47 protein-coding genes and 1 pseudogene (1 of these 48 only partly in view) are annotated in these 55,990 nt (G+C 66.7%); 21 read left to right on the top strand and 27 right to left on the bottom strand.

Features of this window, described 5'->3' with window-relative positions:
* Both ACP69S_RS09565 and ACP69S_RS09560 read right to left on the bottom strand, forming a co-directional pair.
* Positions 1–124 (bottom strand): annotated as a pseudogene (locus tag ACP69S_RS09565) (IS481 family transposase); the annotation flags it as partial.
* 90 nt (positions 125–214) lie between these two features.
* Positions 215–1,696 carry a LytR/AlgR family response regulator transcription factor gene (locus ACP69S_RS09560; RefSeq protein ID WP_425996587.1) on the bottom strand — a complete coding sequence of 494 codons (1,482 nt, stop codon included), beginning with the start codon at positions 1,694–1,696 and terminating at the stop codon, positions 215–217.
* A gap of 111 nt (positions 1,697–1,807) precedes the next feature.
* Between ACP69S_RS09560 and ACP69S_RS09555 the strand changes: the two genes are divergently transcribed.
* The 4 genes from ACP69S_RS09555 (at position 1,808) to ACP69S_RS09540 (ending at position 6,120) form a co-directional block, all read left to right on the top strand.
* The gene (locus ACP69S_RS09555; protein ID WP_425996606.1) at positions 1,808–3,289 is read left to right on the top strand and encodes an alpha/beta fold hydrolase; all 1,482 of its coding nucleotides are present in this window, start codon (positions 1,808–1,810) and stop codon (positions 3,287–3,289) included.
* Positions 3,290–3,360: 71 nt separating this feature from the next.
* A complete protein-coding gene (locus ACP69S_RS09550) occupies positions 3,361–4,146 on the top strand; it encodes a sulfite exporter TauE/SafE family protein (RefSeq protein ID WP_425996585.1) in 786 nt (261 codons plus the stop codon).
* A 71-nt stretch (positions 4,147–4,217) separates the two neighbouring features.
* Entirely contained in the window at positions 4,218–4,880 is a 663-nt protein-coding gene (trhA, locus tag ACP69S_RS09545) for a PAQR family membrane homeostasis protein TrhA (protein ID WP_425996583.1), read from the top strand.
* A gap of 7 nt (positions 4,881–4,887) precedes the next feature.
* Positions 4,888–6,120, top strand: coding sequence for a patatin-like phospholipase family protein (locus ACP69S_RS09540; RefSeq protein ID WP_425996581.1), 1,233 nt, complete (start codon positions 4,888–4,890; stop codon positions 6,118–6,120).
* Positions 6,121–6,144: 24 nt separating this feature from the next.
* On the opposite strand, the gene ACP69S_RS09535 is transcribed toward ACP69S_RS09540, so the two are convergent.
* From ACP69S_RS09535 to ACP69S_RS09505, 7 genes are all read right to left on the bottom strand, one after another.
* Positions 6,145–6,831, bottom strand: coding sequence for a LuxR C-terminal-related transcriptional regulator (locus tag ACP69S_RS09535; protein WP_425996579.1), 687 nt, complete (start codon positions 6,829–6,831; stop codon positions 6,145–6,147).
* 114 nt (positions 6,832–6,945) lie between these two features.
* On the bottom strand, positions 6,946–7,266 hold the full coding sequence (locus tag ACP69S_RS09530) for a hypothetical protein (RefSeq protein WP_425996577.1): 321 nt from the start codon (positions 7,264–7,266) through the stop codon (positions 6,946–6,948).
* Positions 7,267–7,348: 82 nt separating this feature from the next.
* Complete coding sequence (locus tag ACP69S_RS09525; RefSeq protein ID WP_425996604.1) at positions 7,349–8,287, bottom strand: lipid A-modifier LpxR family protein; 939 nt, start codon at positions 8,285–8,287, stop codon at positions 7,349–7,351.
* Between the two features lie 213 nt (positions 8,288–8,500).
* Positions 8,501–10,381 carry a ribonucleoside-diphosphate reductase subunit alpha gene (locus ACP69S_RS09520; RefSeq protein WP_425996576.1) on the bottom strand — a complete coding sequence of 627 codons (1,881 nt, stop codon included), beginning with the start codon at positions 10,379–10,381 and terminating at the stop codon, positions 8,501–8,503.
* 459 nt (positions 10,382–10,840) lie between these two features.
* Positions 10,841–12,043, bottom strand: coding sequence for an outer membrane beta-barrel protein (locus ACP69S_RS09515; RefSeq protein ID WP_425996574.1), 1,203 nt, complete (start codon positions 12,041–12,043; stop codon positions 10,841–10,843).
* 408 nt (positions 12,044–12,451) lie between these two features.
* Entirely contained in the window at positions 12,452–14,239 is a 1,788-nt protein-coding gene (locus ACP69S_RS09510) for a cation:proton antiporter (RefSeq protein ID WP_425996572.1), read from the bottom strand.
* Between the two features lie 24 nt (positions 14,240–14,263).
* The gene (locus ACP69S_RS09505) at positions 14,264–14,512 is read right to left on the bottom strand and encodes a helix-turn-helix domain-containing protein (protein ID WP_425996571.1); all 249 of its coding nucleotides are present in this window, start codon (positions 14,510–14,512) and stop codon (positions 14,264–14,266) included.
* Positions 14,513–14,689: 177 nt separating this feature from the next.
* Here ACP69S_RS09505 and ACP69S_RS09500 point away from each other — a divergent pair, with 177 nt between their 5' ends.
* From ACP69S_RS09500 to ACP69S_RS09480, 5 genes are all read left to right on the top strand, one after another.
* A complete protein-coding gene (locus ACP69S_RS09500) occupies positions 14,690–15,094 on the top strand; it encodes a DUF2946 family protein (RefSeq protein ID WP_425996569.1) in 405 nt (134 codons plus the stop codon).
* A 62-nt stretch (positions 15,095–15,156) separates the two neighbouring features.
* The gene (locus tag ACP69S_RS09495; RefSeq protein ID WP_425996567.1) at positions 15,157–17,238 is read left to right on the top strand and encodes a TonB-dependent receptor family protein; all 2,082 of its coding nucleotides are present in this window, start codon (positions 15,157–15,159) and stop codon (positions 17,236–17,238) included.
* A 10-nt stretch (positions 17,239–17,248) separates the two neighbouring features.
* The gene (locus ACP69S_RS09490) at positions 17,249–17,719 is read left to right on the top strand and encodes a copper chaperone PCu(A)C (RefSeq protein WP_425996565.1); all 471 of its coding nucleotides are present in this window, start codon (positions 17,249–17,251) and stop codon (positions 17,717–17,719) included.
* Between the two features lie 96 nt (positions 17,720–17,815).
* Positions 17,816–19,948: a M13 family metallopeptidase gene (locus ACP69S_RS09485; RefSeq protein ID WP_425996563.1), complete on the top strand. Its 2,133-nt coding sequence runs from the start codon at positions 17,816–17,818 to the stop codon at positions 19,946–19,948.
* Between the two features lie 205 nt (positions 19,949–20,153).
* Entirely contained in the window at positions 20,154–20,534 is a 381-nt protein-coding gene (locus ACP69S_RS09480; RefSeq protein WP_425996562.1) for a hypothetical protein, read from the top strand.
* A 45-nt stretch (positions 20,535–20,579) separates the two neighbouring features.
* Here ACP69S_RS09480 and ACP69S_RS09475 read toward each other — a convergent pair whose 3' ends face one another.
* From ACP69S_RS09475 to ACP69S_RS09450, 6 genes are all read right to left on the bottom strand, one after another.
* Positions 20,580–21,278, bottom strand: coding sequence for an HTTM domain-containing protein (locus tag ACP69S_RS09475; protein ID WP_425996560.1), 699 nt, complete (start codon positions 21,276–21,278; stop codon positions 20,580–20,582).
* Complete coding sequence (locus tag ACP69S_RS09470) at positions 21,275–21,709, bottom strand: hypothetical protein (RefSeq protein WP_425996558.1); 435 nt, start codon at positions 21,707–21,709, stop codon at positions 21,275–21,277. Before ACP69S_RS09470 ends, ACP69S_RS09475 begins: the two co-directional genes overlap by 4 nt.
* A gap of 423 nt (positions 21,710–22,132) precedes the next feature.
* The gene (gene hisG / locus ACP69S_RS09465) at positions 22,133–23,107 is read right to left on the bottom strand and encodes an ATP phosphoribosyltransferase (RefSeq protein WP_425996556.1); all 975 of its coding nucleotides are present in this window, start codon (positions 23,105–23,107) and stop codon (positions 22,133–22,135) included.
* On the bottom strand, positions 23,104–24,234 hold the full coding sequence (locus ACP69S_RS09460; RefSeq protein ID WP_425996554.1) for an ATP phosphoribosyltransferase regulatory subunit: 1,131 nt from the start codon (positions 24,232–24,234) through the stop codon (positions 23,104–23,106). The genes hisG and ACP69S_RS09460 overlap by 4 nt, the downstream gene beginning before the upstream one ends.
* A 3-nt stretch (positions 24,235–24,237) precedes the next feature.
* Entirely contained in the window at positions 24,238–25,743 is a 1,506-nt protein-coding gene (hisS, locus tag ACP69S_RS09455) for a histidine--tRNA ligase (protein WP_425996552.1), read from the bottom strand.
* 269 nt (positions 25,744–26,012) lie between these two features.
* On the bottom strand, positions 26,013–26,420 hold the full coding sequence (locus ACP69S_RS09450; RefSeq protein ID WP_425996550.1) for a response regulator: 408 nt from the start codon (positions 26,418–26,420) through the stop codon (positions 26,013–26,015).
* A gap of 155 nt (positions 26,421–26,575) precedes the next feature.
* Here ACP69S_RS09450 and ACP69S_RS09445 point away from each other — a divergent pair, with 155 nt between their 5' ends.
* A complete protein-coding gene (locus ACP69S_RS09445; RefSeq protein ID WP_425996548.1) occupies positions 26,576–29,827 on the top strand; it encodes a PAS domain S-box protein in 3,252 nt (1,083 codons plus the stop codon).
* Positions 29,828–29,850: 23 nt separating this feature from the next.
* Entirely contained in the window at positions 29,851–30,270 is a 420-nt protein-coding gene (locus ACP69S_RS09440; protein ID WP_425996546.1) for a response regulator transcription factor, read from the top strand.
* A 15-nt stretch (positions 30,271–30,285) separates the two neighbouring features.
* Here the strand turns inward: ACP69S_RS09440 and pgi are convergent, their stop codons facing one another.
* Complete coding sequence (gene pgi / locus ACP69S_RS09435; protein ID WP_425996544.1) at positions 30,286–31,920, bottom strand: glucose-6-phosphate isomerase; 1,635 nt, start codon at positions 31,918–31,920, stop codon at positions 30,286–30,288.
* 112 nt (positions 31,921–32,032) lie between these two features.
* Between pgi and ACP69S_RS09430 the strand changes: the two genes are divergently transcribed.
* Positions 32,033–32,512 carry a hypothetical protein gene (locus ACP69S_RS09430; protein ID WP_425996542.1) on the top strand — a complete coding sequence of 160 codons (480 nt, stop codon included), beginning with the start codon at positions 32,033–32,035 and terminating at the stop codon, positions 32,510–32,512.
* 49 nt (positions 32,513–32,561) lie between these two features.
* Here ACP69S_RS09430 and ACP69S_RS09425 read toward each other — a convergent pair whose 3' ends face one another.
* Both ACP69S_RS09425 and ACP69S_RS09420 read right to left on the bottom strand, forming a co-directional pair.
* On the bottom strand, positions 32,562–33,170 hold the full coding sequence (locus ACP69S_RS09425) for a redoxin domain-containing protein (protein WP_425996541.1): 609 nt from the start codon (positions 33,168–33,170) through the stop codon (positions 32,562–32,564).
* 75 nt (positions 33,171–33,245) lie between these two features.
* Positions 33,246–35,393: a protein-disulfide reductase DsbD family protein gene (locus ACP69S_RS09420; protein WP_425996602.1), complete on the bottom strand. Its 2,148-nt coding sequence runs from the start codon at positions 35,391–35,393 to the stop codon at positions 33,246–33,248.
* 111 nt (positions 35,394–35,504) lie between these two features.
* Between ACP69S_RS09420 and ACP69S_RS09415 the strand changes: the two genes are divergently transcribed.
* The gene (locus ACP69S_RS09415; protein WP_425996540.1) at positions 35,505–35,897 is read left to right on the top strand and encodes an acyl dehydratase; all 393 of its coding nucleotides are present in this window, start codon (positions 35,505–35,507) and stop codon (positions 35,895–35,897) included.
* A 222-nt stretch (positions 35,898–36,119) separates the two neighbouring features.
* On the opposite strand, the gene ACP69S_RS09410 is transcribed toward ACP69S_RS09415, so the two are convergent.
* The 6 genes from ACP69S_RS09410 to ACP69S_RS09385 all read right to left on the bottom strand — a co-directional run bounded on the left by ACP69S_RS09410 (position 36,120) and on the right by ACP69S_RS09385 (position 44,791).
* Complete coding sequence (locus tag ACP69S_RS09410; RefSeq protein ID WP_425996539.1) at positions 36,120–36,911, bottom strand: SapC family protein; 792 nt, start codon at positions 36,909–36,911, stop codon at positions 36,120–36,122.
* Between the two features lie 159 nt (positions 36,912–37,070).
* A complete protein-coding gene (locus ACP69S_RS09405) occupies positions 37,071–39,092 on the bottom strand; it encodes a TonB-dependent receptor (protein ID WP_425996537.1) in 2,022 nt (673 codons plus the stop codon).
* Between the two features lie 137 nt (positions 39,093–39,229).
* Positions 39,230–40,108: an N-carbamoylputrescine amidase gene (gene aguB, locus ACP69S_RS09400; RefSeq protein ID WP_425996535.1), complete on the bottom strand. Its 879-nt coding sequence runs from the start codon at positions 40,106–40,108 to the stop codon at positions 39,230–39,232.
* Positions 40,109–40,337: 229 nt separating this feature from the next.
* A complete protein-coding gene (locus tag ACP69S_RS09395; protein WP_425996533.1) occupies positions 40,338–40,919 on the bottom strand; it encodes a hypothetical protein in 582 nt (193 codons plus the stop codon).
* Positions 40,920–41,156: 237 nt separating this feature from the next.
* Positions 41,157–42,158, bottom strand: a complete 1,002-nt coding sequence (locus ACP69S_RS09390; RefSeq protein WP_425996532.1) for an agmatine deiminase family protein — start codon at positions 42,156–42,158, stop codon at positions 41,157–41,159.
* A 152-nt stretch (positions 42,159–42,310) separates the two neighbouring features.
* Positions 42,311–44,791, bottom strand: a complete 2,481-nt coding sequence (locus ACP69S_RS09385) for a TonB-dependent receptor (RefSeq protein WP_425996530.1) — start codon at positions 44,789–44,791, stop codon at positions 42,311–42,313.
* A gap of 205 nt (positions 44,792–44,996) precedes the next feature.
* Between ACP69S_RS09385 and ACP69S_RS09380 the strand changes: the two genes are divergently transcribed.
* Positions 44,997–46,547: an ArnT family glycosyltransferase gene (locus ACP69S_RS09380; RefSeq protein WP_425996528.1), complete on the top strand. Its 1,551-nt coding sequence runs from the start codon at positions 44,997–44,999 to the stop codon at positions 46,545–46,547.
* Between the two features lie 41 nt (positions 46,548–46,588).
* Here the strand turns inward: ACP69S_RS09380 and ACP69S_RS09375 are convergent, their stop codons facing one another.
* Positions 46,589–48,901 (bottom strand): ATP-binding protein, encoded by a 2,313-nt coding sequence (locus tag ACP69S_RS09375; RefSeq protein WP_425996526.1) that lies wholly within the window; start codon positions 48,899–48,901, stop codon positions 46,589–46,591.
* A 156-nt stretch (positions 48,902–49,057) separates the two neighbouring features.
* Between ACP69S_RS09375 and ACP69S_RS09370 the strand changes: the two genes are divergently transcribed.
* Entirely contained in the window at positions 49,058–49,459 is a 402-nt protein-coding gene (locus ACP69S_RS09370) for a metallopeptidase family protein (protein ID WP_425996600.1), read from the top strand.
* The gene (locus ACP69S_RS09365) at positions 49,459–49,878 is read left to right on the top strand and encodes an SWIM zinc finger family protein (RefSeq protein ID WP_425996525.1); all 420 of its coding nucleotides are present in this window, start codon (positions 49,459–49,461) and stop codon (positions 49,876–49,878) included. The genes ACP69S_RS09370 and ACP69S_RS09365 overlap by 1 nt, the downstream gene beginning before the upstream one ends.
* Here the strand turns inward: ACP69S_RS09365 and ACP69S_RS09360 are convergent.
* Positions 49,875–50,387: a GFA family protein gene (locus ACP69S_RS09360; protein WP_425996524.1), complete on the bottom strand. Its 513-nt coding sequence runs from the start codon at positions 50,385–50,387 to the stop codon at positions 49,875–49,877. The genes ACP69S_RS09365 and ACP69S_RS09360 overlap by 4 nt on opposite strands.
* 340 nt (positions 50,388–50,727) lie before the next feature.
* Between ACP69S_RS09360 and ACP69S_RS09355 the strand changes: the two genes are divergently transcribed.
* Together ACP69S_RS09355 and ACP69S_RS09350 are read left to right on the top strand one after the other, a co-directional pair.
* On the top strand, positions 50,728–51,594 hold the full coding sequence (locus ACP69S_RS09355; RefSeq protein ID WP_425996523.1) for a hypothetical protein: 867 nt from the start codon (positions 50,728–50,730) through the stop codon (positions 51,592–51,594).
* A gap of 35 nt (positions 51,595–51,629) precedes the next feature.
* Positions 51,630–52,403, top strand: coding sequence for a retropepsin-like aspartic protease family protein (locus tag ACP69S_RS09350; protein ID WP_425996521.1), 774 nt, complete (start codon positions 51,630–51,632; stop codon positions 52,401–52,403).
* Positions 52,404–53,142: 739 nt separating this feature from the next.
* Here ACP69S_RS09350 and ACP69S_RS09345 read toward each other — a convergent pair.
* Positions 53,143–53,856 (bottom strand): SIR2 family NAD-dependent protein deacylase, encoded by a 714-nt coding sequence (locus ACP69S_RS09345; protein WP_425996519.1) that lies wholly within the window; start codon positions 53,854–53,856, stop codon positions 53,143–53,145.
* A 254-nt stretch (positions 53,857–54,110) separates the two neighbouring features.
* On the opposite strand from ACP69S_RS09345, the gene ACP69S_RS09340 reads away from it, so the two are divergent.
* The 3 genes from ACP69S_RS09340 to ACP69S_RS09330 all read left to right on the top strand — a co-directional run.
* The gene (locus ACP69S_RS09340) at positions 54,111–55,238 is read left to right on the top strand and encodes a ferritin-like domain-containing protein (RefSeq protein ID WP_425996517.1); all 1,128 of its coding nucleotides are present in this window, start codon (positions 54,111–54,113) and stop codon (positions 55,236–55,238) included.
* Positions 55,239–55,325: 87 nt separating this feature from the next.
* Complete coding sequence (locus ACP69S_RS09335) at positions 55,326–55,868, top strand: lipocalin family protein (RefSeq protein ID WP_425996515.1); 543 nt, start codon at positions 55,326–55,328, stop codon at positions 55,866–55,868.
* A 4-nt stretch (positions 55,869–55,872) separates the two neighbouring features.
* On the top strand, positions 55,873–55,990 hold the beginning of the coding sequence (locus tag ACP69S_RS09330; protein WP_425996513.1) for a lipocalin family protein. The gene runs 404 nt beyond the window's last position; only the first 118 of its 522 coding nucleotides appear in the window; it begins with the start codon at positions 55,873–55,875; the stop codon falls past the right edge of the window.

Raw genomic sequence — 55,990 nt, 5'->3', positions numbered from 1 at the left:
TCGCGACCGTCTTCTGGTTGATCCCGTGCCGCCCGGCCAGAGCCCTCAGGCTCTCTTGACTATGCTGTATCGCTCGACGGACCGCCTCAGTCGTGCGGGCGCTTCCGTGCAGTATCTGGTCCATAGTGCTTCCTTCCACTCGGCGGAAAAGATTGCACCATCAAAGCCCGGGACCAAACACCTAGCGGGTTAATATTTCGCCGTTATCCGAATATTACAATTGAAACTTGTATGTCTGCCCTTCTCGCGCGCGGCGAGCCGCTAAGCCGACAGCGCCGCGGGGGGAAGGCGCGTCCAGGGCTTCGCGCAGGGCAGGCTGGCGGGAGCGGCTGACGGGCAAGGGCGCGCCCTCGCTCAGGTGCAGTCGCCAGCGGTCACCGTCACGCTCCAGGCGCTGTACGTGGTCCAGATTGGCGATCACCGACCGGTGGATGCGCAGGAAGTTCGCCGGCAATTGGGTCGTCAGACCGTCCAAACGCGCGGCGTGCAGCAAGCTGCGGCCGCCCACCATTCGGAGCTCGACATAGTCGTCGGCCCCCAACACGGCCAGGATCTCGGCGATGGGCGCCAGCTCGACACCGCGCGCCGAGGCCACGGTCAGGCGGTCGGGGCGGCTGGCTGCGCGGGTCAGGGCGGCCTCGCGGCTGCGGTCTTCGCGACCCAGCCGCACCACTTCGACCGTCAGCAACGGCAGCACCAGACCGGCGGCCAGCAGGAAGAATGAGAGGTCCGCCAGCCATTCGGGAAACCCCAGGGCCACGGCCAGGAACAGCGCCAGATAGGCCAGGGTTGGCCGCGCCCCGGGGACGCGCCGACGCACGCCCGCTGCGGCCGGCAGGGCGGCGAGCGCCACCCCCAGGATCAGCGCCCAGACCGTTTTGACGTCGAAGCCCGGAAGCAGGGCCGTGGCGCCGACCACGCCGAGGGCCAGGCCGATCATCAGGCCGCAGGCCTTGGGCAAGAACCGGCCGGCGACATAGCTGACCAACAAAATCCCGAAGGCGGCCGCCAGCATCCAGATGGCGCTCATCCGCCACGCGTGCAGGGGATAGGCGTAGTCGAAGAGGGTGCGCAGGCTCTCAACGATGGCCTGCACGGCCGCGACCCCGGCCAGGGCGGCCAGGACCAGGCTGGACCCCGTGCGGCGCAGGGCGTGAATGACGCCAAAGCCGAACGCTGCGGCCAACAGGGCGCCGGCCGCCACGAAGGTGACGGCCAGCAGCGCGGGGCGCTGCGGATAGGGATAGGGGAAGACGCCGATCGCGCTCATCGGGCGGGCGAAACGCAGGCCGCCGTGGAATGACGACAGGCGCAGCACAAGCCTGTTCGCGCCGGGTCGCCACGCCGTCTCACGGATCGGAAACACCGCCTGGTAGCGCCCGGGGACCTCGTCCAGCGCGGTGGCGCCGGGACGGCCATTGACGCCAAGGCGCTGGCCGTTGAACCAGACCTCGGACGAAGCGACGCCCGCCATATAGAGGGCGCGCGGCCGAGTGTCGGTAGGGGCGCTGACAACGGACTGGATCCAGAGCTCGCGGCCTTGGGGATCGACGAAATCCTGGATCGGCCGGCAGTTGCTCAGCACCGGGCCGGCCGGGCCAGCCACGCCATGACAGGCCTGCCACGGCGTATCCGCGGCTCGGGCCACGGTCGTGAGGCCCGACAGGAGCAGGCCGAGAAGCAGGATTCGCCACATGGCCACACTCTAAGGCGCCGCTCGCCGAGATGCGCCGCCATTCGCCTACGCCCGGGCGCCATTGACCGGAGCGGCGTGGCTGACGGCGCCGGGAATGGCTCAGCTGTCGGCATGACCCATACCTCGCTCAATCGCCGCGCCCTGTTCGCCGCCGCCGGCCTCGCCCTTCCGGCCATGGCGTTTGCCCAGGCCCCCACCTCGACCTCCGGTCCGGCCCCCGCACTGGCGACTTCGCCGCCGCAGGCCGGCCCCTTCCGCTTCAAGGGCTGGCAGGGCCAGGAGACCGACGCCGAGTGGGGTTTCTTCGAGGTCCCCGAGGATCGCCGCGATCCCGGCTCGCGGAAGATCCGGCTGAGCTATGTCCGGTTCGCCTCGACGGCGGCCAAGCCCGGTCCCCCGATCATCTACCTGGCCGGCGGCCCCGGCGGCATGGGGACGAGGGCGGCGGCGGGACCGCGCTTTCCGATCTTCATGGCCCTGCGCGAGGTGGCCGACGTCATCGCCTTCGACCAGCGGGGCACGGGCCTGTCCAACGCCATCCCGAAACGGCCCGCCTTCACGGGTCCACCGCCAGAGTTCACGCAGGCCGGCCTGACGTCCTATTTTCGCTCGGAATTCCAGAGCGCCTGGGTCGACTGGACCAAGGCCGGCGTGGCCATGACCGGCTACAACACCGAACAGAACGCCGACGACATCGACGACCTTAGACGTCACCTGGGCGCCGAGAAGGTCGACCTCTGGGGCATCAGCTACGGCACGCACCTGGCGCTCAGCGCGCTGAAGCGGCACGGCGACCGGATCAATCGCGTGGCCCTGGCCAGCCTGGAGGGCCAGGATCAGACCGTGAAGCGGCCGGCCCAGACCGACGCGCTCCTGCGCCACGTAGACACCCTGCTGGGCGCCGACCCTGTCGCCCGCGCGGCCGTGCCGGACCTGCCGGCCCTGATGCGCCGCGTACACATCAGGCTGGAGGCGCAGCCGATCGCGACCAAGGTCAAGCTGAACGGCGCGCCCGGCGAGATCAAGGCGGGCGGCTTCCTGATCCAGTTGCTGGCCGGCGGGCTGATCGCCAATCCCAACACCCTGTCCATGTTGCCCGGCCTGTACCTGGCTCTCGACGCGGGGAAGACGGACATGCTGGCGCCGTTCCTGGGCGATGTCGCCGACTGGCTGAGCGTGACCGGCATGCCCGAGGCCACGGATCTGGCGTCCGGGATCTCGCCGGGCCGGCTGGCCCTGGTGCGGCGCGAGGCGCAGACCGCCGTGCTGGGCGAGGCGCTGAACTTCCCGATGCCGCAACTGCTGGGTGCGGTCCCGGGCGTCGACCTGGGCGAAGGCTTCCGGGCCTCGATCCGCATCGACCATCCCGCCCTGCTGGTCGCCGGAACACTGGACGGCCGTACGCTGCTGCCCGAGCAGGACGAGGTGGCCGCCCAGTTCCAGCGCAGGTCGCGGGTGATCGTCGAGAACGCCGGCCACAACGTGTTCGAGGCCCATCCCGACGTGCAGACCCTGCTGGTGCGGTTCTTCCGCGGCGAGGCTGTGTCCGACACCCGGCTGAGCCTGCCGCCGCCGAAATTCCCGGTGGCGTGATCGGGCGAGGCGGCGCGAGGCCTGGAGGGGGCCGGTGGTCGGGCTAGCCCCTAGCTGCTATGGCAAAATCCATGCTGACCGACCCCTTCTTCTACGCCGTCGCCATCCCTGCGGTGATCCTGCTGGGCCTGGCCAAGGGCGGGTTCGCGGGGATCGGGGTGGTGGCGGTTCCGATGATGGCCCTGGCGGTGTCGCCGGTGCTGGCCGCCTCGATCGTCCTGCCGATCCTGATCGTCCAGGACGTCGTCAGCGTCTGGGCGTTCCGCAGGACCTGGGACAAGGGCCTGCTGAAACTGATGCTGCCAGCCGCCGCGGTCGGCATTTTCCTGGGCTGGGCGCTGGCGGCCTTCGTGTCGCCTGCGGCCGTCGAGCTGGCCGTGGGCCTGATCTCCATCGTCTTCGCCCTGCAGCGCCTGTGGGCCGAGTGGGCGGTCCAGGTCGCGACCCAGGCCGGAACCCAATCTTCCAAAGGGGGGGCGGGTCGGCCCTGGCTGGGCGTCCTGTGCGGCGTGGCGGCCGGCTTCACCAGCCAGATCGCTCACGCCGGCGGGCCGCCGTTCCAGATCTATGTGCTGCCGCGCCGCCTGCCCCGCGACACCTTTATTGGCACCAGCGCGATCTTCTTCGCCGTGGTGAACTGGATGAAGGTCCCGGCCTATATCACCCTAGGCCAGTTCACCCCCAAGGTGCTGGCTACCGCAGGCGTGCTGCTGCCCCTGGCCGTCGCTTCGACCTGGGCCGGGGTCTGGCTGGTGCGACGGGTTCCCGCCGAAGGCTTCTATCGTGTGATCTATGTCCTTTTGGTCGCGGTCGGCGGAAAGCTGGTCTTCGACGGGGCCATCGACCTGCTTTCCTGAGGACCGCTCGCCCTTTCGGCGCCATGATGTTCGTCGTTCTTACGTCACTCCATGCGTTTAGACTGAGCGCCATGACCGACATTACGACCCACTACCCGACCCCGGCCGCCAAGTGCGCTGACCTGATCGTCCATCTGGCCGGCCTGGCCTGCGCCCTGCTGGGCGGCGGCATCCTGCTGGGCCTGGCCTTCGGCATGGGCGACCTGCAGCAGGTGGCGGCGGTGTCGGTCTATACGGTCGGCCTGATCCTGATGCTGTCGCTTTCGACGGCCTACAATTTCGCCAAGGCCCGCTGGCGGCCGCTGCTGCGCCGCTTCGACCATGCCGGCATCTTCATCATGATCGCCGCCTCCTACACGCCCTTCACCACCCAGAACCTGTCCGGCTGGTGGGCCATCGGCATGACCACGGCGGTCTGGACCGTCGCGGGGATCGGCGTGCTGGCCAAGCTGTTCCTGCCCGGGCTCGACAAGCGGTTCTGGGTCGGCCTCTACCTGGCGCTGGGCTGGCTCGTTTTGGTCGCCATCAAGCCGATGATCGAGGGTCTGTCCTGGCCGGCCCTGCTGCTGCTGGCCATCGGCGGCGTGGTCTATTCAACCGGCACCATCTTCTACCTGATGCGTCGCCTGAAGTTCCGCCGCGCCATCTGGCATGGCCATGTGGTGGGCGGCGCGGGCCTGCACTACGCCGCCGTGCTGGTCGGGGTTGTCCTGGCCGGCGGCGCCCACGGGTGAGACCGGCTTGAACGACCCCGTCGACAACACCCGGATCACGATCCAGGGCTTTTTTCGCGACCGCAAACTGCCTGACCCGCTGAAGGGCAAGCGCCTGACCGCGCCACCGGCCGACACCCTGGCCGACATCGTCGGCTTCCCGGGCGTGCGCCTGACCGTGGATCAGGCCGACCAGGCCCTGAACGCCGTCGCCAACCGCCTGGCCCCGACCCGCTCGCTGCTGGGCCGCGACGACTTCAACATCCTGGCCCTGTCGGGCGGCGCGTCCGGCGGAGCCTTCGGCGCGGGCGTGCTGACGGGCCTGTCCAAGGCCGGCACGCGGCCCGAATTCGCTATTGTCACGGGGGTCAGCACCGGCGCCCTGATCGCGCCCCTGGCCTTCCTGGGCTCGGCCTGGGACGAGCGGCTGACCGACGCCTATGTCGGCGGCCACGCGGCCGAGCTGTTCAGCATCAAGGGTTTCGCCGGTCTCGGTCCCAGCCTGTTCAAGGGCGAGGGCCTGGACGCCCTGGTCTCGCCGTTCATCGACGAGGTGGTGATCAATGCCGTGGCCCGCGAGCACGCCCGGGGTCGCCGCCTGCTGATCGCCACCACCAATCTCGACAGCCAGAAGGCCACCATCTGGGACATGGGCGCCATCGCAGCCAAGGGCGGCGAGGCTTCGGTGCGCCTGTTCCGCGATGTGCTGATCGCCTCGGCCACGGTGCCCGGCCTGTTCCCGCCCAAACTGTTCGACGTCGAGGCCGCCGGCGTCCGGCACCAGGAGATGCATGTGGACGGCGGCGTGGCCGCACCGCTGTTCCTGATGCCGGACGCCCTGCTGCACTGGCGCAATCTGGGCGAGCGCCTGCGTCGCGGACGGGTCTATGTGATCGTCAATACCGTGCTGGAACCCTCGCCCCGCTCGACCCCGCCGGGCGTGGCCTCGATCATGGGCCGCAGCTTCGAGACCATGCTGCGGTTCTCTTACAGGCAGGCGCTGAGCCTGGCCTCGGGCTTCTGCGCGCGCCACAACCTGCCGCTCAGTGTCGCCTCGATCCCGTCGAGCTTCGACCACCTGAACATGCTGAAATTCGACACCGCGACAATGCGCGCCATCTTCGACGAGGCCGAGCGTCTGGCTGGGGTCAACGCCATCTGGTCCAGCCCGTCAGCCGAACCGACCGGCTGGCGCGGCCTGTTCAAGCGCCAGACCGCTCGGGCCGACATTACCCCAGGACCTGCCGACACCCTGGAATAGCCGGCCCTCCCATTCGGGGCCTGCTCAGGGGGCCGCTCCCGGGAGCGTGGGTATGCCCTGTTTCTCAACTGCGGAAAGCGAGCGCGCGACAAACTCGCCTTGATCGACTTTCCCATCGCTGTTTGCGTCGTGATGGGTGATCCACCTTTGCACGCCGTCAGCCATCGGCTTGAGCAGAAAGCCTTCCTTGCCGTCGCTGCGAGGCATCCGCTCCATCGCTGCGGGCGCCTCACTCAATTCAACGAAGCCCGACCGGTCTCGGTCGAGCTGACTGAAGCTTCTTTCAAGGAACGACAAAGCCTGGACGCGGGTCGCACCCTGGGGTTCGGTTTGCGCGGCGAATAGAGTCGCGGCGGCGATGATCAGAATGCTCATGGCGGCGATACCTCCGAGGATCAGATGACTGCGTTGCCGCCGCATTGTGCGGAGGTCGCCATCCGCCTCGCCCGAATCCCCTTGCGGAGATAGGTCCCAAATATGGGGTACCATGTTCTGGTACCTTCGCTCATGCGCGACCAGCAGCCTCGCCGCCACGAGGGACGATGTCACGCCAAGCTTAGCACGCGCCATCTTGAGGCGCTTTTCCACAGCATGCGGCGAGATGCCCAAGTCCATGGCTATCTCCTTCGCCGTCTGCGGCTGGAGACGTCGGCGAAGGCAATCGCGCTCGTTTCTGGTCAACCGCTCGATAGCCGTCGCTTGCTCATCCATCCTGATCTCGCAAGCGAACCCAAGCGGCCGAATGCGCGGCCCGACGGCCTGACTCTGCTTGAGCGCACGACGACTGTCTACTTTGTAAGGACACCACCGTCAGGCGGGCAGAATTTAGGCCTTCTTGAGGTGACGGGCGCGCAGCTTCTCGACGTTGGGTGGGTCGCTGCGGAAGTCGGACGCCAGGCCCAGACGCGCATTGCACGACGGGCAGCGGACATGGTCCTCGTCGGTCAGATCCGGCGAGGGATCGAAGCGCGTGCCGCACGGTTTGCACTTCCAGTCGCCCACGGCTTGAGGCGGTGGGGGTAGCGGCTCGGGCGCGGAGAAGCGCGCCGGGCGCGCGATGCGCTCCAGCGGTTTCGGACCCCCAGGAGCGGCGATACCGCTCTTCAGGCTCAGGATCTTGCGGCGAGGAGGCTCGCTGTCGGTCATGACGTCGGTCGGCTCGTGGATAGGACCGGCGCTAGCTGCATGATCGCGGCGCGAAACTCAAGCGCTCGCACGATATGTCTGCTTACCAATTCGGCTTCAGGCTGAACGACAGGGCGACCATCGAGTCTTTCTGGGTCGCCATGCCCATGATGACGTCCTTGGCCTTCATCTCGCGATGGATATAGCCGACCGAGGCCTGCATCGGGCCTTTGCGCCAAGCCACGCCCGCCTGGGCGTCGCCGATCAACTTGCTGTTGACGTCCGTGCTCATGCCGGCCCGGCTCCAGTCGCCGTTCTGGCCGCGCAGCATGTTCAGGCCCACAGCCCGGCCGCTGGCGGCCGCGAACACGTACCAGCGTCCGCGCTGGCCAAAGGCCTCGTCGCCATCGCGCAGGCCAAGCGAGTCGCTGACCCGATCTTCGACGTTCTTGCCCAGGCGGACCGTGGCGCCGGCCTCGGCCGAACCGCCAGCGTCGCCGAAGCCAAAGCCCGCATGGGGTGAGAAATCCAGGGCGTACTTGCCGGCTTCCAGCTTGACCGCCGAGGGCCAGCCACGCGTCAGGGTGACGTCGATATTCTCGGCGTCGAAGGCCTGGCCGTCGGGCCGCACCAGACTCAGGGGCGCCACGGCGGCGTTACGGGCCACGGCGGCGACCGAGACGCGGACCGAGTCGACCGCGCCGCCATTGGTCTGACCGACCACGAAGGCGTTGGAGCGCCAGCTTACCGGCCCGCGGCCGTCATAGTAGCGGTCGGCGTCCAGCAGGCGCACATCGCCGAAGGTGGCTGCCGGCGAGAGGGCGAACGCGCCTTCGACCCTGGCTTCCGGTGAACCGATCTCGCGCGGCGCGAAGCCGGCCGCATCGACCGGCCTTGGATCACGCAGGCCAAGCTTCATCGGCTGGGCGGCGACGGCGGGGGCCAGCTTGAAACTGACAGGAGCGGGAGCGGCGGGCTTAGAGGCCTGTGCCTTGGGCGCCGCGAACGCGCAGATCGGCGCGCCGGTCATGACCACGGTCACGACCGTCAAGCAGAGCGCGGAAAGATCCATTCCTCTGAACCGCACGCGGATTCCCCAATCCCAATAGACCTGAGCCTACCCCGTAAATCGCGACTGTCTACCGCGACGTATGCTCACAGGGTGAACAGCGTGGACCCCAAAGAGTTCCTGAAACGCAAACGGCGGCGAAGCTTTTCGCTTCGCCGCCGCTTAACCATTTCGATTTTCATCCGCCTACTGGCAGGCGAGGCATTCCTCGTAGTCAGTCTTCTCGACGACATCGAAGCCACCGGTCGGCTCGACCGCGAACTCGGCGCCGGCATAGGAGGCCCTTTGCACCGACTTGGAGCGCAGATAGTACAGCGATTTGACGCCGCGCTCCCAGGCCTGCCAGTGCAGCATGTGCAGGTCCCACTTATCGACATCGCCCGGCAGGAAGATGTTGACCGACTGGCTCTGGCAGATTTCCGGGGTGCGGTCGGCGGCCAGTTCGACCACCCAGCGCTGATCCAGCTCGAAGGCGGTCTTGTAGACGTCCTTGTCGTCCTGGCTGAGGAAGTCCAGGTGCTGGACCGAGCCCTCGTTCTCCAAGATCGTGCCCCAGACGGCGTCGGTATTGTGGCCCTTTTCGTCGAGAAGCTTCTCGAGATAGGGGTTCTTGACGGCGAATGAGCCCGACAGGGTCTTGTGCGTGTAGATATTGGCCGGGATCGGCTCGATGCCGGCCGAGGTGCCACCGCAGATGATCGAGATCGAGGCGGTCGGGGCGATGGCCAGCTTGTGCGAGAAGCGCTCCATCGAGCCACGGTCGGCGGCGTCGGGGCACGGGCCCTTTTCCTCGCCAATGGCGATGCTGGCCTTGTCGGCCTCGCGGCGCAGGTGCTTGAACATCCGCATGTTCCAACTCTTGGCCAGGGCGCTCTCGAACGGCACGTTCTGGCTTTGCAGGAAGCTGTGGAAGCCCATCAGGCCCAGACCCACCGAACGCTCGCGCATGGCGGCATAGGCGGCGGTCGCAGCGGCGTCGGGCGCCCGATCGATGAAGTCCTGCAGGACGTTGTCAAGGAAGCGCATGATGTCCTCGATGAACATCGGATGGTCGCGCCATTCCAGGAACGTCTCGGCGTTCACGCTCGACAGGCAGCAAACCGCCGTGCGGTCGTTGCCCAGGTGGTCGACGCCGGTGTGCAGCATGATCTCGCTGCACAGGTTGGACTGGCGCACGCTCAGGCCCAGCTCGCGCTGGTGCGGCGCCATGGCGCGGTTCACGGTGTCGGAGAAGATCAGATAGGGCTCGCCGGTCTGCAGGCGCAGCTCCAGGACCTTCTGCCAAAGCGAGCGGGCGTCGACCTCACGCAGCACTTCATTGGTCTTGGGCGAGCGCAGGCCAAATTTCAGGCCGTCGCGCACCGCATGCATGAACTCGTCGCTGATCGAAATGCCGTGGTGCAGGTTCAGGGACTTGCGGTTGAAGTCGCCCGACGCCTTGCGGATTTCCAGGAACTCTTCGATTTCAGGGTGGTGGATGTCGAGATAGACGGCCGCCGAGCCGCGACGCAGGCTGCCCTGGCTGATCGCCAGGGTCAGGCTGTCCATGACGCGGATGAAGGGGATGATGCCACTGGTCTGGCCCTGACCCTTGACCTTCTCGCCGATCGAACGAACGCCGCCCCAGTAGGTGCCGATGCCGCCGCCATTGGCCGCCAGCCAGACGTTCTCGTTCCAGACGCTGAGGATGCCATCCAGGCTGTCTGAGACCGAGTTCAGGAAACAGGAGATCGGCAGGCCGCGCTCGGCGCCGCCATTGCTGAGCACAGGGGTCGAAGGCATGAACCACAGCTGGCTCATATAGTCGTAGACCCGCTGGGCGTGGTCGGCGTCGTCGGCGAAGGCCGTCGACACGCGCGCGAACATGTCCTGGTAGGACTCGCCCGGCAGCAGATAGCGATCTTCCAGAGTGGTCTTGCCGAAGTCGGTCAGCAGGGCGTCGCGCGAGCGATCGACCTCGACCTTACGCACCAGGGCCAGCCTGGGGCGCTCGGCCACCTTCATGCCCGCGGTGCGCGCCTTGGAAACTGGCTGAATCTTCGCCGCTTCACTGCCGTTCATGATCAAAATCCATAATCAATCAGCGTGTTCCGGAGAAGGGAACGCCCCGCCCAGCCGCTACATCTTGTGGCCGAGGAGCCCCCTCAGCCCACATATGGGGCCACAGTGGCTAATGACTCGTCAACGCCCCGCAGGCGAGTTTTTCGTTAACAAGCTGTGAACGGCGCGAACTTACCGGGCAGGATCAAGGGGTTGCCCAAGCGAACTTTTTTCAGCTGCGACAGACCGTCACAAGGCGCGCCAAGCGATCCGCCCCCGGACTTCGACATCCGCCCACAGTCTGGCCATAGGCGCCCTCAGGCGACCATCTGGCAGGCCTCTGAAGCTTTTCTCCAGCCATGGCCTCGCGGGCAGGCTTCAGGCCGGGAGCGGCCGGGTTCCGCGCCTTGCGCAGATCACCAAGGCGCAAAAGAAAAGGGCCCGGCGTCGCCGCCAGGCCCTTCCCAGATCGAGTTGATCCAGATCTTAGAAGTTGATCGAGATCGTGGAACGGCGGTTCAGCGGTTCCTTGACACCATCGCCAGTGGCGACGGCAGGAGCGCTTTCGCCCTTCCAGTCGACGGCCACAGCCGTCGAAGCGACGCCCAGACCGACGAGTGCGTCAGCAACAGCCTTTGCACGACGCTCCGACAGGCGGGCGTTGTACTTGGGCGAACCGGACGTGTCGGTGTGACCGACGATGACCAGCTTTGTCGCCTTGCCAGCGTTGGCGTAGTTCGCGGCTTCCGAAACCACCGACTGGGCTTCCGGCGTCAGCACGTACTGATCGAACGGGAAGTAGACGATGAATTCGCGGGCCTCATACGCCGGCGGAGGCGGCGGGGGAGGCGGCGGGGGCGGAGGCGGCGGGGGCGGCGGGGGCGGGGGCGGAGGCGGGGGCGGGGGCGGAGGCGGAGCGGCGAAGGAGTAACGGAGACCCACGGTCACCGATTGGTCCTTGTACTCGCCAGCGAACGCGCCGGGCTGCAGAGCGCCCGAACCTTGCGACACCCAGGTGTGATCGCTGGCGGCGCCGAGATAGCGATAGGTCAGGTCGACCTTCAGCTTATCGGTCGCCTTGATCGAGGCGCCGGCGATCAGCTGCCACGAGACAGCCAGATCGTCGTCGTCAACGGTCAGGTTTTGAATGGCGACATTGGCGGGCGTGACAGTGCCGACGCCGCTGAACTGGCCGAGCGTCTTGATGTCCAGACGGTTCAGGCCGACGCCCGCGCCGATGAAGGGGTTGATCCAGGCGTCCGGAGCGAAGTCGTAAAGGACGTTCGCCATCAGGGTCCAGGAGTCGATCGAGCCGTCCGGCGAGCCGCAACGCGGAGCGGCGGCAGTGCGGATCACGCCCGGGGTGCAGAGACCGCGGGGCTGCTGGCGCACGGCGTTGCCGCGGACCGAGGTCAGGTCGCCGGGGCGATAGCCGCCTTCGAGTTCAGCGCGCCAGTTCGGGGTGAACTGATAGCCGAGACGGACGAATCCGGTCCAGTCGCTGTCCGAGGCCCACTCGTAGTGATAGTGAGCGCCATCGGGAGCGTTGCGGTCGGACTCGGTCTTCAGACCGGTCGGCCAGTGATAGCCAAGATCGACCGCGCCGTACCAGCCGGTCTCTTGAGCGGATACGCCCGATGCGGCGCAAACCGCAGCCAGAGCGACCCCCGCCAGGAGTTTGAATTTCATATCAAGAGCCCTCTATTGCCCTGCTCCGGCCGAAAACGACCGAGCATCGTTATACCAAGGCGAACGTCCCGGGAAAGTGTCAGCAAAGCCACACTCGTCAGGTTTCGCTGACCTGGATATTCGCTCCAGGAAGCCAAACAAGACCGCCCACAAAATCAACTTCCGAGCGTATCGGCTGAAAATTTCCGCTGAGAGCGCCAGTTTGTTGGTTCGCACGTGAAACCCTGTCGCGCAAGGGCTTGCTGCATGAAAAGGTGACGCTTTGTCGCTGTTCGGCCACACCTTTGCTGTTCTTCGCGCGTCAGGGGAAGGTTGCCCGACTAATCGAGCTTGGTTCAATAACGCGCCATGGCCATGCCGGCGACGATCGGAACGAACAATCCGGGGGTGGAAGACTGGTCCACGCGCCTACCGCAACGAAGCGTCCCGCAGCCGGCGCCGCTTGCCGCCCAGGGCGTCCGGCCGGTTGAGGATCTTGCGGTACTCGTCGCGGCGCTCGTGGATCGAGGCGATGACCAAGCCCATCGGCACGCCGATATCGACCAGCACGGCTTCCGACATTTGCAGACTGGCCTCGATGGTCTCAGGCACGACGTCGGTGGCGCCAAGCTCATAGAGTCGGGCGGCGTGGCGAGCGTCACGGGCGCGGGCGACGATGGCCAGCTCCGGCCGAGCGCCCCGGACGGCGGCGACCACCGCCTCGGCGGCTTCCGGCGCGTCCATGGTCACGACCACAGCCCTGGCTGTGGCCAGGCCGCAGCGCTCCAGCAGTTCCAGACGCGAGGCGTCGCCATAATAGATGCGGCTGCCGTCGCGCCGCCCCTGCTCGACCAGGCGCGCATCGCGCTCGACGGCGGTCCATGGCAGGGCGTGGCGGTTCAGCATTTCGGCGACCAGCTTGCCGACCCGGCCATAGCCGACCACCAGCACCTGGCCCTCAGGTTCGGGATCCAGGCGATCGGCGGCGGGCTTGGGGGCTTCGGAGGTCTGGGTGCTGGACTTGCGACCGAACCGCGCGCCGATCGCCGACAGGGCCGGGATCAGGAACATGGTCAGGGTGGCCGAGACCAGCACCGCCTGGCCGATGTCGCGCGGCACCACCTGCGCGCCCATGGCGTTGTCGAGAACCACGAAGGCGAACTCGCCGCCGGCCGCCAGGATCAGCGCCGCTTCGGCCGAGGCCTTGACGCCCAACCGCATGGCCATGCCGCCGGCGAACACGATAACGCCCTTCACCACCAGCAGGCCCAGGGCGACGCCCAGGATCAGCACCGGATTGGCGAACAGCAGCGACAGGTCCAGGCGGATGCCCAGCGACACGAAGAACAGGCTGAGCAGCAGGCCTTTGAAGGGCTCGATCTTGACCTCGACCTCGTGGCGATACTCGGTCTCGGCCAGCAGCACCCCGGCCACGAAGGCGCCCAGCGCCATCGACAGGCCCGAGAGGGCGCTGACCATGCCCGCGCCGATGATCACCAGCAGGCAGGCTGCCATGAACATCTCTTCGCTCTTGGCCTTGGCGACAGACTTCAGCATCGGTCGCAAGACGAGGCGACCAACCAGCACCAAGGCGCCCAGGCCCAGGGCGGCGGGGATCAAGGTCGCCAAATCCTTGAGCGCAAAGGCCCCGTCGCCGCGCCCCAGGATGGTCAGGGTGATCAGGACCGGGGCCACGGCCAGATCCTGGAACAGCAGCACCGAGAAGGTAGCCCTGCCGCCCTCGGAATGCAGACGTTGCCGCTCGGCCAGCACCGGCACGGCGATGGCGGTCGAGGACAGGGTCAAGGCCGCGCCGATAGCCAGGGCGGCGACCGGGGGCTGGCCCAGGGCCATGGCCAGCAGGCCAAGCACGACCGAACAGCCGATCATCTGCAGAGCGCCCAGGCCGAAGACCAGCTTGCGCATCAGGCGCAGCCGCTCCCACGACAGCTCCAACCCGATCATGAACAGCAGAAAGACGACGCCAAACTCGGCCAGCTGGGCGATTTCGTCAGGATTGTCGACGGTGATGTAGTCGAGCCAGGGCGCGACGTGGATGAAGCGGCCCAGGCCGAAGGGACCCAGGATCACTCCGGCCAGCAGGAAGCCGAGGATGGGGTTGATCTTCAGGCGCTGGAACAGGGGCGCGACGATGCCGGCGGTCGCCAGGAACAGGACCAGGTCCTTGTAGCTCTCCGGTGAAACCTCGTGCGGCACGCGCCCTCCTCTTCAAGTTTCCGTCTAACTCGCCGCTTTCAGTCTCACGCCGGCTCCGGCCTCGTCGGCCGCGATCAGCGTCACCCCGCCCGCCTCCAACGCCTCGATGAGCAGGCGTTCGGTGCTATGATGCAAGGCGTGACGCTCGGTCTCGAAGTCCTTGACCGTGCTGCGTGACACGCCCGCCCGATCGGCGAGCTCGCCCTGGGACCATTTGAGCAGGCCCCGGGCGCCCCGGCACTGGGCCGGCAAAAGAATTTTTGCGTGTGGCATCTGACGAGTCTAGACGATTTCGCCCATATTGGTTGAATACGACCGAAAACGGTGATAGTCAAGGTGTCGCCCTTGGCAGCGCCGCAATGTGAACCAGCCCCCTTAAGTAACCGCGCGTCCTGCGGCCTTGGCCAGGCTCGATTGACCGTGCGGCGCTTCCGCCATAGTCACCCGATCATGCGCGCCCGCCTTGGACAGTTCCGAGCCCTGCTCGCCGCTTTCGCGGCGATGCTGGCCATGCTCGCCCAGGCTCTGACGCCGGCCGCAGCCATGGCCCACGACCTGCGTGAAAGCGGCTCGACCATCGTCATCTGCTCGGCCGAGGGCTCCAGGGTCGTCATTCTCGACGATGACGGCTCGGTCCGCACGGCCCCCGCCAAGACCTTCATGGGCCTGAAGTGCTCCAACTGTGTCGGCCCGACCCTGGCCGTCACGCCGGACGTCCCGGTTCCGGCCTTCACCACAGTTCGCTACGCGCAGGCCGTCGAGACTGTCCTCGTCCGCGTGCTGGGCGTACGCGGCCACGCCCGCGCGCCGCCACGTCCTCCCGGCCAAGGCCCACCCGCCATCCTGAACACCTGACCCTCCCCGCGTTACGGCCCTGCCGTAGCGCGCCTTGTCACGTTTTCAGGATTTTCAGTTCCATGACTTTCAAGTTTCGCCGTGCCCTTCTGCTGGGCGCCGCCGGCCTCTGTCTAGGGTTCGCGGCCCTTCCTCCCGCAGCAGGGGCCGAAGACCAGACCCGCCTCGACTCCGTTCTCGTCACCGCCCGCCCCGATCCGGAAGACCCGCCCGCCGTGGCCCAGGCCCGCAAGCGCCTGTCGGAAACCCCCGGCGCCGTGGCGGTGATCTCGTCGGAGGCCTATGCCAACCGCTTCGCCGTCGGTCTCAATGACACTGTCCGCGACGTGCCCGGCGTGTACGCCCAGAAGAAGTTCGCCGAGGATACGCGCCTGTCGATCCGGGGCTCGGGCATCGGCAACTCCAGCCACAATCGCGGAACCTTGCTGGCCCAGGACGGCGTGCCCCTGAACGAGGCCGACGGCTATGGCGACTTTCAGCTGATCGACCCGCTGCTGGCCCGCTACACCGAGGTTTACAAGGGCGGCAACGCCCTGCGCTTCGGCGGCGCCCTGCTGGGGGGAGCGATCAATTTCGTCACCCCTACGGGCAAGACCGCCGGGGCCGACAATCTGCTCCGCGTCGAGGGTGGCTCATTCGGGACGGCCCGCGTGCATGGCGAGATCGCCCGGCGCTCGGGCGATACCGATGTCTTCGTCGGCGCCACCCTGCTTAACGCCGACGGTTGGCGCCAGCAGAGCAACAGCTCGACCGCCCGCCTGTCGGCCAATATCGGACACAGCTTCGGCCAGGACCGCGAGGTTCGGCTCTATGTCAGCGGCGCCGACCTGAAACAGCAAATCGCCGGCGCGCTCACCCAGTCTCAGGCGCTGAACAGCCCAACGAAGGCCACAGCCGCCAATCTCGCGAACAATTACGGGCGCAACATGCGCAATGCCCGCGCCAGCCTGCAGACCACCTGGCGTCTCTCGGAGACTGCGGTCTTCGAGGGCGGCGTCCATGGCGCCTGGCGCGATTTGGACCACCCGATCTTCCAGATTGTCGACCAGGAGAGCCGCAACTTCGGCGCCTTTGGAAGACTGGACTGGACCGGTCAGATCGCCGGCCACGAGGCCGACCTGTTTGCGGGCGTCTCGTACCGGATCGGCGACCTGGACGCCCGCCAGTGGCTGAACCTGCGCGGCTCCAAGGGCGCAGCCCAGGCCTTCTCACGCCAGAACGCCGAAGCGCTGGATGTCTTCGCCGAGGGCCGGTTCTTCGTCACGCCCCGCGTCGCCCTGGTGGCCGGCGCCACCTATGGAACCGCTCAGCGCGACTACCGCGCCTACAAGCTGCCCGGCGTCGCGACCAGTTTCGATCTGGCCGCCAGCCGCGACCATGACTGGCTGGCGCCGCGCATCGGCCTGCTGTTCCAGGTCGATCAGGACAGCCAGATGTTCGCCAACCTGACCCGCTCGGTCGAGCCCCCCAATTTCGGCGCCTATTCGCCCAGCGCCGCCGCGGGTTTCGCCTCCGTCGTTCCGCAAAAGGCCTGGACCGGCGAGATCGGCGCGCGCGGTCGCAAGGGCGCGTTCGCTTGGGACATCGCCGCCTATCGCGCCGAGATCGAAGGCGAACTGCTGAGCTTCGTCGTCGATCCCGCCCACCCGGCGGCCACCTTCAACGCCGACGAGACGGTTCATCAGGGGGTTGAGGCGGGCCTGGACTGGCGCTTCTCCAAGCGCGTGCGCCTGCGCCACACCTATGCCTGGTCGGACTTCCACTTTGAAGGCGACGCCCAGTACGGCGACAACGCCCTGCCCGTCGTGCCTGAGCACCTGTATCGCGCCGAGCTGAAATACGAGCACCCGGCCGGCTGGTTCGTGGCCCCGGCCATCGAGTGGTCGCCGCGCGGCCCGTTCATCGACTATCGCAACAAGGTCCGCAGCCCCGACTACGCCATCGCCTCGCTGGGGGCGGGCTATACACGCGATGGGGTGACGGTGTTCCTCGACGCGCGCAATCTGCTCGACAAGCGCTATGTCGCCACCGTCAATCCGCTGGCCAATCCGGCCTCGGTCACGGCGGCGACCATCGAAAACACGGCCGCCTTCTGGCCGGGCGACGGCCGCGGCGTTTTCGTCGGCGTCTCGGGCAAGTTCTAGGAAAGACAAGATGCAACGCCTTCTTCCCCCCGTCCTGATCGCCGCCGCCCTGCTGGCCACACCGGCGCTCGCCGCCGACCTGACGGTCCAGAACGCCTGGAGCCGTCCCGCCCAGGCCGGCATGAACGGTGTCGGCTTCATGACCATCGTCAACGGCGGCAAGGCCCCGGTGAAGCTGATGTCGATCAAGACCGCCCTGGCCGGAAAGGCCGAGCTGCACCAGTCCTCGATGGCCAATGGCGTGATGACCATGCGCCGGATGGATAAGGGCGTGACCATCGCGCCCGGCGGCAAGATCGAGCTGGCTTCGGGCGGCTATCACCTGATGCTGCTGGGCCTGAAGCAACCGCTGAAGGCGGGGCAAAAAGCTTCCGTGACGCTGGTCTTCGACAAGGGCCGCAAGATCGCCGTCGAACTGGCCGTCCAGATCGCGCCGCCCCAGTCCTCAAAGGCTTCCGGGGACGAGCACCATCACCACTGACCGGCGTTTTCAACCTGACATGACAAATTTGTAAGGGAGCGAATTTTCCACGCCGGGGCAGATTGCGGCCAGCTCACACCAACGGATACGACTTCCATGAAACGAGTCTGGTTCGCCGCCGCAGCCGTGGCCGCCTTTTCCCTTTCGGCCTTCGGCGCCCAGGCCAGCGAGGACCATCAGTGCCTGAACGACGCCTGCACGACCCAGGCCCTGTTCGCCCCCACCCTGCTGGGTGGCGCTTCGGAAGGCGCGGCCGCAGACCTGACCTCGCTGGAGTCGCCGCGCTATGGCGCCTGGGGCTTCGACACCTCGGGTATCGACAGCAGCGTCAGGCCGGGTGACGACTTCTACAAGTGGGCCAACGGCAATTGGGACGCGCGCACGGAGATTCCGTCGGACCGCACCCGCTATGGCAATTTCGACAAGCTGTCGGAACTGTCGGAGGCCCGCACCAAGGCGATCATCGAGGCCGCCGCCGCCAACAAGACCGCCGCGGGCGACACCGCCAAGGTCGGCGCCGCCTATCGCGCCTTCATGGCCGAGGCCGCAATCGAGGCTCTGGACGCCAAGCCGATCGCGCCCTGGCTCGCGCAGATCAAGACGGTAAAGACCAAGGACGACTTCACCGCCCTGATGGGCAAGAGCAGCGTCACGCCGTTCACCAGCCTGCTGGGCGTGGGCATCCAGACCGACGCCAAGAACCCCAAGGCCTATGCGGTCTATGCCGGCGCCGGCGGACTGTCCCTGCCTAACCGCGACTACTATCTGGAAGCCAAGTTCGCCGACAAGAAGGCCGCCTATCAGGTCTATGTCGAGAAGATCCTGACCATGGCCGGCTGGGACAAGCCCGCCGCCAACGCCAAGGCCATCGTCGATTTCGAAACCCGGCTGGCCGAGGTCACCTGGACCCGCGCCGAACTCCGCGACCGCGACAAGACATACAACCCCGCCAGCCTGGCGCAGCTCCAGGCCATGACCCCCGGCTATGACTGGAACCGTTATCTGGCCGGCTCCGAGCTGCCCAAGGTCGATCGCATCGTGGTCACCACCAACACGACCTTCCCGAAATACGCCCAGATCTACGCCGAAACCCCGCTGGAGACCCTGAAGGCCTGGCAGGCGTTCAAGGTGACCGACGACGCCGCGCCCATGCTGTCCAGGCGCTTCGTCGACGCCAGCTTCGAGTTCCGCAACAAGACCCTGTCGGGTCAGCCCGAGCAGCGCCCGCGCTGGAAGCGCGGCGTGGCCCAGGTCAACGGCATTCTGGGCGAGGCGGTCGGCCAGGACTATGTAGCGGCCTACTTCCCGCCGGAGTCCAAGGCCAAGATGCTGGAGCTGGTGGCCAATGTCCGCTCGGCGTTGAAGGTGCGGATCGACAATCTCGACTGGATGAGCGCCGAAACCAAGGTCAAGGCCCAGGACAAGCTGACCAAGTTCACCGTCAAGATCGGCTATCCCGAGACCTGGGAAGACTATTCCAAACTCGAGATCAAGGAAGACGACGCCTTCGGCAACGCCCAGCGCGCGGGCGTATGGGCCTGGCGCAAGGACGTCGAGCGCCTGTTCAAGCCGGTCGACAAGACCGAGTGGGGCATGACCCCTCAGACGGTCAACGCCTACTATAACTCGGTCAATAACGAGATCGTCTTCCCGGCCGCCATCCTGCAGGCGCCGTTCTTCCATCCGGACGCCGACCCGGCCGTCAACTATGGCGGCATCGGCGGTGTGATCGGCCACGAGATCGGCCACGGCTTCGACGACCAGGGCCGCAAGTCCGACGGCGACGGCGTGCTGCGCGAGTGGTGGACGGCCGAGGACGCCGCCAAGTTCAAGGCTCAGGCCGACCGCCTCGGCGCCCAGTACGGGGCCTTCGAACCGCTGCCGGGCATGAAGTTGAACGGTCCGCTGACCATGGGCGAGAACATCGGCGACATGGGCGGCCTAGCGTTTGGGCTGGACGCCTACCACGCCTCGCTGGGCGGCAAGCCGGCTCCGATTCTGGACGGCTTGACCGGCGACCAGCGCGTCTATCTGGGCTGGGCCCAGGTCTGGCGCCAGAAGCAGCGCGACGAGGCCCTCAAGCAGCAGGTCACCACCGGCCCCCACTCGCCGGCCTATTATCGCGTCAATGGCACGATCCGGAACCAGGACGGCTGGTACAAGGCCTTCGACATCAAGCCCGGCGACAAGCTGTACGTCGCCCCGGAAGATCGCGTGAAGATCTGGTGATCGACTGATCACCAAGCCCGACCGGCCGTGGCCGGTCCGGGATCGGAGGGGCTGGCGCTTAGGCGCTGGCCCCTTTTCTGGGCGAACTGATCCTGCGGATCATGGTCGGCCTTCGCCGCTTTAAGGGACAGTCGCCGGAAACAGATCCGATTGACCATTTTAACTTACGTTTGTAATCTATTCGCATCGAAATTGGGGTGCTATGATGTCTGACCAGATTTTCGGATCGGTGTTCGCCGCCGCGGCAGCGCCCCAAAAGGTCGCCCTCATAGTCTTGATAGCCGCGATTTTTCTGGCCCCCATCCTGGCGCTTTTGGCGCGCTCCAGCGGCGGGCCTTGGCGTCGCCTGCTTTCTGATCTCCGTTTGGCAGGCCCCGCCTTGGGAATGTTGGTTGGTGCGATGAACAGCTTCCACATGGCCCTGACAATTCGGAAGCTGCCTTTCGATGTCACAGCCAAGCAAATGGCGCCGGGCGTGTTGGAAGCCTCAGCCTTAATCGCTCTTGGGGGATTGGTCGGACTTGTGGCTGTTGTAGCGTTGGCCGCTGCTGACGCGATGGGGACGGGCCGCAGGCCTCTTGATTGACGGGACGATCAAAATCCGTCCGCACGGATCCATCTGGCCCAAAACTCACAAAAGCCGCGCCTGTAGCCACAGGACGGCGGGGAACACCGACAGCCACGTCCAGAAGAAGCGGTTCAGGCCGAACAGGCAGGCATTGGCCAGGTGGAACGCCCCCGCGACCACCAGGCCGACGATCAGGCTCTCGCGCGACAGCAGCGTCAGCGGGAAGGCCAGCTCGAACAGTATCACCGCCCAGGACATGACCAGCAGCGCGCGCGGCCGGTCGGCCCAGCGACGCAGGTCCTCGCTCACTGGATAGGCCGAGAACCGGAACACGTCGGCCAGCGCCCGGCCCGAGCGCCAGTCCGGATTGACCACCTTAACCCCGCCGGAGATGAAGTAGGACAACATCAACTGCAGGCCCAGATAGCCGAAGAACAGTTCCTCCAAGGCGGGCGTGGGCGCCAGGCGCGACAGGGCCAGGCACCACAGGGCCAGCAGGCCCATGCGGTCGCTGCCGCCATTATAGGGTCCTTGGAAGCGTTGCAGGATCACCAGCGACAGCCCGGCCAGGCCGACCAGCCCAATGAGGCCGACCAGCGGCCATGGCGACACCGCGCCGACGATCACCGCCACGCACAGCGCCATCCGCGTCAGGAACAGCGCCCGCTCGGCGCGCCCGCCGCGCAGATGCTCAAGGCTCTGCTGGAGGAGAGCCAGGGCCAGCAGCGCTTCGGTGAGGCGGGAGGCGCTCTCGAGGGTCATCGGGCGGCGATGTCCGCGAGCCGGCGCGGCGCCGACTGGAACAGCACCTCGCGCTGAATCGCCTGACCCTCGCGGCTGACGAAGATCAGCCGGAAGCTCAGCCAGGGCTTTGTTTCGCCACCCCAGGGACCAAGATCGGCGGCGAGGCGCGAGAAGATCTCGTCCTGGCTGTGATCGGTCGGCGCATTGATCAGCCGCTCAGCGCAGCTGACCAGGAACAGGGTCTCGTTCCAGCGCGGATTCCACAGCAGCCGGCACAGCATGGCCCAGGCCGACACACGCTGCGGCCGGGGCCGAAACTCCCGCCAGTCACCCTTTGGCGCCTTCGGCGATGACGACAGGGCGTATTCGATCCGCGGCGAGGGCGCGATCACGTCGAAGAAGTTCCAGGACGGGATCAGCGCGGGCAGGAGGAGCGCGAGGGGCTTCAACGGGATCCCTCCTCGGCTGGAGCGGGCGAATCGAACGACGCCGCGATCATCCCCGGCCTTGACCGAGATCCGCAAGGACCGCCGCTCCGTACCGCATCGGCCGAAGTTTTGACTCTTTCGTCAAATAGTGAAGCTAAGGCCCAGATACACCGAACCCGCCGCGGGGGATAATCGCGACGGGCTGGCTATTTCTCGATCATTCGATCTAGGCGGGCGTTTCCTCCCCGAAACGCCGAAGGAAGGGAGCTCTCTGATGGGCTCTGTTCTTCCTTGCAAGCGTTAGAAACGTCATAATTGAGGCGGTGTCAACGCACCAAAACCCATTTCTGTAACGGGTTGAGCGTTTTTTTGACGGAACCGACGTAGTTTGGACGCGGCAGTCAAACTTATCGCCGTTCTCTCAGTCAATTTTTGACACAAAAGTCAAATATTACCTTTCAGGCGTTGGTCAAGCTTGTCCAGAACCTGCGAGCGCGACTCGAAGACGTAGTCGGGACGCGAGACCGTGACCGGCTCGACCCCTGCCTGGGCCAGGGCCGCAGCGGCGTCGAACAGATCCGCGGTGGCCAGCAGGGCGCCATTGGCCCGGCGCGAGCCGCCTCTGGCGACGAAGGCGGCGACGGCGGCCTGGGCCTGGTCGTCCTGCTCGGCCGGCCAGACCAGGGTGGCCAGGGTCCGCGCTCGGCCCTTGGCCTCGACTACCGCCAACAGGCGCTGCAGAGAGCTCCGCTGCTCTGGCGACCAGTCGGCGATCAAGGATGCGGTCAGCTGGGCCTGGCTTTTCAGGATTACGCCGTCCGACAGGATCTTCAGGCCGTTGGCCGCCAGGGTGGCCCCGGTGGTGGTGATGTCGACGACCAGCTCAGCCGCGCCGGCGGCCGGGGCCCCCTCGGTGGCGCCGCTGCTCTCGACGATGCGGTAGTCGGCCACGCCGTGACGGGCGAAGAAGGCCCGGGTCTGGGTCACATATTTGGTCGCCACCCGCAGGCGGCGGCCGGTCTTGGCCAGATGAGCGTGCCCGACCTCGTCGATATCGGCCATGGTGTCGACGTCCAGCCAGCTCTTGGGGGCGGTGACCACCAGGTCAGCGCGGCCAAAGCCCAGGGCGCGCAGCAGCATCACCCGGCTGTCCATGTCGTCGCCGCGCTCGCGCAGCAAATCTTCGCCCGTGACGCCCAGGTGCAACTCGCCCGCATCGAGGCCCGCAGCGATGTCGCCGGCCGACAGCAGGCGCACCGAGACGCCGGGCAGACCCGACAGCTCAGCGCTGTAGCCGCGCGCGCCGCCGGTCATTTCGAGCTTGAAACCGCATTCGGCCAGCCAGTCCTCGACCTGATCCTTCAGGCGCCCCTTCGAGGGGATGGCGAAGATCATTTGCGTTCCTTGGGTCGCAGTCATTCGCCGCCTCCCGCATAGGCTCGGGCGGGCCGGACCATGCAGCCCACCGCGCCCGTGGTTCGCGCCGCGCCCAACCGGGCGGGCAGGCCGTCATAGCGACCGCCGGCCGCCACGGGCCGCTCGTCGCCGAGGGCGGCGCTGCGTACTTCGAACAGGTAGCCGTCGTAATAGCCAAAGGCCCGGCCGAACGAGGCGGTCAGCACCATGCGGTCCTCGGGCACGCCACGCTCGGCCATGCCGGAGAGGCGCGAGCGCCAGCCGTCCAGGGCCGTGTCCAGCGCCGCGCGCTGCGGACCGGCCAGGGCCGAGATGGCGTCCAGCGCCGCGCCCGGACGATCGCTGACCGCCAGGAAAGCGCGGACCTTGTCGGCCTGATCCGCAGACAGACGACCGGCCTCGGCGGCCTCGGCGCGTTCGACCAGGCGGTGGGCGATCTCGGCGGGGCGGCGGCCGCCGACCGGCTCGATACCGGCCAGGGACCACAGTTCCTGCAACACTGCCGAGGCCTCGCCCTCCGGCAGGCCGGCCAGCAATGCGGCGATACGGCTCTGCTCGGCGCCGACCTCAGAGGCGTCGCCGTCGAGTTCGATCTTTAACTGGCGCGGCCGGGTGAAGGCCCGCTTCAGCCGCACGGCCAGCGGAGCCGCAAGGCCCAGCGTATCCACGAACGCCCCGAACAGCCCGACATCACCCAGCACCAAGGAGAGGTCGGAGCGACCGCCAGCGGCCGACGAGGCCCAGGCCAGGGCGGCGATCTCGGCGTCGGCGGCGACGGGGTCGCCGGCCTCGAAGGCCTCGACGCCGATCTGCAGGAACTCCTCGGCGCGGTCGCTGCCGCGCGGCGCCACCCGAAAGGCCTTGCCGTCATAGAGATAGCGTCCCGAAGCGGCCCCCGCCTCCAGGTGCGTGCGGGCGATGGCCACGGTGAAGTCGGGACGCAGGCAGGCCTCCACGCCGCTGTCGCCGGACACCACGAACAGCCGCGAGCGCATGGCCTCGCCGGCCAGGTCCAGCAGCAAACCCAAAGGCTGCAACACCGGAGCGTCGGTCAGGACGGCCCCGGCCGTCAGCAGCGGGGCGCGGATGGCGCCCAGCGCGTCGGTCGGAATGGAACGCTCGAGCCTCATGGCCTAACCCCCAACACTACCAGAGATGATCTTGCGGACGGCCGCGACGAGATCACCGCGCGGGATCGTCTGCTGGCCGGGACGCTCGGCCTTCCAGGCGGCGTTGTCGGCCACGCCGGAGGCCAGCTCTCGGCCCAGATCCAGGTCCTTGATCGTCACCGTGCCGGCCGCGATCTCGTCGCCGCCCAGCATGATGGCGGCCGGCGCCATCCGGCGGTCGGCATATTTCATCTGCGGCCGCATGCCGGAGGTCCCCAGATAGACCTCGGCCGGGATGCCGGCGTTGCGCAGGTCGGCGGCCAACGAGAAATACTCGCCCATGTGGGCCTGGTCGAAATTGATGATCACCACCGGCCCCCGCGCCGCGTCACCGGGCTCGTGCCCCGCCGCCCGCAGCGCCGCCGCCAGGCGCGAGACGCCGAACGAGAAGCCCGTGGCCGGCACCGGCTGACCGGTGAACCGCGCGATCAGGTCGTCATAGCGCCCGCCGCCGCCGATCGAGCCGAACGAGACCTTGTTCCCCTTCTCGTCGAGGGTGGACAGCAGCAGCTCGGCCTCGAACACCGCGCCGGTGTAGTATTCCAGTCCCCGGACGACGGAGACGTCGAACGTGGCTTGCTGATCGTCGATGCCTAGCGATTTCAAGGCCGCGTCGATCTTCGCCATTTCCTCAAGGCCGTCGTTGCCGCCGTGGAGCTTCGTAGTGTCGCTGAGATTGTCGATGAACTGAGAACGGGTCTCCGTGAAACTCATCGTGAGGTAGGACATGACGGCGTCGATAGCCGCCACGCTCAGTTCAGCACCCTTGGTGAATGCGCCCGACTCGTCGAGCCGCCCTGCCCCTAGCAGAAGCTTGACGCCGTCAAAACTCAGACGGTCCAGCTTATCGATGGCGCGAAGCACGGCCAATTTCTGAGCGTAGTTGGTGACGTCGGCGCCCGCCAAAATGCCATCAAGCAGCTTGCGATTATTGATCTTCAGCACCGCCGAGCCGCGCGGCAGGCCTGCGGCCTCCAGCCCGGCCACGGCCATGGCGATGATCTCGGCGTCGGCCTCGGGCCGGGCCGAACCCACCGTGTCGGCGTCGCACTGGATGAATTCGCGGAAACGGCCGGGGCCGGGCTTCTCGTTGCGCCACACCGGACCATAGGCATAGCGGCGGAACGGCTTGGGCAAGGTCTCCCAGTTCTGGGCGGCGAAGCGGGCCAGGGGCGCGGTCAGGTCGTAGCGCAGCGCCATCCATTGCCCATTCTTCCCCTCAAGATCCGCGTCGTCCTGCAGGGCGAAGACGCCCTCGTTGGGACGGTCGCTATCGGGCAGGAACTTGCCCAGCGCGTCGGCATATTCGAACGCCCCGGTGTCCAGCGCCTCGAAGCCGTGCCGCTCATAGACCTTCGACACCGCCTCCAGGATGGCGCGCTCGGCCCGCAGGTCGCGGGCGCGCTTGTCGACGAAGCCGCGTGGGGCGCGGGCTTCGGGGCGGAAGGTTTCGGCGGGCTGGTCGGTCATGTCGCGGCGTCGATCCTAGGAAGTCAGGTCTCGACGGATGGCGCTTTTCAGCAAGCCCCATCCGCCTTAGCCCTTCCTTCGGAAGGGCGTCGGCTGTTTGTATGGAGCGCGTTCTGGCCGCGAAACCGACCCCACTTTCGCGGAACGCGCTCTGCGGGGGCTCTGGCTGGGGGCTGGCTTCTAAAGCGAGCGGACCCGGCCGATCCCGCGAGGCGAGGTCGGATGGTAGTGGCGGCCGTGATGGTGCGGCGTGCGGGTCATCGGCGGGGCTATAGCGGATGCTGGGGGATGGGGGAAGGCTCGATCATCATCCGAGCCTTGGCCGTCACCTGTTCCGGCGTGAAGGGCTTCATCAGGAAGTCGGTCGCCCCGGCCTGCATGGCCAGGGCGATGCGATCCAGACGGCCGCTTCCGGTGAGCATCAGCACGGGTGTCTCGCGGCAGGCCTCCAGCGCGCGAAGCTGTTTCAGCAGTTCGATCCCGTCCACCGCCGGCATTCGGACATCGAGAATGAACAGCGCGGGCGGACTGGCGGCGGCCAGGTCCAGAACGCCTTCGCCGCCCGTAAAGCGTTCGACCCGATAGCCTGCTGCGCCCAGCACGGCTTCGACAAACGCCAGCACGATCAGGTCGTCGTCGACCAGATAGACGGTTGGCGGCGCGGCGAGCTGCAGCATGAACACTCCAAGGCTTGCGGGTGCTCAAGCTTGAATCGCCAGGCGCGGGCGCGTCCAGCGGCTTCAGGTTGCACGGGCGTGCCTAACCGGGCTTTCACCCTTTTTCGCTAGGTATGGGCAAGTTCGCCGATTTCGGCGATTTGCCGGATTGCGTAATGACCTACCAAACCCACGATGTCGACGCGCTCCACGCCCGCCTCGCACGGATGGAACAGCTGGTGCTGGCCCAGACCGCCCTGGCCGAGGCGGAACTCGATCTCGCCGCCTTCATGTCGGCCGTGGTCAAGCGTCTGGCGGACCTGACCCACGCGGCCGGGTCGATCGTCGAGCTGGTCGATGGTGATAATCTCATCTATCGCGCCGCCAATGCCGAATTCGCTCACCACGTGGGCTTACGGCTGAAGCGCGAAGGCAGCTTTTCTGGTCTTTGCGTCGCCCGGGCCGAGGTCATGCTGTGCGACGACACGTGGACGGACGCTCGGGTTGATCGCGCGGCCTGCGAGCGGATCGGCGTTCGCTCGATGGTCTGCGCCCCCCTGATCCATGGCGGTGGCGCGATCGGTGTGTTGAAGGTCTTTTCCGGCCAGCCCGCGGCCTTCGACGCCGACGACATCGACGCGCTGCGGTTGATGGCGTCCATGCTGGGCGCCCAGCTGTCCAAGCAGATCGAGTTCGACCGGCACGCGACCCTGCTGGTCGAGCGGACCGAAGCCCTGGCCCACGCCGCGCGCGAAGCCGAGCAGCGCGCCCGTCTGGAAATCAGCCTGAGAGCCAACGAAGAGCGGCTGAGCAACATCATCTCCAGCGCCCACCAGGCGATCGTCACCATGAACGACCAAGGCGAGATCACCGGCTGGAATGGCCATGCCGAGGCGATCTTCGGTTGGAAGTCGTCGGAGGTGTTGGGCCTTCTGATAGCCGAAGTGATCATCCCCGAGGAACTGCGCGCCGCGCATACGGCAGGGATGCAACGCTATCTGAAGACACAGAAGGCCGTCGTCGTAGGCCAGCGCGTCGAGGTCCCCGCCCTGCGGCGCGGCGGCGAGACCTTTCCGATCGAACTGGCCATCAGCGCCACCCAGGGCGCCGATGGCTGGCACTTCACCGCCCTGATGCACGACATTTCCGAGCGCCGCGCTCAGGTCGAGCTGTTCGAGAACGCGTTTCACCACGCTCCTATCGGCATGGCTCTCGTCGGGATCGACGGCGGGCTGGTCAAGCTGAACGAAATCTTCTGCACGATCATCGGCTATCCGTCGGAAGAAGCCACGACTCTGGATTTCCAGACCATTACCCACGCCGACGATCTGGAGGCGGACCTGGGTCTTTTGCACCAGCTGCTGGCCGGGGAGTTGACCCGGTATCAGATGGAAAAGCGCTATATCCGCAAGGACGGCGAGATTGTCTGGGTGCGGCTGTCGGTGTCGCTGGTCCAAGCGGCCGACGGATCGCCCAAGCATTTCATCGCCCAGATCCAGGATCTTTCGGCTGAACGCCAGGCCGCAGACCGCTATCGTCTGATGGCGGAGAACGCCACCGACATCATCGTCACCAGCGATCTGATGGGGCGGACCACCTTCCTCTCGCCGGCCTCCGAAGCGGTGACGGGCTACACCGCCGAGGACATGATCGGGCGCTCCCCGCTGGCCATGACCCACCCCGACGACGTCGAGCGACTTCGCCATACCTTCGGTCGCCTGCTGGCCGGTCACCCCATCGAGCGCGTTCGCTGGCGCGCTCGCCACAAGACTAGCCAGGACTGGATCTGGCTCGAGTCCCAGCCCGCCCTGCTGCGCGATCCGGCTACCGACGCCCCGACCGGCTTTCTGGACGTCATCCGCGACGTAACGGCCCAGAAGGTCCAGGAAGACGCCCTGGCGCAGGCCCGTCTCGACGCCGAGGCGGCCATGCGCTCCAAGGCCGACTTCCTGGCCAATATGAGCCACGAGCTTCGGACTCCGCTCAACAGCATCATCGGCTTTTCGCGGCTGCTGACCGAAAGCCGGGGGTTGGAGGCCGAAGACCAACGACGCGTCGGCTTGGTGCACAGCGCCGGTCAGGCCCTGCACGCCGTGATCGACAATGTGCTGGACTTCTCCAAGCTCGAAGCCGCCGCCCTGGAACTGCACTGCGCTCCGTTCGACCTGAGCGCCCTGGTCGCCCAGACGGTCTCGATGCTGGAGCCGCAGGCGGCCGACAAGGAGGTGCGGATGCGCGCCCTGATCGACGCCGGCGCGCCCGCCAAGGTGGTTGGCGATGTCGGCAGGCTGCGCCAGGTTCTCCTGAACCTGCTGTCGAACGCCGTGAAGTTCACTGCGGGCGGCAGCGTTACCACCAGCCTGATCCGCCTGGATCAGGACCCCGTCCGCCCACGCGTTCGCATTGAGGTGGCCGACACCGGCCCCGGCATCGCCCCCGACAAGCAGGCCGACCTGTTCAGCCGGTTCGTCCAAGCGGGCTCGTCCGTCTCGGCCCACTACGGCGGCACTGGTCTGGGGCTGGCAATATCCAAACAGCTGATCACCCTGATGGGTGGCGAAATCGGCGTCATCAGCCATCCGGGCCAGGGCTCTATCTTCTGGTTCGAGCTGGCCTTGCCCCTGGGCGACGCCAGCGAGACCGCAACGGACGAACACGATACGCGCGGCCTGAGGCTTGACGGCAAGCGCATCCTGGTGGTCGACGATGTCGAGCTCAATCGCGAACTGATGCTGGCCCTGCTCGGCAAGTACGGCTGCGATGTGCGCTTGGCCAACGACGGAGCCGAGGCGGTCGCGGCTGTGGGCGACACCCGTTTCGACCTGGTGCTGATGGACTGCCAGATGCCGGTCATGGACGGCTTCGCGGCGACCCGGGCGATCCGGGCCGGCGACGCCGCCATCCGCGATCTGCCGATCGTCGCCCTGACGGCCAGCGGTCAACCAGAGCACCTGGCGCGCTGCGACGCGGCGGGCATGAACGGACACCTGACCAAACCTCTCGATCCGATCGCTCTGGAACGCGTCCTGAGCCTGCATCTGGTTTCGTCCGGCGCCACGACCGCCGTTCCGGTCGAAGAAGATCCGGGCGAGCGGGCCCGCTACGACCTGCTCTCGGCATTGGGGTCCAGCGCCGTGCTCAGCCTGATGGGCATTCTGCGCGGACAGCTGCGCGCCTGCCTGAGTTCACCGGACGCCGACGCGGCCACCATCGCCAACGAGGCCCACGCCCTGGCCGGCGGCGCCGGCATGATGGGCTTTATGGAACTGTCCAGATCGTGCCGGGAGCTTGAACAACAGGTCGAAGACGGGCGAGACTATGGCGCAGCGCTGGGCGAGACCCGGCGTCTGATCAACGAAGCGGCCACCATCGCGGCGCGATGGGAAACCGACCTCACCGCCGGCGCCGCCCGCCAGCAAGTCGCCTGAGACCGAAGAGCCGAGAGCATAAGATGGCCCACGCTGTCCTGATTATCGAAGACGATCCGCTGGTCCGCCAGTTCGTTGAGCTTGTCCTGTCCCAGGCCGGCTACAACGTCTCGTCGGTCGCAACCGGCGAATTGGGCCTGAAGGCCTTGCGGCAGTCGAAATGGGACCTCGTCCTGCTCGACATCCAGCTGCCGGACATGACCGGGGTCGATCTGCTGCGCCTGCTGCGCCGCTATAAGCGGACGACGGCCAGGGTGATGATGATGACCGCCCGGGGCGACCTGGCTACCGTGCGCGAAGCCATGGAGGCGGGCGCGGACGGCTATCTGGTCAAGCCCTTCGGCCCGGACGTTCTGACCAAGCGGGTCGAGGCCATGCTTAATCCTAAGCCCAAGGTCGAGGCGGTCGGCGAACCGGCGAAACCGAGCTTCGACCTCGACTGATGACGACGGACTGGGTTACTTCGCCAGCCGCCCGATCAGCGCCGTCGTGGACGGGTCGTGGCTCCCGGCCGCGCCGCTTTCCAGCTCCGGCAGGATGCGGCCGGCCATCACCTTGCCCAGCTCCACGCCCCACTGATCGAAGCTGTTGATCCCCCAGATCACGCCCTCGACGAAGGTCTTGTGCTCATAGAGGGCGATCAGGGCGCCGAAGGTCTGGGGCGTCAGGCGCTCCAGTAGAAGCAGGGTGGACGGACGATTGCCGGCGAAGGTGCGCTGCGGGGCCAAGGTGGCGATTTCCGCCTCGGAAACACCCTTGGCCACCAGCTCGGCGCGGACGTCCTCGGTGGTGCGGCCCACCATGAAGGCCTCGGCTTGGGCCAGCAGGTTGGACAGCAGCTTTTCGTGCATGCCAGCCGGGCCTTCGTCGGACCTGGCCAGGCCGATCAGTTCCATCGGGGTGATGTCGGTCCCCTGGTGCATGCACTGGAAATAGGCGTGCTGAACGTTGGTGCCTTCGTCGCCGAACACCACGGTCGCCGTGCCGCGTTTGACCGGCTGGCCATCGGGGCCGACCGACTTGCCGTTGCTCTCCATCTCCAGCTGCTGGAGGAACGAGGCCAGCCGGCGCAGACGATGCGAATACGGAACAACCGAGCGGGCGCGGCGGTCCAGGCCGTTGCGGTTGAAGATCTGGGCCAGGGCCAGCAGGACCGGAGCGTTCTTCTCCAGGGGCGCTGAGGCAAAGTGGGCGTCCATTTGGGCGGCGCCGGCCAGGAAGCCCTCGAAGACGTCCCAGCCGCAGGCCACGGCCACCGACAGGCTGACCGACGACCACAGCGAATAGCGGCCGCCGACCCAGTCCCAGAAGCCGAACACGCGCTCATCGCTGATCCCGAAAGCGGCGGTCTTGTCGAGAGCCGTCGAGATGGCGGCCAGATGCTGGCCCGCGCCGGCCTCGCCCAGAGCGGCGGCCAGCCAGGCGCGGGCGGCGGCGGCGTTGGACAGGGTCTCCTGGGTGGTGAAGGTCTTGGAGACGACGACGACCAGGGTCTCTTCAGGGTCGAGGTCGGCCGTGGTCATCAGGAACTCGGCGCCGTCCACATTGGCGACGAAGCGCAGGTCGATGGTCGGCTTCACCGGCCGCAGGGCGTCCCACAGCAGCCGGGGACCGAGGTCGGAGCCGCCGATGCCGATGTGCAGTATGGCTTTGAACGGCTTGCCCGTGGCGCCCTTGATCGCGCCGGAGCGTACAGCGTCGGCAAAGGCCTTCATCCGCTGACGGACGGCCTCGACCTCGGCCATGACCGGCACGCCGCCGGCCTTGATGTCGGCCCCTCCAGCAGAATCAGGCGCCTGAGCCCGCAGGGCGGTGTGCAGAACGGCGCGGCCTTCGGAGCCGTTGATCGCCTCGCCGGCCAACATCCGGGTCCGGGCGCCCTCGACGTCGGCGGCGTGGGCCAGGTCGAGAGCGGCTTCCAGGCCGGCCTCGTCCCAGGACTGCTTGGAGAGGTCGATGTGCAGACCCGCAACATCCAGCGTCAGCGCTTCGAGCCGTCCAGGCTCGGCGTCGAACATCTCGACAATGCGCTTGTCGCCGGCGGCCTTGGCGGCGTCTTCCAGGCGGGTCCAGGCGGCGTCGAGATCGGCCATGCGGGCGGTCCTTCAATTCGAACGTGGTAAATCGCTGTTTACTCGGGCGGGCTTATCAAACGGATGCCGCCGCGTCATGAAGACCAATGACGTTTTTCGCGGGGAGAGCCACATGTCCTGCGACGCCATCGCCTTTTCCGCCATGCTCTGGTTCGCGTCGAGCAGCGCCGCGCCCGTCACGATGGCGGTTCCGGCGCTCAGCGCCCCGGCCTCGGTGGCTGGTGAGCCGCTGTTCGCTGACATCATGCGCCGCGCGGGCGGCTTGAAGCTGCAGGCCGAGACCTATCGCAAATCACTCGCCGCCGACCCCGTCGCCCCGGCCGCCCCGCTGGCCGGCGCCGAGGCCTTCGGGGCGGAGATCGCCGAGCTTTCCGCCCTCGACATGAAGGGCCATCTGACGCTCAAGGAGCGCGGCGCGGTCGACGACCTCAAATGCATCCTGCGCGGCATCGCCCAGGACCTGCCCGAAAAGCTGGCCGCCATAAAGGCCGCCAGGACCATCAAGGATCAGGACCTGGCCCTGCGCGACATGGTCTATCTGCTGAACGACAATGTTGAGGTCATCACGGCCCCGCCGACGCCGGCGGCCTGAACCCTCTTGCGCTCTCCCCGGCCTCTGCCGGGAAGAGCGGTTGTGGCGCCTAGGCGTCCTTGTACTTCACCGCACACCCATAGGGCTGGGCATAGGCCACCGCCACCTTGCGGCCCGCCTTGACGTCGGCGAGGGCCGCAGCGACGAGGTTCTTGGCCTTTCCCAGGTCCTCGACCTTGTTGCTGGGGATGTCGTCGATGGCGCCCTCGTAGACAATGGCCCCGGTCTTATCGATGACGAACATGTGCGGCGTGGTCTTGGCCTTATAGGCCGTGGCGACTGCCCCGTCGGCGTCGAGCAGCAGGGTGGTCGGCTTGGCGCCCCGGGCGGTCATCCAGGTCTTGGCGCTGCCGCCATCGGGGAAGTGGCCCTGCTTGCCGGGCGCCGAGGAGGCGATGGTCAACCACACCACGCCGTCGGCCGCAGCGGCCTGCTGCAGGCCCTGCATGTTTCCTGAATAGTGCTTCTTCACATAGGGGCAGCCCTCGTTGACCCATTCGAGGACAACAGTCTTGCCCTTGAACTCGGCCAGCGACCGGGTCTTGCCGTCGATGTCGACGGCGGTGAAGGCGGGGGCGGGCTTGGCGTGGGCAAGGCTGGGCGCGGTGACTGCGATCAGCGGCAGACCAGCGGCGACGAGACGGCGAGTGATCGACATGGCGAGCTCCTGCGACAACGAGTTCCCCCTCGTTGCGACAGCTTCTCATAACTGGCCGCTATCCGGGAAGCCCTCTTACGAGGCCGCGGCCTTTTCGATGGCCTCGACGACCATGCCCTCGGTCAGCAGCTGCGGCAGGATCACCGGCGCTCCGCCCTTGGCCGGATAGACCAGATAGAGCGGCACCCCGGCCCGGCCATGCTCGGCCAGGGCGGCGGCGATGGTCGCATCGCGATTGGTCCAGTCGGCTTTCAGCAGCACGGCGTTCCTGTCCCTGAACACCTGAGAGACGCCGGCGCCGGACAGGGCGATCTTCTCATTGACCTGACAGGTCACGCACCAGGCGGCGGTGAAGTCGACCATCACCGGGCGGCCCTCGGCCTGCAGCGCGGCGACGCGCTCAGGCGACCATGGCTCGGAGGCAAGACCGGGACCCGCCGGGACCGCGGCGGCCGAAGCCGTCGGGGCCACCAGCGGCGGCGCCTGCACGGTCAGGGCCGTCAGGGCGATCACGCCGGCCAGGGCCAGCAGCGAGGCCAGCAGCGGAACCAGGCTGGGCTTGCCCACGGCGCGGCGGGTCTGGGCATGACCCCAGAGCCAGGCGGCGAAGGCCAGCAGCACGGCGGCGGCGAAGACCTCGCCCAGAGCGATGGAGCCGGCCTGCTGACTGAACACCCAGACCAGCCAGGCGGCCGTGCCATACATCGGGAAGGCCAGGCCCTTCTTCAGGGTGTCCATCCAGGCGCCGGGACGCGGCAACCTGGCCAGCAGGGCCGGGGCGAAGGCCAGAATCACGAACGGGGCGGCAAAGCCCAGAGCGAGCGCCAGAAATACCGACATCGAGATCAGCGGCGGCTGGGTCAGGGCAAAGCCCAGGGCTCCGGCCATGAACGGCGCGGTGCAGGGCGCGGCCACGACGACCGCCAGGGCTCCGGTGAAGAAGGCGCCGGTCACGCCACCGCGCGCTGAGGCGCGACCGCCAACGCCCTGAATTGAGGTCCCGAACTCGAACACGCCCGACATGTTCAGGGCCACCAGCAGCATGACCAGGGCCAGGCTCGCCACCACCACCGGCGACTGCAACTGGAAGCCCCAACCCACCGCCGCGCCGCCGGCCCGCACCGCGATCAGCAGGCCGGCCAGGGCCAGGAAGGTGGCGACGACGCCGACCAGGAAGGCCAGGCCCTGCAGGCGGGTCTTGCCAGGATCGTGGGCGTGGCCGGCCAGGCTGGCGGCCTTCATCGACAGCACCGGGAACACGCACGGCATCAGGTTCAGGATCAGGCCGCCCAGGAAGGCGAAGACCAGCGCCGTGGCGAGGCCGGCCGCATCGGCCGGCTTGGCGGCGGCTGGCGGCGCGCCGAGGCCGAAGGCGCCGGCCGGAGGCTCGCCCGCCGTGGCCGTGACCTCAAAGGCCTGGCCGTTCAGCGCCACGACGCCCGAAAGCTCGGTCGGCGGCGTGCCCGAGGTGAAGTCATAGCCCGGCGTCAGGCCCAGGGTCAGGCCCTCGGGCCCACGCTCGATGGTCTGTTCGGCGGCGTGGTCGATAACCTTGCCGGAATAGGGATAGAAATAGGCCCCGGCCATGTCGGCGCCTTTCAGCGGCGCGCCAGTGACGGCCAGCTTGAGCACGCCGCCGTCCAGCTTGAACACAGCCTTCAGGCCGGCCGCCTTGGGCGCGTCGGCCAGGGTCTTGGCGACCACCGCGCCCCATTTGGGATCGGGACCCGGCGCCCCGGCCACGATCGGCAGGCTCAGGGTGAGGACGGCGTCCTCAGGAATGCAGATCTCTTCGCAGACCAGAAAGGCGGCGGCGGCCTTCAGGGTCACCGTCGAACCGGGCTTGGCGTCGACCGGCACCGTGATCGGCACGGGCAGCAGCACCTCGCCTGTATAGGCGTAGTCGAGCAGCGGCCCGACCCGGCTCTTTTCCGGCGTCGGCCAGACGATGTCGCCTGCGGTCCAGCCGGTCGGCAGGGTCCAGACGATCTTGGTGGCGTCACCCGCGTCGCCCGGATTGCGCCAATAGGTGTGCCAGCCCGGCTGGATCTTCTGGCGCAGGGCCACATAGATCGTCGCGCCCGGAACGGCGGCGGCGTCCTGGGCGACCAGCTCGGCTTCGATATGGCCCGTGTTGACGGGTTCGGCCAGGGCTTGGCCGCTGGCGAGCAGGCCAGCCAGAACGACGGCCTGCACGGCCGCGAGGAGTTTCCGGATCAACATGGTCATTCCCGAGCCAGGACGCGTCAGCGACACATGGCCCGGACGCGCGCTCTCGACAAGGACCGAGCGACCATGGACAGTTCGGAACGATTCTGTGTGAGATCCCCAACCATGCCCGCTGCGTTCGACGATATCGAGATTGGCCAGGTCGTATCGCTGGGCACGCGCGCGGTCGAAGCCAAGGCGCTGAACGATTTTATCGCGGCCTTCGCCCCAGGCTGGCCCGTCGAGAACGGCGCGCCCGATGTCATGGTCTTCGCGATCTGGTCGCGGCTCGACGCGGAGGCCAGCGCCGCCTGGCCCCAGACCAAGCGCCTGGGCGTCGACGCCCTGCGCTGGATGCGTAACCCGCCCATTGGCGAGCTGCTGCGCGGTCGCATGACGGTGATGGGCAAGGACCCTGTCGGCGAAGGCAAGGGCATGATCATCGCCCAGCACGACCTGCTCGACGAGGCGGGGCGGCTGGTCTTTTCGTGCCTGACGCGGAGCATTTTCGCGCGGTAGCGGCTCCTCTGCTCTCCCCGGCGAAGGCCGGGGTCCAGATCGAACCCATGAAAACTTCCGATCTGGCTAAGGCAGAAGGCGCTTCATCCCCAGACGCTCAGGCTGAATCTGGGTCCCGGCCTTCGCCGGGGAGAGCGGGTTTTGTATGACGGCAAGCGCCCAAGAAAAAGGGCGGCGAAGCCGAAGCCTCGCCGCCCTCGTTTCGATAACTTTCCGAGGAAGTTAGTTGATCACGACGCCCGCCGTGGCCGCCTGGCGAGCCATGGCGACGGCGATCAGGCGGTCCCAGCCGACCAGCGACACCAGGTGCGCATAGATCTGGGCCAAGGCGCCATTGGTTTGCAGTTCGCGCAGCTTCTCGACCGGCAGGGCGTTCAGCTTCTCTTCCGACACGCCGTAATATTCGGCGACCGTCTGCGGCTCGCCCGCGTTGCCGGCGGCGTCGGTCGGGGTGAAGGTGGCGGTCTTCAGCTCGAACAGGTCGTTGTCCTTCAGCAGTTGCACGAACGAGTCGGTGCGGCGGCGTTCGGCTTCGAAGTCGTCGCAGAACTTGATGCAGTTCTGGGTGTATTCGGTGGGCTCGCCCTTTTCGTCGAACAGCTTGGTTTCGCCGGTTTCCGACAGCAGGCTCGAGCCCTTGTCGATACAGACAATCAGGCGGTCCTGGCCTTCGTCATTGGCCAGCACGAACGGATAGCGGCGGATATAGGCGGGGATATAGACGCCCGGATCGATCGAGCCGTCGGCGTTGACAAACAGGTTCTCGCCGTTGTTCAGGCCCATCACCGCCAGGGGAACGCGATCCTCGCCGGCAAAGATCACCGGGAACGACAGGGCGGCCGGAGCAAACTCCGTGACCGTCAGCGGGACGGCCGTGCCGGTCGAGGCGAAGCTGTAGGGCTTCTCGTTGTGCACGAGGGCCAGCTTGGCATGTTGCTCGCGGTTCAGCGGCTCAGGCGAGACGTAGAACAAAACGTTGCCGGAGATGCCGCCGGCGGTCTGAGTCGATTCCATTGATAGCTCTACAAAAAAGCTGAAAGGGCGGACCGCGCGAGCGTCCGTAAAGGGCTTGGCGCTTCTAGCCGATCCCGGCCAGCCCGGCAATCGACCCGTCCCGCGCGGGGATATCGCCCCCGCCCATTTCCACTCACGGGCGAGCACCAAAGCAGACATCTAAAAGCGGTAGGCGACGCCCGCGCGGATCGAGCGTCCGGCCGAGGGGGCGATGTCCTTGAGGAACGAGGCGTGTTCGCGGACTTCCTCGTCGGTCAGGTTGCGGCCATCGAGGAAGACGCGCAGCTGGCCGTCGCCCCTGGGCTTCCAGGCGAAGGAGGCGTTGAGCACCGTATAGCCGTCGGTGGGCAGCTCGCCCTGCGCGACGCGGTCCTGTTCGCCGACGCGGCGAGCCTCCAGGCGCGCCGTCCAGAAGCGGGCGTCGTAGATCGCCCGGCCCGTGATCGAATAGGACGGAATGCGGGCCGGCGGGCCAAGGTCGGTGGCGCCGCGCACGGAGTCGCCAGAGGCTTCCAGGGTCAGGCTCTGGTCGGCCTTGCGCCAGGCCTTGTAGCTGGTCTCGACCTCGAAGCCCCGGAAGTCGGCCTTTGTTTGGATATACTCGTAGACGGCCAGACCGCCCTCCTCGGCGCCGGTGGCCCGCAGGTCGATGAAGCCGTCGTAGCGGGCCGTGAACAGGTGCAGGTCGGCCGACAGGCGCGGACCGGAATAGTGGGCGGTGGCCTCGACCGACCAGGCGGTTTCCTCGTCGAGCGTGGGATCGCCGATCTCGAAGCCGCGCGTGGCCACGTGCGGCCCCTCAGCGAAAAGCTCGGCCTCGGTGGGGGCGCGGCTGTTGCGCGACAGGGCCACGCCGAAGAACACGGCGTCCGAAGGCCGGGCGAACACGCCCAACGAGCCGGAGACGTTGGTGAAATCCGCCTCGCCCTTCAGGCTGTTGAGATTGCGATAGTCGATCCGCAGGCCGCCCTCATAACCCCAGCCGGCCTTTTCGACCCGCTGCTGGGTGAAGGCGCCATATTCGGTGATCTTCGTCTTGGGCACATAGGCCTCGTCGCCCTGGGCGTCGAAGTTGCGGCGCAGGCCCTGGACGCCCACCGCGCCCTTCCAGCCGCCGCGCTCGGCCTGGACCAGCTCGAGGCGACCCTCAAAGCCGTCCGACATGAATTTGGTGCCGACTTCCGAGCCCTCGAACTCGGTATGCTCGTAGTCGGCATGGCCGGCTGACAGGCGGAGCTTGGCGAAGGGGCCGATCGCTTTATTGTACTCGCCGCGAAGGTCGATGCGGGTCTGGGTCAGGCCAATGGTGACCGGACCGTCCTCCTCGGCGCCCTCTTCCTCATGGGCGTGGCCGGGAACGCCGTAGGACGTATCGGTCTTCTTGACCGAGACGCCGATGAAGCCGTCGGCGCCGACATAGGAGACGCCCGCGCCGATGGCTTCCAGCTCGACCGCCGTATTGGCCAGCTTGCCGCCGCCGCCCTCGGCGGTCTCGCCTTCCGAAGCCAAAAGGCGGCGCGACTCAGCGAAGACCGGGATTTCATAATCGTCGGCCTCGCGCTTGAGGCCATCCAGGGTCAGGACCAGAGGGCCGACGGCGGCGTGGATGGCGCCGGAGATCGCATAGCTGTCGTCGCCCGTCGCGCCTGAAGCCAGCAGGCGACCGCTATAGCCGCCTTCTGGGGCGCGGCTGGCGATGCGGTCGTCGATGATGTTGATTACCCCGCCGATGGCCGAGCCGCCATAGGCCAGAGCCGCCGGGCCGCGCAGCACCTCGATGCGCTCGGCCTCGCCGGGATCGGTGGCCACCTGATGGTCGGGCGACAGGGCGCTGGCGTCGATCTGGCCCACGCCGTTGGTCAGCACCTGGACGCGCGGACCGGCCAGACCGCGCACCACCGGACGGCTGGCGCCGGCGCCGAAGGCGGTGGAGCGTACGCCGGGCATGCCGCTGAGCAGGTCGCCCAGACCCGTGGGCGGGGCCAGATCCAGGTCCGTGCGGTCGACGATGGCGACACTGGCGGTCAGGTTGTCGGCCGACACCGCATAGGGCGCGGCGGTGACGACGACCTTGGAGACCTCGGTGTCCTGGACAGCCCACAGCACGTCCTCGGCCTGGGCGGACAGGGCCGAGGCCAGGGCCAGCAGGCTGACGGCGGAGAAGACGGCGCGACGCGACATGACGAAAGTCCTGAACCTTGGCCGGGGGAGCGGCCTTGTTCAGAAGTGTTATGAAATAACATATCTGGTCGTCAAGCGGCTTCGCGTTTGCCAGGCCCACCCGGGTAACCTCCGCCCGAAAAGGATGCAGACCCGCCCTAGGTCGGACGCGGGCTCGCAAGCGCCGAATAGAGGTCCGAGCGCCGATCCCGGAAGAAGCCCCAGGCCGCGCGGTGGCCCTGCAGGAAATCCAGGTCGAAAGAGGCGGCCACCAGGCCCTCGTCGTCGCGGCCAAGCTCGCTGACCAGGTCGCCGCGATGGTCGGCGATGAAGCTGGAGCCATAGAATTGCTGGCCGCCGTTGGGATAGTTCTCCCAGGGCTCGAAGCCAATCCGGTTGGCCCCGATCACCGGGATCACATTGGCGACCGCGTGACCCTGCATCGCCCGTTGCCATGGCAGGGTGGTGTTCAGGGTCGGGTCATGCGGCTCGCTGCCGATGGCGGTGGGATAGAACAGGGCCTCGGCCCCCATCAGCGCCATGGCGCGGGCGGCCTCTGGGTACCACTGGTCCCAGCAGATCCCGACGCCCAGGCGGCCAAAGCGGGTGTCCCAGACCTTAAAGCCGGTGTCGCCGGGCCGGAAATAGTACTTCTCCTGATAGCCGGGACCGTCGGGAATGTGGCTCTTGCGATAGACTCCGAGCAGCGAGCCGTCGGCGTCGGCCATCACCACGCTGTTGAAATAGTGCGGGCCTTCGCGCTCGAAGATCGAGATCGGGATGACCACGCGCAGTTCGCCGGCCAGGGGGGCGATGGCCTTGACCACCGGGTGCTCCCGCCACGGATGAGCTTCGGCAAACCAGCGCTCTTCCTGGGTGACGCAGAAATACGGCCCCTGGAACAGTTCGGGCGGCAGGATCACTTGGGCGCCATTGGCGGCGGCCTGGCGGATAAAGCCTTCGGTCTTCTTGATATTGGCCTGCAGGTCCATCCCGTAAGAGGTCTGGATGGCGGCGACGTTCAGCGTCCGGGTCATCAGTTCGCGGCTCCCGTTGGCGCGATCGGCGAGGATGGCGGACGCACATCGTCATGCATCGCGCCGCCCGCAAGAGAAGCGCGGCGTTTAGCTGCAAAATGATGACAAGGCGAGGCCTAGAGTATTTTCCGATAAGTGTGAAACGGTTATCGGATCAAAAAATGCTCTAAACTTCTGATTTAGAGCCCTTTTCGCCCGCCCCTGATGAAGCATCAGGTCGGAAAGGGCTCTAGCGGCCCTTGATCGCCCGCGCCGCCGCGTCCAGTTCCAGCGACTTGCGGTCTGTGACCCGGCCAAAGGTGGGCATGCCCTCGACCTCCGTCTTGGTCTCCACGGCCAGGGCCGGGTAGTCGATCGGCGGCACAGCGCGCTCGACATAGCCCGGCGTGCTGATGATCTGGGCGATCCGTCTCGCGGACTCTTCGCTGAGATTGACGCGGCGCACCTTCACCGAGTCATCGAACTGCTCCCAGCTGGTCTGGGCCGAGGCATTGAGGCCGTCGATCTGGACGCTGGCATAGATCGGCAGGGCGTCCGCCACCCGGCCGGTGGCGTGATAGCCGGCGGCCAGGTTGAAACGGGCATTGGGCGAACTGTCCTGCGCCGCCGCCCGCTCGAACAGGTTGGTGGCCGCCCACTTGTCGTCCCAGGTCATGGAGGACATCCCCATGATCGCCGCGCCCCGCGCGGTGACCTGGCGCCCCTTGCCCAGGGCGGAGCGCGTTTCGCGCAATGAGGTTTCGTGCGTCACGCACGCAGCCGTCAGCAGTACGGTCGCCAAGACGGCGCCGACCAGATGAAGAGATTTCAAGACGCTTGCCCACAGCCTCGCGCAAAGAAATCAGAAGTCGCCTGCTGCGTGTAATATTTTTTGAGTACGATTTAGATCGATGCTTACATCTACTCGGAGGAAGTATCGTCCCCGGCATAAGATTTGCTACGCGTTAAATAGAACACCTATTCAACGACTTGTATAGTTGCATCGATTCTATCGCCCGCAGCCGACTGCGGGCGACGCGACAATATCCGTCGTCGAGAGATCAGAAATTCAGGCCGGCTCCTGCTGGCTGATGCAGTGGAACGAGCCGCCGCCGGTCAGGATGGCGGTCGAGGGCAGGCCGATGACCTCGCGCTCGGGGAACAGGCCCTGGATCACCTCGACGGCGAAGGCGCCCGACTCCTCGGCGTAGATCGGAACGACGACCGCCTCGTTGGCGATCAGGAAGTTCATGTGCGAGGCCGGGATCGGCTCGCCGTCCTCGTCAAGGATGCGGCCCGGCGACGGGATGCGGACCACCTGCAGGGGCGAGCCCCGGCTGTCGGTCATGCCGGCCAGGGCGCGAGCGGTGTCGGCATAGACCTCGGCATTGGGATCGTCGACCCCGAAAGCCATCGGACAGGCCACCACGCCCGGAGCCACGAAGCGGGCCAGGTTGTCGATATGGCCGTCGGTGTGGTCGTTCAGAAGGCCATCGCCCAGCCACAGCACCTTTTTGACGCCCAGTGATCTGGCCAAGGCGGCGAAGGCCTTGGCCTCGTCGAAGTCGCCATTGCGGTTCTCGTTGAGCAGGCACTGGCGTGTGGACAGCACCGTGCCCAGGCCATCGTGGTCCAGCGAGCCGCCCTCCAGCACGAAGCCGTTGCGGGTCAGGGGCGTGCCCGAGGCGGCGGCGATCTGCTCGGCGACGATGTCGTCGCCCTCCATCTCGAACTTGCCGCCCCAGCCATTGAACTCGAAGCCGGCCGCGACGGGGCCGTCGGCGGTCTCGACATAGATCGGGCCGGTGTCGCGCAGCCAGATGTCGCCGAACGTGCCCCGCACGATCTCGACCGTGGTGTCGGAGAGTAAGGCCTTGGCGGCGGCCTCGGCCTCGTCGCCCACCACCATCAGCCGCACGCGCTCGGCGCCAGGACCGGCCAGGGCGCGGGCCAGATCGGCCACTTCCTTCTGGGCGACCGGCAGGTCGTCCTTCCAGAGCTCGGCGTGGCTGGGAAAACCCACCCACATCGCGCGGTGCGGCGCCCACTCGGCGGGAACAGTCGGGGTCATGTGTCGAAAGCCTGGATGAAAACGGGAGGCGCAAATGGCCCCTGGCGGGCCGGGGGTCAAGCAGGGGTTCTAGCAAATCCGCGCGACAAAACAAAAAGGGCGGCCCGTTGCGGGGCCGCCCTTCCTGTTAGTCGTCTAAAGCGTCTGCGCGACTAGAATTCAGCGCGCAGGGTGACTTGCATCGTGCGCGGAGCGCCGATGTGATAGGTCGGCGCCGAACCGAAGGCTCCACCAGGGATGGTCACCGCATTGGTGCGCGAGCTGATCGAGCCGAAGTGGTCTTCGTCGAACAGGTTGTCGACGTTCAGCTGCACATAGGTGCTCTTCGCAAAGGGGATATCGTAGCGCAGGCTCAGGTCGATGCGGCTGTAGCCCGGCGCGACTTCGTCGTTCACGTCGGTGGCGAAACGGTCGCCGGTGTACTTGGCTTGAACGCCGAGCGAGAGCGCCTCGGTGATGTCCCAGTCAACGCGAGCGGCCCAGGTGTATTCCGGGGTCTCGACAACCTTCTTGCCGGCCAGCGGCAGGATAGCGGTGGCGGCGGTGCCGGTCCGCAGGTCCTGCTGCAGTTCGCTGTTGTTGTAAGAGAACGAACCGCTGACGGTCAGATATTCTTCCAGCTGCCAGGCGGCCTGAGCGTCCAGACCGAAGGCCTTCACCTCACCGACGTTACGGTCGATGCTGATGCCCAGGTCCTGGTCGAAGGATTGAACGATACGGTTCTGGAACTTGGTGTTCCAGAGCGCCACCGAGGCGACCACTTCAGGCATGCTGAAGCGATAGCCAAGGTCGACCGTTTGGGTGGTTTCCGGCTCGACGTCGGCCGGGGTGCCAACGCCGCCGCGCAGGGTGGCGGTATAGAGGCTGTCGGTCCGCGGCGCCGAGAAGCCCTCGGCGTAGCTGGCATAGACGGTGTGGTTGTCGGTCAATTCATAGCTGGCGCCGAGGTTGGGCAGGATGTCGTCATATTTGACGTTCGCGCTGTAGGGCTTGATGAACTTGGTGGTCGAGGTGCCGAAAGTGACCGAGCCATCGGCTGCGGCGGCGTTCGGGACCTGGGTGGTGCAGCTCACGGCGAAGCCCGAAACCACGCCGACGACGCTCGAGGCGTTCTGGGTGTAGCAATACTGGTTCAGCTCGCGCTCGAAATAGGGCGCGCGAACACCGATATTGACCACCAGCCTGTCGTCCATGAAGCGACCGCGATAGTCGGCCGAAACCTGGTTCAGCTGGGCGATCGAGAAGCGATCACGAGCCCGCAGGAAGCTGCCGTCGGCGGTGGCGACTTTAACGCCTTCGCCGTCCTTGCCACCGAACACGTTGGTGGTGGTGCCGTCACTGTTCAGGTTGGTGTACTCGCCGGTCTGGCGGTGACGACCATAGTCGCCCGTATAGGCGGCGCGAACGCGGTGATTGTCGCTCAGATCCCAGATGATCGAGCTGGTCACGCCGTAGCGGCGGGTGTTGGTGACGCTGGGCGCGAAGAAGGCGACCGTGTCAGCTGTGTCGCCATCGCCGTTCAGATCACGACCCAGCGCGGTGGCCGTGCCGCGAACGCGGCCGTCCGTTTCCGAGATCGTGGCCAGTTGCGAGCCGCCGTCGGCCAGGACGTACTGGAACGAGGGGTCGACGGTCAGGCGCAGGCTTGGCGCCAGGTGGAAGCTGGCGGCGCCGCGAACGTTACCGGTGTTGGAGGGGTTGACCTGACGGCCGAAGAAGTCCGAGCAGTTGCCCGGAACGACCGGCGCGGTTTCAGTGATCGTGCGGTTGGTCGCGTTCAGAACGCGACTGGTGCAGTTCTCGGTGAAATCGAGTTCGCGGCCAAAGGCGCGATACTCGGGCAGGGTCATCTGGCGGATATTGTTGTTGCGGTTCTCGTTGTAGTGGACCGCCAGGCTGAGGAAGTCGCCGTCGTTCAGCGCTTGATAAACGCGGGCGTTATACTGGGTCTTTTCGAAGGTGCCGAAGCCCTTCCACTTGTCGTATTTCTGGTCCGACATCGCAAACCAGGCCGTGGTGCCGAACGGGCCGAACTCACCAGTTTCGGCCAAGGCGAAGATACGGCGATAGCTGTCTTCACCGCCGCTGAGGGTGAACAGGGCGCCCATTTCAGACTTCGGCTTGCGGGTGCTGTAGTTGATCGTGCCGCCGGTGGCCGACGCAGTCGGGCTGTCGACGTCGGTCGTGCCCTGATTGACGCTGGCGCGGGAGATCAGCTCACCGTCGAGCATCTGGTTGGGGAAAATCGCGTAGTTGCCGGTGTCGTTTAGCGGAATGCCGTCGAAGGTCACGGAGACGCGGTTACCGTCGAAGCCGCGCAGACGGATATTGCCGCCCGACGAGCCGTAGGGGTCGTTGTTGGTAAAGCTCAGGCCCGGGACCAGGTTCAGCGTCTGCAGGATCGACTGGCCGGTCACCTGGGTGGCGATGAATTCTTCGTTCACCGAAGAGCGGGTCTTCGGCAGGGTCTCGGCGATGATGCCGCCCACGGACTTCTGACCGGCGGCGGTCACGACCACCCCTTCGAGTTCGTTGGCCTGCGACGCGGTCGACTGGGCGAAAGCAGAAGTGGCGCTGAGCAGGCAGCCGACCAAGGCGGTCGACGCCAGACAGGCGAGCTTTTTCGTCATCATTTGGTTGTATCCCCTCGTTTCAACCGCGGCGGCTGCATGGATCACGCCGGGCGACATTCTTGAGGCTCTTTAACCGGCTATTTCGAAGGTTTGGTGACGGAAACGCCACGATGGTCGATAAACCCTCCGCCATCGGCGCCCTTGCAACACATTTGGTCAGGACTTTCTTACTTGTGCCGGAGAACTCAGCGTGGCGCTTGATAAAATGACGCAACCGGACAGTGCGCGCGCCTGGCGCTTCACGCTCTGCATGGTAGGCGTGCTGACGATCCTGCGGCTGGCGGCGCTGTTCGCCACGCCGTTCGAGCTCTACCCGGACGAAGCCCAGTACTGGCTGTGGTCGCGGACCCTGGATTTCGGTTATTTCTCCAAGCCGCCGATGATCGCCTGGCTGATCTGGGCCACGACCTCGGTGGGCGGCGACTCCGAAGCCTGGGTGCGGATCTCGGCTCTCTTCCTGCACGCCGGCGCCGCCCTGGTGATCAGCCGCATCGCCGACAGGCTCTATGGCGGCTGGACCGGCCTGGCGGCGGCGGCGCTCTACATCCTGATGCCGGGCATCCAGCTGTCGTCAGGCGTGATCACCACCGACGCGCCGCTGCTGTTTTTCCTGTCCCTGACGATCTGGTCCTATGTGTCGCTTCCCACGCTTGAGGCGCGTCGCAGGCTGCCGGTGGCCGCGGCCCTGGGCGCGGCCCTGGGCTTGGCCTTCCTGTCGAAATATGCGGCGGTCTATGTGCTGGCCGGCCTTGCCGCCCACCTGGCCGCGTCGCGTGAGGCGCGTCAGGTCTGGACGCTGCCGATGGCGGCGGCGGCCCTCGCAGCCCTGGCTATCGTCTTCGCGCCCAACCTGATCTGGAACCTGACCCACCAGTTCGCGACGCTGGAGCACACCGCCTCCAACGCCAACTGGAACGCCGCGTCGCTGTTTAACATCCGTGAACTGATGGAGTTCATTGGCTCGCAGTTCGGCGTCTTCGGCCCCATCCCCTTTGCGGTCCTGGCCGGCGGCGCGATCTGGCTGGGCGTTCGGGGCAAGCTCGAGACGGCCGACCTGCTGATGCTGTGCCTGGCCGCGCCGCCGCTGCTGACCGTGGCGGCCCAGGCCTTCGTCTCGCGCGCCAACGCCAACTGGGCCGGCGTGGCCTATATAGCCGGCTCGATCCTGGCGGCGGCCTGGCTGCTGCGCTGGAACGCCCGCCGCTGGCTGATCGCCGCCGTGGCGATCCAGGCCGCGTTCTGCGCCGTCTTCATCGCCTGCATGGTCAATCCTCGCATCGCCGATAACCTGGGCGCGGCCAACAGCTTCAAGCGCGTACGCGGCTGGGAGCAGGGCGCCCAGACCATCATCGCCCGGGCGCGTGAAGAACAGGCCGCTGGCGGCCTGAGCAGCATCGCTATGGACGACCGCTTCCTGTTCAATGTCACTGCCTATTACGGCCGCGACTACTTCAAGACGCCCGGCGCCCCGCCCCTCAAGATGTGGGTGCACGAGGCGCGCCCTCAGAATCAGGCCGAGACCGAGGCTCCGCTGAACGCGGAATTCGGCCGCCGCGCCCTGATCGCCAGCCTGGAGGGCGACTATCGTCCCGAGATCGAGCAGGACTTTACCAAGACGTCGGGGCTCGAGATCGTCCGCGTGCGCCTGGACCGCAAGCATGTGCGCCGCACCGACCTCTTCATCGCCGAGGACTTCCGCCCCCTGCCCCGCGATCCGGTGACCGGTCTGCCGCCCAAGCCGAAGGGCGAGCGCTAGAGCATTTTCCGATAAGTGTGAAACGGTTATCGGAAAATGCTCTAGAACGACAGTTCCGGCTGCATGGCGCCCGGCTGCTGGGTCTCGGGCAGGTGACAGGTGAAGGTCGAGCCGGCGCCCGGCTCGCTTTCCAGCGCCACCCAGCCGCCATGCAGCTCGACCAGCGCCTTGACTAGAGCCAGGCCCAGGCCCGGACCACCACGGTCGCGGCCGACGAAGCGGTCGAAGATGTGGGCCTGAACGTGGAACGGCACGCCGCGCCCGGTGTCGCGCACGTCCAGCCGCACCTCGCCCAGCGCACGCCGCGCCGATAGCGTGACGATGCCGTCCGGCGGCGTCTGGCGCAGGGCGTTCTCGACCAGGTGGTCCAGGGTCTGGGACAGGCGCTTCAAGTCGCCCCGGATCAGGCCGACATCATCATCGCACTCGATGTTCAGCGTCACGCCGCCCAGGGTGGCGTCCTTGGTGGCGTGCTCCTTGGCGTTGATCAGCAGGTCGACGACGCGGATATCCTGGATCTCCAGCGCCATCTCGCCGGCGTCGATCTGGGCCATGTCGAGCACGTCGTCGATCGAACGGGCCAGCTGGGTGGCGGCGGCGCGGACGGCGGCCACATGGTTGCGGCCGCGCTCGGGCAGGCCGTCGGCCCGTTCCAGCAGTTCCGAATAGCCGATGATCGTCGTCAGCGGCGTGCGCAGCTCATAGGAGACATTGCCGACGAAGTCGCGCTTCAGCCGCTCGGCCTCGGCCAGGGCGGCGGAGCGGTCGGCCAGGGCGCTTTGCAGATCGCGGGTGTCGGTGACGTCGGTGAAGCCGATCAGGGTCGCGCCGTCCGGCAGGGGCCGGCTCTGGTAGAGCACGATGCGGCCGTCCGAGGTCCGCACCTCGCCCGAGGTCGGCGCGCGCATCTGCGGATCGGGATCGGCGACCCGGCCCTTCAGTTCGCGCCAGAACGACAGGTCGTGCAGGCGCGGCACGCACAGATCGACCACGCCCTCGAAATCCACTGCCGCCTCAAGGGCGAAGGCCGTGACGTTCCAGAAGGTCTCAAAAGCGTCGTTGTGCAGCCGTAGCCGGCCGTCGGAGCCAAACACGGCCACGGCGTCGTTCAGCTTGTCCAGCGTCGCCTGTTGCACCTGGATCAGGGCGTTGTACTGGGCCTTCAGCTTCAGCTCACCGGTGATGTCGGAATAGAGCAGCAGCATGCCGCCCAGCGGGTGGGGCTGACGCACCAGCTTCAGGGTCCGACCGTCGGGCAGGCCCCACATGTCGTCGGCCTGCGGACCAAGGTCCTCGTAGTGAGCCAGCTCCTCGGCCTTCCACTTGGCGTAGTCGATGGTTTCGGGCAGGCGGCGGCGCTGGCGCAGGCGGTCGAGGATCTCGCCATGGGTCGGGCGGTCGGCCAGCCAGGCGGGCTCAAGCCCCCACAGCTCGGCGAAGGCGGTGTTGTGGAAGGCCAGACGCCGGGTCTGGCTGAAGATCGCTACGGCGTCGGCGATATGGTTCAGGGTCTCGTCATGGGCCTCAACATGCTTGCGCAGGGCGTCGCGGACATCCTCGATCTCGGTGACGTCGCTGCAGAACACCCCCACCCCGCCGCCTTCCAGCGACTTGGCGGCGACGCGGAAGGCCCGGCGGCGGCCATCGATATTGACCCAGCGCAGAGCCTCGCGGCGCTCGCCGGAGGTGGCGGCCTCGACGGCCAGGGCGTCGGCGGCGCGGTCGAAGGTCTTGCCGGCCAGAGCGGCGGTCGAGGCCGATGGCGCATCCACGGCGCGCAGATAGGCGGCATTGCCCCAGACCGGCGCGCCGTCGGCGCTGGAGATCCAGGCCGGCTCGACCAAGCCGTCGACAAAGGCGGCGAAGCGGGCGGCCGAGGGCAGGCCGGCCTCATTGGAGGCCACGGCCGCCAGACGCAGCCAGGCCAGGGCTCCGGCCGCGCGGCCCTCGACGGATACCGAACCGTTAGCGCCTTGAGCCTCGAAGGCGCAGGGCTCGCCGCGCTCGAACAGGCCGCGCAGACGTACGGTATGGTCGGGATCCAGCAGCATAAGGGCGGCCACCACCTCCTGGGCTCGCGCCTCGCAGCCCAGCACCACGGCGCAGGCGCCCAGGCTGTCGGCGCCGGAGACGAGCGCAGCCTTGCCGTCCTCGACCGAGATCAGGGCGCTGTCGAAGGCTTCCGCCGAGGCTTGAGCCGCCAGGGCGCCGCTCTCCAGACTGGAAAGCCGGCCCTGCAGGATGGCCAGCCTGGCCTCGAACCGACGACGCTGGGCCAGAGCCCACAGCGTCGCGCAAATGGCGAGGCAGACCGCGCCGGCCGCCGCCGCGAGGATCAGTTCATGAGAGTTCATCAGGCCGGTCGCTAGAGCCCCAGGCGGCCCGCGAAGGCGGGACCGCGAATCAGAATCACAGATTAGTCGGGCCATGACCAGAGCGCGACCTGAAGGCTGTCGCAGGAGATGTCGCACGCGGCTGGCGAAACCGGCCAATCGGTCTATCTGAGAGTCATGGAATGGACCTCTCGCCTCGCTCCGTCGCTCGACGAATTCGCCGCTCTCGCCGAGGCCGCCTTCAAGGCCCTGCCCGAGCCCTTCGCCGGCCTGTCGGCCGATGTCGAGATCCGCATCGAGGATTTTGCCGCCGAAGACGTGCTCGACAGCCTCGGCATAGAAGACCCGTTCGAGCTGACCGGCCTCTATCAGGGCGTGGACCTGGGCCGCCGCTCGGTGCTGGATTCAGGTGTCCAGCCGTCGATGGTGTTCCTGTATCGTCGGCCGATCCTCGACGAATGGTGCGAGCGCGGCGACGTCAGCCTGGGCGAGCTGATCAGCCATGTGCTGGTCCATGAAATCGGCCACCATTTCGGTCTGTCCGACGACGACATCCACCGCATCGAGGACGACGCCTGATGACCCCGCCCCGCTTCGATGTTGAGGCCTTCCGCGACCGGATGAGCGAGGGCTCGTTCGCCAATGGCCTCGACATGGCGAACGACGGCGCGGTCCAGCTGGTCGCCATCGACGACGAGATCGTCACCGCCCACGTCCAGGGCGGCGAGCTCTATGTGGTCGAGCTGCGTCCGCCGGCCGAGGGAACCTGCACCTGCCCGGGCTTCGACAAGTTCGGGGCCTGCAAGCATCAGGTCGGCGTCGCGGCGGCGGTCAACGCGCTGGACGTGGCCGGCCTGCAGAAGGCGCAGGGCCGCATGGCCCGCCTGCGCGATGGACTGGCCCTTGAAAGCCAGGACGCCCTGATCGAGCGGTTGGTCGAGCTGGCGCGGCGTCGGCCGGATGTGCTGGCGGCGCTGGAAGGCGGGCGCGAGCCCTAAACCACGTCCGACCAGTCATCGACCTGCCGCTTCGGCTTGCGCCGGGGCCGCTCCCACATCACGCCGGGATAGCCCTTCAGCGGCGCCAGCGGCTCGCCCGCATAGGCCCAGTCCGGCGCCTCCTCGAGCGCGGTGTGATACCGCGCCTCCCGGCCGGTGCGCTCGACGAACAGGGCGCGGGGAATGTTGACGATGGTCGGCGCCCGCTTGCGCTCATAGAGCATCGGCGTCCCGCACCGGCCGCAGAAACTGCGGATCATCCCGGCCGGGGCATCCTCGAACCGGGTCAGCGCCTCGGCGCCCTCCAGGATACGAAACCGGCTGCGATAGCTGCCGACATAGGTCGCATAGGCCGCGCCGTGGGCGTGGCGGCTGGCCGCCGAATGGTCGTGCCACGCCCAGCGAGCCGGCACGTCGATCTCCAGCTTCACCGCCCCGCAGACACACTGTCTGTGCACCGGGACGGCGGAGGCCTTGGCGGTCTTGGGGCGGGGCTGGGCTTTGGGCATGGGGCGACCTTGGTCGGGTGGAATGGCGCGGTTCTGGAGTTGCTCGGTCGTGTTGAATGAGGCGCCGCGCGCCCAGCCAGCCCTTCATCTCTTGGAGGCAGCAGCGTGCCGGTGTGTACAGGTCTGTCAAGGACGGCCCTCCGGGCCGCCGCGACGCGGCCGGTCGCAGACCGGTGTCGGCGGAGAGACCTTTCCAGTCCGGCGATCGTCTCGCCGTGAGATGAAAGGATGGCTCCCTTTTCGCGGGCGAGAAGGTGGGATGTGGGCCTTTCAACGCTTGAGACGGCGCGATTATGCAGCGGCCACGACGGAATCAAAGGCAGGCAGCAACACTTGACCTATGTCGCTGGACAAATGGTCAAGCTCGTTGCGATATCACTCTAAGTTGAGCTTGGGAGGCGATGTGCCTTATTTTGAAATTGCCGTGCGTAAAGCTGGGCTCTTGGCCCTTGCCTTCGCGGCAGCGGCCCTGGCGGGCTGCAAATTGCCGGTCCTCGATCCAGAATCTGACGCTGTGGCCCGTGCTATGTACACCGACCTACGTACCGGCTCGCCCGAGATCCACACAAGGTTGTCGCCCGAACTGAAAACGCCCGCATCGCAAGCGGAGCTTGTCAACATGCGCGCGCTCATTCCGCCCGGTGAGCCGAGCACAGGCAAGGCTGTTGGATGGAACTACGTCAGTGTGCTTGGCCAGGGTAAGAGCGCCGTGATGACTCACGAGTACGACTACCCAGGCAAGGTGGTCTTGGCGCAAGTATCGCTCCAACGTCCCGAGGGCGCAAAAGCTTGGATCGTCGACGGCGCTCGCATACGAGCCGCCACAACCCAGGAACTTGACGCTCTCAAATTCAGCCCGCTCGGAAAGTCGCCGACCCACTACGTCTTCCTCGCCGCGATGGGCGCCAGCCTTACCCTGATGCTCGTAGCCCTGATTAAAGTCATCAGGACCAAGGGTCTTAAGCGCAAATGGCTATGGGTGATCGCATCGCTCTTCTGCGTCATAGGGTTCGAAATCAATTGGTTCAGCGGCGCGGTCTCGTGGAAGGCGAATTTCGGCCTCATCAATGCTGGAGTACTGTCTGGTAGTTCGCGGTTTGATCCGTGGATCTTGTTTTTTTGCTTGCCGCTAGGGGCGATCCTCATCCTGGCCGGGGTGTGGGCAAAGCCCGAGCCAGTTCAGGACGCTGAAACGCCGGCTCCCTGACCCACCGCGCCGAGCACCATCTAGAGCGAGACCCGATGTCGAACCCTGCCGACCCCTGGAAGCCCACCCCGCCAGAACAACCACCGACTCCCGAACCCGAACCCCGCCGCCCCCTTCTGTGGCTCCTCTTCATCGCCGCTATCATCGGCATCGTCATCGCCATGGCCCGGGCCTTCCCCGAGGCGGTACGGACGCCCGACGACTGGGGCTCGGTGATCTACAGCCTGGGCGTGGTGGCGCTGGTCAGCGCCGGCCTGTTCCGGATCCGGGGGCGGTTGCAGGTCATGCGGCACCTGCGCCACGCGGCGATCTGGGCCGCGATCGTCGCCGTGCTGGCCCTCGGTTTTGCCTATGCCGACGAGCTGGAGGGCGTCTCGCAGCGCGTGCGGATCGCCTTCAGCGGCGGCGCGCCCGTGGCGACAGCCGAGCGCGAGCTGGTCATTCCGCGCGACGAGACCGGATCGTTCGTCGTGGTCGCCCAGGTGAATGGCGAGCGCGTGCGCTTCCTGGTCGACACCGGCGCCACCGAAACTGTGCTCAGTCCCGACGACGCCCGCCGCCTGGGCGTGGACCCCGACGCCCTGAATTATGACCGCCAGTCCGAGACCGCCAACGGCCTGGGCTATGGCGCAAGCCATGTGGCCGAGCGGCTGGAGGTCGGCGCGATCCGGTTCGACGGTTTTCCCATGGTGGTCAACAAGGCGCCGATGAGCACCTCGCTGCTGGGGATGAGCTTTCTGGACCGGCTGGAGTCTTATGAGGTTCGGGGGCGGACCCTGACGTTGAAGTGGCGCGACGGGGCAGGCTGACTACGGGGCACGACCAGGGGGATTGCGATCGCGCCGTCCCCGTCCAGGCATGGGGATAAGCGCGCTCGTTTGCCACTTCTCCTCTTGCGGAAGAAGGTGGCGCGCAGCGCCGGATGAGGGGGCGACAGACCTGTCGGGATCAGCGCGTGGCGAGATGGGGCAAGGCTTTGAGGCCGGCGCGACCCCTCATCCGTCGGCCTTCGCCGACACCTTCTCCCGCAAGGGGAGAAGGACGCGGAACGGGGACCGGCGTGGGCTCCCGGCAAACTTATCCGCCGCGCTCAAACCTCCCGTATTCTTACCCCACCTCGTCGCGAGGAAAGGGCGCAAGGCCAGCGACCGATGCGGCGGCGGGGGGTGATCGAGCGGGGCTGGGCTTCAGGGGGATACTGAAGCGCGTCCGGGGATCCTGGCGTTGCAGGACCCGCCCGCCCGTTGGCGTGGATGGAGACAAACAGGCGTGACAGTCCGCGAGGGCCCGTCTGCTCCGACCGCTGGGCGCTTCCGGAAACGGAACAGCCCGGCTCCCGGTAAGGCCTCAACAGGGCCACCCGACGGGAGGCTGACAGATAACGATCACGCGGAGCGGACGGCTTCGTCGAAACGGTATTTTCTATTTCTCATCCGGACGTGGTCCGGACGCTCCGCGACCCTTTCCATCACCATCGCAGCGAAAGCGCGAGGCTGCGAACTTGCGTCCAACGCCGGGACGCGCCGGCCAATCCAACAAAGGACACCCTCAATCCCCCAGCACCTCGCCGACCCACTGCGCCACCTTCTCCGTCGCCGGCCCGTACAGCCGCCGGTCGAACGCGTGCGCATTGTCCGACCGGCTGAGATTGATCTCGCAGGTCGAGATGCCCAGCGCCCGGGCCTCGGCCACGAAGCCGGCCGCCGGATAGACCGAACCCGAGGTGCCGATGGCCACGAACAGGTCAGCCTCCTCCAGCGCCTGCTCGATCTGATCCATGAACATCGGCAGCTCGCCGAACCACACGACATGCGGCCGGGTGGTCCCGACCGTTCCGCATTCGGGGCAGACCTGGGCGGCGGTCAGCGGGCCGCGATCGGTCCAGCGGCCCGAGCACATCGTGCAGCGGGTGACGGTCAGCTCGCCGTGCATGTGGACGGCCCGCTTGTGGCCGGCCTTCTCGTGCAGGTCGTCGACATTCTGGGTGCAGAGGAAGACCGAGCCGCCCAGGGCGGTCATCTCCTTCTCCAGCCGGGCCAGGGCGAAGTGGGCACGGTTGGGGGCGGCGATTTCGAGGATCTTGCGGCGGGCCGAATAGAATTCGCGCACTCGGGTCGGGTTTTTGGCGAAGCCCTCGGGCGTGGCCAGTTCGGCCAGGTCGTTCTGGGTCCACAGGCCGTCGGCGTCGCGGAAGGTCTTCAGGCCGCTCTCCGCCGAGACGCCCGCTCCGGTGAGGACGAAGATGTTCAGGGGCTGGATCATTTCAGCGCCCTCCCTCAACAGGCGAACTTGACGCATCCGTCATTTTTAATTTGACCCATCCGCTTGATTGAGTTGACAGTGTTTAGATCGTCGCAGGATGGCGCAAGACCAACCCCGACCTAGAGCCCTTTCCGACCTGATGGCTTCATCAGGGCGGGCGAAAAGGGCTCTAAATCAAAAGTTTAGAGCATTTTTCGATCCGATAACCGTTTCACACTTATCGGAAAATGCTTTAGCCCACCGGAGGAACCGTCATGACCGACAAGAACATCACCAAGGACGCCATGTACGACGCGGTGGCGCCGGACGACTTCGAGGCCATGCTCGAACTCGACCGCTACAACAACCGCTCCACGGCCTTCGACAAGATCATTTCCGCGACCCACGACCACTTCTGGGATCCGCTGGACAAGACCTATATCGATTTCGACGTCCCCTTCGACATGGAGAACCAGGCCCTGGTTCCCGAGGAGCTGGTGATCGCCCTGTCGACCGACTACGTCTCCAATCACCTCAGCGATCCCAAGACGCGCATCCGCTTCATCAACCAGTCGGTGCTGCGCAGCTTCTCGTCGATCCTGCATGGCGAGCAGGGCGCGCTGAACCTGTCGGCGTCGCTGTGCCACGTGCTCAAGGACCAGGGCGCGCAGGAATACGCCGCCAACCAGACCCGCGAAGAAGCCCGCCACGTCACGGCCTTCGCCAAATATATCAAGGCCCGCTGGGGTCGCCCGGTCGAGTGCGGCCCGGCCCTGAAGACCCTGCTGGTCGAGATCATCGGCGCGCCCGAGGTCTACAAGAAGATCATCGGCATGCAGATGCTGGTCGAGGGCCTGGCCATGGGCGCCTTCGCCACCTTCTACAACCAGATCAATGATCCGGTCGGCAAGAAGATGCTGCAGCTGGTGATGACCGACGAGGCCTTCCACCACAAGTTCGGCAAGATCTGGGCCGACCGCACGGTGCCCAAGCTGTCGCCCGAGGAACATGCGATCATCGAGGACTGGGCGGCGCACTGCTTCCAGACCCTGCTGTTCAACCTGGTCTCGCCGCACCAGCAGCTGGATCTCTATGCCGAGTTCGGCCTGGATCCCGACAAGGTGGTCGAGGAGTACGGGAAGATCATGACCGACGACCTGCGTCGGGAGAACATGAAGGAACAGACCAACATCTTCCGGGTGCTGGTCAAGACGCTGCTGAACGCCGGTATCATCACCGACCGCACCAAGGCCTTCTACGCCATGTATGTCGACATCGATGAACTGAGAAGCGAAGGCGACCGGATGGTCGGCGACGACATCGCCGAGGAGGGCATCCGCCACCTGCAGGCCATCAACTTCCGCGATCGGCCCGCCCCGGCGGTCAGCATCGCGGCCGAATAGGCGCTTCCGCGCTGGAGACCAGACCGCTCGCCCGGAACACGGGCGGGCGGTTTGCGTTTGAGTTCCTTTATTGGCAAGGTCCACTCCATGCGCAGTCTCAACCTGATCTCCGCCGGCGCGCTCGTTTGCTCCCTCGGCTTCGCTGGCATGGCCGGCTCCGCCCAAGCCGCGGCCAAGCCGCCGGCCAAGGCCGTCTCGGCCGAGTTCTACTCGGGCAAATGGTACGAGATCGCCCGTACGCCCAATTCCGGCCAGCGCGACTGCGAGGCCGCCTCCACCCAGTTCACCAGCACTGGCGCCAACGGCTTCAAGGTCGTGCAGATCTGCCGCAAGGGCTCGGCCTCGGGCGCGGCCAAGACCTTCAACACCACGGGCAAGATCGTGGCCGGAACGCCCAAGAGCGCCAAGTTCTCGATGAGCTTCCTGGGCGGGCTGAAGAAGCAAGAATACTGGGTGCTGGACCGCGCCGACGACCAGTCCTGGGCGATCATGGCCACGCCCGGCGGCAACTATGTCTGGTTGCTGTCGCGCAAGGCGGTGATGAGCCCAGCGGCCAGGGAAGCCGCCTTGGCTCGCGTCAAGACGCTGGGCTACGCCAAGCTCGAATTCCCCGCCCAGCCCGGAGCCTGATCGCATGAAGCTCTGGCTCCTTGCCCTGCCCCTGCTACTGGCCGCCTGCGTCGCCGGTCCCAGCGGCAACCCCAGTCCGCCCCAGCCGGCCAAGTCCGTCGAGCTCGATCGCTATCTGGGCC

Origin of the sequence: Caulobacter sp. DWR1-3-2b1, from assembly GCF_049895765.1 — a bacterium.
Taxonomy (GTDB): domain Bacteria; phylum Pseudomonadota; class Alphaproteobacteria; order Caulobacterales; family Caulobacteraceae; genus Caulobacter.
Note: the sequence above shows the minus strand (reverse complement) of the source record. Positions and strands in the feature narration are given on the sequence as shown.

Bases quoted from the DNA above. Each gene is read 5' to 3' on its own strand.
- ACP69S_RS09530 (WP_425996577.1), bottom strand. From the start codon at position 7,266: ATGACCGACAGCGAGCCTCCTCGCCGCAAGATCCTGAGCCTGAAGAGC.
- ACP69S_RS09495 (WP_425996567.1), top strand. From the start codon at position 15,157: ATGACTTTCAAGTTTCGCCGTGCCCTTCTGCTGGGCGCCGCCGGCCTC.
- ACP69S_RS09335 (WP_425996515.1), top strand. From the start codon at position 55,326: ATGCGCAGTCTCAACCTGATCTCCGCCGGCGCGCTCGTTTGCTCCCTC.
- ACP69S_RS09550 (WP_425996585.1), top strand. From the start codon at position 3,361: ATGCTGACCGACCCCTTCTTCTACGCCGTCGCCATCCCTGCGGTGATC.
- ACP69S_RS09425 (WP_425996541.1), bottom strand. From the start codon at position 33,170: ATGTCGATCACTCGCCGTCTCGTCGCCGCTGGTCTGCCGCTGATCGCA.
- ACP69S_RS09445 (WP_425996548.1), top strand. From the start codon at position 26,576: ATGACCTACCAAACCCACGATGTCGACGCGCTCCACGCCCGCCTCGCA.
- ACP69S_RS09535 (WP_425996579.1), bottom strand. From the start codon at position 6,831: ATGGATGAGCAAGCGACGGCTATCGAGCGGTTGACCAGAAACGAGCGC.
- ACP69S_RS09365 (WP_425996525.1), top strand. From the start codon at position 49,459: ATGACCCCGCCCCGCTTCGATGTTGAGGCCTTCCGCGACCGGATGAGC.
- ACP69S_RS09350 (WP_425996521.1), top strand. From the start codon at position 51,630: ATGTCGAACCCTGCCGACCCCTGGAAGCCCACCCCGCCAGAACAACCA.
- aguB (WP_425996535.1), bottom strand. From the start codon at position 40,108: ATGACCCGGACGCTGAACGTCGCCGCCATCCAGACCTCTTACGGGATG.
- ACP69S_RS09485 (WP_425996563.1), top strand. From the start codon at position 17,816: ATGAAACGAGTCTGGTTCGCCGCCGCAGCCGTGGCCGCCTTTTCCCTT.
- ACP69S_RS09560 (WP_425996587.1), bottom strand. From the start codon at position 1,696: ATGTGGCGAATCCTGCTTCTCGGCCTGCTCCTGTCGGGCCTCACGACC.
- pgi (WP_425996544.1), bottom strand. From the start codon at position 31,920: ATGGCCGATCTCGACGCCGCCTGGACCCGCCTGGAAGACGCCGCCAAG.
- ACP69S_RS09440 (WP_425996546.1), top strand. From the start codon at position 29,851: ATGGCCCACGCTGTCCTGATTATCGAAGACGATCCGCTGGTCCGCCAG.
- trhA (WP_425996583.1), top strand. From the start codon at position 4,218: ATGACCGACATTACGACCCACTACCCGACCCCGGCCGCCAAGTGCGCT.
- ACP69S_RS09505 (WP_425996571.1), bottom strand. From the start codon at position 14,512: ATGCCACACGCAAAAATTCTTTTGCCGGCCCAGTGCCGGGGCGCCCGG.
- ACP69S_RS09430 (WP_425996542.1), top strand. From the start codon at position 32,033: ATGTCCTGCGACGCCATCGCCTTTTCCGCCATGCTCTGGTTCGCGTCG.
- ACP69S_RS09555 (WP_425996606.1), top strand. From the start codon at position 1,808: ATGACCCATACCTCGCTCAATCGCCGCGCCCTGTTCGCCGCCGCCGGC.
- ACP69S_RS09380 (WP_425996528.1), top strand. From the start codon at position 44,997: ATGACGCAACCGGACAGTGCGCGCGCCTGGCGCTTCACGCTCTGCATG.
- ACP69S_RS09515 (WP_425996574.1), bottom strand. From the start codon at position 12,043: ATGAAATTCAAACTCCTGGCGGGGGTCGCTCTGGCTGCGGTTTGCGCC.
- ACP69S_RS09345 (WP_425996519.1), bottom strand. From the start codon at position 53,856: ATGATCCAGCCCCTGAACATCTTCGTCCTCACCGGAGCGGGCGTCTCG.
- ACP69S_RS09500 (WP_425996569.1), top strand. From the start codon at position 14,690: ATGCGCGCCCGCCTTGGACAGTTCCGAGCCCTGCTCGCCGCTTTCGCG.
- ACP69S_RS09490 (WP_425996565.1), top strand. From the start codon at position 17,249: ATGCAACGCCTTCTTCCCCCCGTCCTGATCGCCGCCGCCCTGCTGGCC.
- ACP69S_RS09450 (WP_425996550.1), bottom strand. From the start codon at position 26,420: ATGCTGCAGCTCGCCGCGCCGCCAACCGTCTATCTGGTCGACGACGAC.
- ACP69S_RS09390 (WP_425996532.1), bottom strand. From the start codon at position 42,158: ATGACCCCGACTGTTCCCGCCGAGTGGGCGCCGCACCGCGCGATGTGG.
- ACP69S_RS09340 (WP_425996517.1), top strand. From the start codon at position 54,111: ATGACCGACAAGAACATCACCAAGGACGCCATGTACGACGCGGTGGCG.
- ACP69S_RS09360 (WP_425996524.1), bottom strand. From the start codon at position 50,387: ATGCCCAAAGCCCAGCCCCGCCCCAAGACCGCCAAGGCCTCCGCCGTC.
- hisS (WP_425996552.1), bottom strand. From the start codon at position 25,743: ATGACCGACCAGCCCGCCGAAACCTTCCGCCCCGAAGCCCGCGCCCCA.
- ACP69S_RS09405 (WP_425996537.1), bottom strand. From the start codon at position 39,092: ATGTCGCGTCGCGCCGTCTTCTCCGCCGTCAGCCTGCTGGCCCTGGCC.
- hisG (WP_425996556.1), bottom strand. From the start codon at position 23,107: ATGACTGCGACCCAAGGAACGCAAATGATCTTCGCCATCCCCTCGAAG.
- ACP69S_RS09475 (WP_425996560.1), bottom strand. From the start codon at position 21,278: ATGACCCTCGAGAGCGCCTCCCGCCTCACCGAAGCGCTGCTGGCCCTG.
- ACP69S_RS09420 (WP_425996602.1), bottom strand. From the start codon at position 35,393: ATGTTGATCCGGAAACTCCTCGCGGCCGTGCAGGCCGTCGTTCTGGCT.
- ACP69S_RS09370 (WP_425996600.1), top strand. From the start codon at position 49,058: ATGGAATGGACCTCTCGCCTCGCTCCGTCGCTCGACGAATTCGCCGCT.
- ACP69S_RS09480 (WP_425996562.1), top strand. From the start codon at position 20,154: ATGTCTGACCAGATTTTCGGATCGGTGTTCGCCGCCGCGGCAGCGCCC.
- ACP69S_RS09415 (WP_425996540.1), top strand. From the start codon at position 35,505: ATGCCCGCTGCGTTCGACGATATCGAGATTGGCCAGGTCGTATCGCTG.
- ACP69S_RS09355 (WP_425996523.1), top strand. From the start codon at position 50,728: ATGTCGCTGGACAAATGGTCAAGCTCGTTGCGATATCACTCTAAGTTG.
- ACP69S_RS09460 (WP_425996554.1), bottom strand. From the start codon at position 24,234: ATGAGGCTCGAGCGTTCCATTCCGACCGACGCGCTGGGCGCCATCCGC.
- ACP69S_RS09375 (WP_425996526.1), bottom strand. From the start codon at position 48,901: ATGAACTCTCATGAACTGATCCTCGCGGCGGCGGCCGGCGCGGTCTGC.
- ACP69S_RS09385 (WP_425996530.1), bottom strand. From the start codon at position 44,791: ATGATGACGAAAAAGCTCGCCTGTCTGGCGTCGACCGCCTTGGTCGGC.
- ACP69S_RS09410 (WP_425996539.1), bottom strand. From the start codon at position 36,911: ATGGAATCGACTCAGACCGCCGGCGGCATCTCCGGCAACGTTTTGTTC.